A 57,671-nucleotide genomic window follows, 5' to 3' on the forward strand; every position below is an offset into this window, starting at 1 on the left:
GGTTCTCGACTTCCGCACGGTGCGCTTCTTTCGCTGACTCCAAGGCCGAGTGGTATAACCATTTAAACTGAGCTTCATTATTCTCAACTGCATCTATCCATTCATCGATGCACTTACCTGCATTCAGGGGAAAAAATATTCAATGCAGTCAATTCTGTTACTTCGGTAGTACTCAACTCTCTCATCCTCACACGCATGCGTAACGCAGACTTCAATCAGAACGCGGCCGTCAGCTGTCTCCAGCACCGTATCAGCACAAAATGGGCCAACGCGATGCTCCATACCAGCGTTGAGAACGGTAGTCTTACGCGCAGGCACCAGGATATCTGTGCCTAAAACGGAATCGCTGTTTTGGGGAAGAGTTATTGCGGATCGTGTAGAAAAGTAAACCTGCATAGCCATATGCAACTGTGTCATCCGGCAATAGCGGCTTTCTTCTTTCGTCGTGTGGGAAAAATGGTGCCCGATGATTTTCCCCTTGTTCTTGGCGAGAAGGGGATCACCACAGTTTTTACAGATACACTCACACCGCTTGCCGTTTGGCACATCATCAACATGCATCACCAGACCTGAAGTCCTGTGAACCGCATATTCAAACCGCATCCTTGCTCCTGGATTCATGCATTAAGTAGAGGTAAGTGAGTGCTCAGGAGGCTTATCACCTCTCTAACATAGCCTGTTATACGTTTGAAGTGATCGACACACTTTAAGGCTTAGCGGCCATTTATATAACCCGCTACCGTGGCCTATCTGACCAGCTTCCGGTTGATTGACTACCAACACTGTTAGCATTGTCTGAAACTCGCTCACAGCAAACCGTTCGGACTGGTTCAGGGCAGCTTCGTGCCAAAAGCGGAAGTTGAAGGAATTATCGGAAACCGGTTGTATTTGGGGGAGTGAGCCTGACTGATTGCTATTCAACACGTATCACATCAGGATAACGCTCTGTTGCTGCTTCATGGAAAATATCTCCCAGCCAGCTAATAATTTCGTCTTCTGGCATACCGTCCGGAATAGCAATATCGTAAAGCCGGGAAAATTTTCGCTCTGTCAGGTCTGCGCGAAATACCAGCCATCGATCACCTTCACGCTTGACCCCAATATGTCGTCCAAAAACGTTGTAGATCAGCACTATCAAACCCCTTTAAAGAACTGTGCAACTGGGATGGTATATTCAACTCCTCATGATTACTTCGTCAATAGATGCAAAATGTCTGCTGTTCGCTCTTAGCTGCCTGTCAACCTGGTTGCATTTTGTTGGTGAGGGTCAATTAAAATGCAAACGGGTAGTCAAGTCACATGCAATTACGCACACAGAAACTCACCATAACTTTATCGTATAAACCATGCGGGCGTTGTGAAGATTCTGGCTGAACACGAATGTCGATTGATGGTCTAGATCTTATCAACAATAAGAGAAGGAATAAAAAGAAAAGAACCCTGTAACCTCGTAACATTAGGGTTCCGTTGCTCATGAAAAAAGATGAGGAAAATAACACCACTTACGCATGAATATACCTTGAAAATTATATAGCAGCTAATTTCACTCAAATAACAATGAGGTGTAGTCAGTCATAGTTACTACGAGAAACAGGCACATGGCTGTCTGAGGCACGTATATTTCTTTTGAAATGATTCAATATAAGAATCCCGGTGAAAATGATCGCAGCAATCGCAGGCAGAAGCCACTTAGCTGAGTCAATACCTAAAACCGATTCCGAAATAAGCAATGCCATGAGAATGGGGCCTGTTGCCTGACATAATGAATAAGTGGTTGTGGTGTGTGCGGCAATAGCTTCTTCAGTCTGTCCGTCAGTTATAGAATCGATCATTTCGCTGCGTAAGCCAATACGTACTAAATTTAGAAATAATCCAAGAAAGAAACAGGAAACTACATTAATGCCCTTAATTTCGACATTGCAAAAAATCGCATCACTAATCACCAACAGGATGGCGTAAAGGGGATAACGTTCTTTCTTTATCGTGATCGCCGCCGCCAAAAATGCGCCTAGGCATGCTGCTCCACTGGCAATACCAAACTGTTCACTCCCCCAATGATTTAAACTCTGATAAATAGCCGGAGTCAAAATATTGAAAGAAGAAATATGAAGACCAATCAGTCCAATTAAGGCAATCAGTATCTTTTGATGAGCTTGTATAGATGAAGACGGGTGGAGATGAACGTTAATAACCTCCTCGATCTGAGTCTTTTTATACATATCAGAGATATCAGCGAAAAGGAAATAACCAAAAAAACTTATTGAAATATCATAAAAACTGATAAGTATAACTATCCTATGAAATGCGTAGGCATCCAGCAGCAATCCACTTATTAAAGCTCCTGCAAACGCACCAGTTTGTATAACGGTTTGAAACAGTCGTGATGAATTCATTGAGGAAATATGACCTGCACGCACTAACTTGAAATTTCCCGTCTCAAAGGCACTGAGAGTTGATATAGTTAACAGTCCGTAAAGGACGATTATTAATGCCGTGCCAAAATAGCCGGATGAGAGATTGAAAAGTGCTGTTGCTGCGATAATCAAATAGGCAATAACACGCAAGGTGAAAAGTTGGTTAAAATTCAAATGCAGGAGATTAACTCTAGCAAAAAAACGACGAATAACAAACGGGATCAGTATACTAGCAGATAGAATAACTCCTAAAAAGTAAGGGGATCGGGTAACTTTGTAAGTGTTCCAGATTAGCCCGACCAACAGAACCATATCGCTGAAATAAAGCATAGTCAGCATGCCATAGAACTTTGCGAGCTTTCTGAACTTCATGTTGATTATACCTCAGAATATTATTAACCATTCTTAGAATTAACAATCGTACAGTAAAAATAATGTTAATGGAAAGTGTAGTTACTTTAAAATCAATCAATAATTTATCACTAGCAGTAATGATGGTGAAATTCACTATAAATACATTAATATATAGTGAATTTCACTTTGGTTTTTATCTCGAAGTTTATGAATTAATGTACTAGGAAACAGAAATTTATGTTGCAGCCAAGGCTTTTGCCAGACCAGAAACAGTACGATAACGCAGCACCATAACCATAGTCACCGGCGTTTGAAAACATTTTTGGCATTCGCTGGCAATTTTTAATGCATCAAGAGACTGCCCTCCCAACGTTATTAAATCCTGACTGGGGTTAATCACATCCTTGTTAAGAACGTTTTTCCATATTGACAAAATGACATTCTCAATTTCGTTAGTTTCTGACATGATTATAAACATCCTTATGGTTATATATGGAATAGATGATAGTATTTATGCTAATCACGAATCGCATACTAATTAGATAAACAAAAACTGTTTTCTGAAATACCAATTAGATTTGAAACAAAAGCATCCATGAGTAAATGGGCGTTAGAACCAGTAATATAATCAGTGTTGCTCTCGATCCTGATTAAGTTTTGAACTGTATTACTCCCCCTGCCACGTATATGTTAAGTGGATAATGAAATTGATCGTGCCAATATTCACTTTGAAGTTCAAGCCCATTATTATCATTCATAACGAACCGGTTGTGAAAGTTAACAAAATTGAACGTAACGCTGGGTTGCAAGTAACTTTCTTCAAGGGATACGGGATATGCACTAAATTTCTCTAACGTTAATAGTTTTTCATGAATGCTTTTCATAAGTGGAGGTTTAGTCAGTTCGTTGAACTGAAGAGGAAGCATGTTCCAGTATAAGCCGAGAGATTGAAGAGGATCACTCAGCTCTTCTTTTCGCCCATTACTGACGACACCAATAATTCCATCATACTTGCTGTTTGAATTTAGCATTGCTGCATGAAGTGCACCTAGGACTATTGATTTCAACGTGATTTTATGACTTTTTGCTACTTGACTTAAACTTTCAAACAGAACGCCATCGACTAACCGATCGATGCGCGGATTAGCATTAGGTGAAATAGATATAGGCATAGTGCTATTGCTTATAGGCTTCATTTTTTAAATGATAGCCAGTAGTGTTTATGTGCTCTGTCTACCGTATTCTTTTTTCTAAGGCTAGATATTCAAGAAATACGTTAGGGCTGGGTTTAATTTGAGCAACCCCGTTTTCTCTAAGGGTAGAGTAAAGATCAAACAATTGTTTAAGAAGTACCTGATTCCCCCATCCATCTGCAATTCCATGATGGGTTGATAATAACAACTCGAACTGGAAGGTCGAAATTTGTAACCAATGACACCTGAAAAGTGCTTTATCAGCAAGATTGTAGGTGAATGGATTATTCAGATCCTGCTGTTTTATCTCCGCTATTTTGCCTTTAATTTCCTGACTACGGGTTTGAGTAAGATCATGAAATTTAAAATCTACTGGCATTTCAGTAGCAAACCGTTGTCTCCATCCCATATTTTCATCAAACAAAGCTACCGTTCTTAAAACGGGATGGGCAGAAACCAGCATTTTTATAGCTTTCAGCATCGCCTGAGGACGAGGATTTTTATCTTTAATACTGTAGGATTGTTGAACATGGTAAACTCCCAAACGCTGCATCGTCCCTCTTCGGTAGTGTTCAAACATGACCTGTTGCATACCCGACATGGGATAAATATGTTCAGGCTGATCTGACATTCGAGCATCATCATGCACTGTGTTTCCCGCATGAGGCTGGTGCATCTCTTCAATGCTTTGCTCATGACTTATGTAATTAGCCAGTTCTGAAATTGTCTGATGATTTAGTAAATCCAGTACGCTAAGTGAAAGGTGATGTTTTCGGCACTGCTGAATGAACATAACAGCAAGCAATGAATCCCCACCCAACGCGTAAAAGTTTTCGTGAATACCAACATAGCTGCGCCCGATGATGTTGCACCAGATGTCGACCAGCAATGCTTCCAGAGTTGTCCGTGCATTCTCAGATTGCGTCAAAGGGAGTTCGTCATTGGTGTTGTCTGGTAATGCATGGGTATTAATTTTTCCGTTGGTGGTTAATGGAAGAGAATCGATGATGATGATGTCCTGAGGCACCATATAGGAAGGTAAGGCTCTTCCTAATTGAGCTTTAATAAGCAAGGAGTTAAGCTGCGTTTTCGTATTTATGCTTACCCAAGCTTTTAATCTGTCCAACCCATGAGAATCAGGACGAGCTAATACCACGGCTTCTAAAACATCCGGAAGTGTGATAAGCGCGCTTTCAATCTCACCAAGCTCTATGCGGTGCCCACGAATTTTGACTTGGTTATCAGCCCGACCAAAGTATTCAAGCTCACCGTCAAAACGCCTTTTCGCTAAATCTCCGGTTTTATAAAATTTTATCTGCTTTCCTCTGACTGTAATCGGGATAAATTTTTCACGGTTCAAACTATCACGATTAAGATATCCGATAGCCAAACCAGCACCGGCAATGTGCATTTCACCGACCATTCCCGTTGGAACGGGATATCCTTTACTATCAAGTATCGCTATTTCGAGGTCGGGTATGGCATCACCAATAAGACTACCAGTATTGTTTATGATGTCAGCGAGAGAGATTTTCCTATAAGTAACATGTACGGTTGTTTCCGTAATGCCATACATATTGATGAGCGAGGGTCGATCATCACCGTACTTGGATACCCAGCCACTCAGCGAGGCAAAATTCAATGCTTCTCCACCAAAAATCACATATCGAAGATGTTCTAAATGATCGCTTTCATCGCAGTTCATTGTTTCTATCAAACTCAGTTGGTTAAACGCTGATGGAGTCTGATTTAAAACAGTCACATTTGTCTGCTTCAGGAGCTTACGGAAATCATCTGGGCTGCGGGATATATTATAAGGAACTACTACAAGCTTTCCGCCATACAGTAATGCACCAAAAATCTCCCACACTGAAAAATCGAACGAGTAAGAATGGAATAGTGTCCAAACGTCATTCTCACTGAAGTCAAACCACGGCTTGACATTTTCAAAAAGACGCATCACGTTTGAATGCGAGATTAATACGCCCTTTGGGTTACCTGTAGAGCCTGAGGTATAGATACAATAGGCCAGTGAAGAACCGTCATTGATCACTTCGCCCAGAGTTTTGATCTTTTTTTCGTCTGAATAAAAAGAAACATCAACCAGTCTAAGATTTTTTCCGGACAAAGCAGAGGCGGCCATTGCATCCGTAACAACTATCCGGCACTCGGTATCTTGTAAAATATAATCGATTCGTGACATCGGATGAGTGGGGTCAAGAGGTAGATAACCACAGCCCGTTTTTAGGATAGCGATGATGCCTACAAGCAAATACTCGGAACGGTTCAAGGATAGGCCGATGAGTTCCCCTGGTTTAGCACCCTGTCGTAAAAGCTCTCTGCTAAGGCTGTTGGCTTTATCATTGAGTTGTGAGTAAGTAAGAGAAGTACTTTCATATTCAACAGCAATACGTTGTGGGTATTTTTCAACCGTGGACTCAAACCAGCAATTCAGTGAGTGATAAGTGGGTTTCGTGTACGATAAAGCTTTAACCGGAGGTTGAGACCCCATATCTGAAAGTATTGGCAAATGAAGCGGTTGGTCAACATTAGCGGCAAAGCTGTTAAGGAGCTCAAGGTAGTGATGCCAGAGTACCTCAATTTCTTTACGAGAAAATAATTGGTCGGCATACTCGAGGATACCACGTGTCCCCTCGTTATCCGTATCGATCATTACGCTTAAGTCAAGTTTGACATCTGATACAGGCAGTATGCATTGTTCCATGCGTGTGTTGTACAGATTAAGACCATAATTGCAACGGTCCTGTTGGGAAAACATTACCTGATATAATGGGTTACACGAAGCACTACGCGTTACGTTGATATCATTTATAACTGTTTCAAGCTGTACATCATCATGCCCAAAGCTATTCAGCAACCTATCATAATTTCTTATTAAGCATGCGGAAAAATTTTCTGAAGGATCCGTATCTGCTTTTAACACTAGGGTGTTAGTAAACAAGCCGCCAATACTTTCACTTCCTGGCATGCTGCGGTTAACTGATGGATAGCCAATACAAAAATCAGTCTGGTTGGAATATTTCTGCAATAACACTGAGAAAGTGGTGATGTAAAAACTCCATTCTGTAACAAGAAGCTTCTTTGCTGATTTTTTTATCGATTTAATAATATTATCAGGCAGGGGAAGTATTAAAGACGTTCCTGATGAATTGAAATTACCTGCTCGTTTTTTATCTAAAGGAAGTTCAAGGATGGGGGTTGCACCCGCGAGATATTCACACCAGTAAGCATGGCTGAGCTGGCGTAACTCTTGCTGGGCAGGGTTTTGTTGCCATGTAACGTAGTGCGGGTAGTCAACTTGATGTTTAATTTCATATTGCTCTTCGTTCGATACCAGATTTTTGTAGTTGCGGTTCAAGTCTTCATAAAACATACGAGCAGACCAGCCGTCGATAGCAATATGGTGGAAACTCAGGGCAACTATCCACTGTTCTGCCTGATAACGCGTAATAACCATTCTGACTGGGATTTCATTATATAAATCAAAAGAACGACGCACATGTACACTGACAAATGAAAGTGCATCTTCATAACAGCTAAAATTTTCATTTAAAGTAATGTAATCGCCCGAATGTACTAAATGAGTTGCAGTATGTTGTGAAACTCCGTCAGATTCCTCCTTGAAAATTACAGCAAGGGAAGGTGTGTCGATAATAGTCTTTTTTAAAGCACTAATTAAAGCTTGGACTTGGATTTTTCCCGTACAGAGGAATTCTTCTGATATGTTGTAAGCCGTACTGTCAGGGTAGTGAATAAATTGATACCACATCTTTTTCTGTTCTAATGACAAAACATTATTATCAGCAATTACGTTAATTCCTTTAATCACAGGAAAACTCCATTAAAAAATGTAAGGGTGCCCGGCAATGTTAAAAACATTGCCAGCCATAATATAATAAATTATTTATTTTGCTTAAGTTGCGGTATATATTGCGTCCGGATAAATTTACCTTTATGTAGCCAATAGGGTTGATGTAGTAGAGTTCACCGCTACCTGCACTTTAGGATTATTTTCCAATTCATGTTTCATGAAACGAGTGAAATCCTTCCATAGAAGCAAAATGTTCTTTTCGGAGAAAAGTCCGCATGCATATTCAATAAACACCCTAGGCTTATTGTCATGTAGGTCAAGCATGATCAACAAGTCTGTTTTAGTCAGTCCTGAATTCACCGGCAAGCTTTCAATACTGGCGGCCTTGAAATCAAGCCCACGGTTACTTTTGCCGACTTGACCAAATACAACTTTAAACAAGCTAAAGGGTTGATTAAGACCTTTTATATCCACTTGCTTCATCACATCAGTCAGACTGCATAAATCGCGCTCAGCATTATCAAGAATATTTTCATAAGTGCGTATGGCTAGCTCTTTCAATGAGATAGATTGGTCAAAGCTAAAGCGTAGTGGCAAAAGTCGCGTGAAAGGTCCCAGAATTTCATCTGAACCGGGCATGTTTCTACTCGCGCTGGGATAGGAAAGCATAAAATCATGCTGTTTAGTCCCTTGCTGCAAGAATGCTGCAAAGAGCGTCATATATAAAACATAAGGTGTGACGGCCTGTTCACGAGCGAGAGCGAAAATTCGACTATGCATTCCCTCAGATATATGCTCAAAAACATGTCTACCTGAAAATGGGGCACAACTGGATATATCAGTATAATGCGAGAGCTTTAAGGGTATGTTTACTTTATTTAGATAGCGCAGCCAATATTTATTGTTTTCCTTAATCATTCGCTGTTGTTCTGGTTGCTGTAACCACAATGAATAATCCATAAATGATGGGGCAACTGAGGATGCTACAGGTTTTACATTATCAATGTATGCATTGTAATGCGTGCTCAATTCATGAAAGAAAAGGGATGCGGACCAGCAATCACATATAATTTGATGAACAGTAATGTTTACCATGAATTCGCCATCGTCCATAGGAACGATATCAGCACGAATAGGGGACGACAGGTTAAGGCGGAACGGTACAGCACTACGCATCATGATTAGTTCATAAGCTTCTTGAAAAGAATCAGCATTTTCAAAAAAATAAACATAATCGGAAAGTTTATCTTCGCTTTCTGACGGTCCATATTGCATCGCATTGTCATAATCGCCTCCGAATCTTGAAGAAAAGCCACCATGACGAGAAACTACTGAGTGAATTGCTTTGGTAAAGTAATCATAAATGAATCCTGACTTTACATGATACAAATAGCTTACATTAAATAGTGGAATGTCTGGGTAATTATTATGAGCATTCCAGATAGCCATCTGTTCGCAACTTAGATTAGCGATAATTTCGTGGCAATTTTTCATGATAACAACTCCCCTCTGCGATATACAGTGAGTTTGGTTTGTAAGTGATTTTTAAATACCTCCTTCCTAGAAAGGAGGTGATTTTTTAATAAATTCGGCTTTAGCCAAGCATGATATCTAAATTCTGGATGGCAGCTCCCGATGCGCCTTTACCTAAATTATCGAATACCGCTGCCAGAAGAATCTGCCCGGATAACTCATTGGAAAACACATAAATATCAAGACGGTTAGTAGTATTTAAATATTCAGGATCCAACTGTGTTACCTGCATTGCCTCTTCAGTTGACACAACATTTATATATTCAGAAGCAGAGTAAAAATTAGACAAAGCGTCATGAATGTTTTTTGCAGTGATGCCCGACTTAAGCAATCTGCAGTGTAACGGCACATAAAGGACTATACCCTGCCGATATTTCCCATAAGAAGGCGTGAACAAAGGTGGATGGGTTAACAGTGCCTGTTTTTGCATTTCAGGAACGTGCTTGTGCTTAAGAGTCAAGCCATACCCCGGAAACCAGCCGTTAATGGTTCTGGATGGGTTGGATCCTCATAAGCTTCAATTAATGAACGTCCGGAGCCGGAATACCCAGAAATAGCATGAACGTTAACGGGATAATCATACGGAACGATTCCAGACTCGGTGAGAGGGCGAAGTAAAGCAATAGCGCCTGTAGGATAGCAGCCAGGATTCGTTACCCTGTTGGCTTCAGCAATCAACATTGACTGACCGGATGTTAGTTCGGGCATGCCATAAACCCAGCCAGCTGTAGAACGATGGGCTGAACTTGCGTCAAGAATTCTTACACGAGGATTTTGAACCAAAGATACAGCTTCTCGTGCTACGTCATCAGGCAGGCAAAGAATGGCAATGTCGCATTCATTTAACGCCTGACTCCGTTTCAACGGATCCTTACGGTCTGCATGGTCCAGTTCAAGCAATTCAACATCATCTCGCAATCTGAGCTGAGAATGAATTTGCAAACCTGTCGTTCCTGCCTCACCGTCTATAAAAATTCGTGCTTTCATATTGTTAATGCCACTGTCGTTGTGATATCCCGTTCTGCCTGGAACTTCTCAGCCTAGAGCCTGAAGTGCCATTGCAGATTTAAGACCGTTAACTCCCTCATTCACTAACGTTTGTTCAAATCGGCCAGCCATATAGTCGATTTGATGAACATAAGGGACCGGCTTAAAAACATATCACGATCTAGTAGTTTCGCTAATGTAAATGTTGATGTAAGGGTGGTGGCCAGCAAGCAGGCTGAACTGACTGAAGCAACTTTTTGGTTTGCAAAGTCAAGCCTCGGTGAATCAAGGTAGCTACTGTGAAGGCGCAGTGGGTCAAGACCGATACCAAAATTGATCAACTTTTGTGTTTCATCCATATCACTTGTCAGCGCGAAATAATCCTCAAAGGACATAGACTGCGGATCAAAGTAATGTAGTGTGCCACCAAAACCGATTGGACAGGCTATCACTGCCGGAATGCCGTTTTCACGTGCGTGGCGATACATGATAATGCGCGGCTCAATCACAAAGTAATCCAGTGCATCACACAACACATCTACGCCTGATAAGAATTGACCTACATTATCAGGGCTCACGCCATCGAACTGCGTTAACCGTAAAGCCGGGTTAATAGAGAGTAATCGCTCTCGCAAAACATCCGCTTTTTTACGTCCAACAGTATTAACACTGGCACCAAACTGCCGATTAAAATTCTCAGGCCCGAACGTGTCAAAATCTGCAATATGAATCCCTCCAACCCCCATTCGCACCAGTGCTTCTGCATGGGTATATCCCACCCCGCCACAGCCTGGCACTGCAATAGTTTTCTCTGCGAGTAAATCCAACTCTTGTTCACTCACAATTCCTAACATACGACTGTAAATGACTTCTCGGGAGTAGTTTTGTTCCATGATGAATCCCTTAATGTTTATTTGGTAATACGTAATGAAAACCTACGATGTCAAACTTGTGTCTTGCCCAGAAATGTTGGGCCTGTGAATTACCTGTAAACGTATCAAGACAGATATGACTGCACTGATTCCTCACCGCGATATCTTTTAGTTCCTGAATCATTAACGTACCCACACCAGCATCACGGAATGCTGCATCGACAATGAAGTGATCAATGTATAAGTACGACCCACAATAGAAACGGGTGTTAATCCAGTAACCCGAAATCCCAACCAAGTTCCGATCCTGAAATACACCCACGCAAGCCCAGTTGAGCTCCCTTATCACTTCTAACCGTGATGTAAGCATTTCAATAGATAAGTTTGGATAAAGCTGTAGCAATAAAGGAAGTGTCATCAATATTTCATTATTTTCTATCTTTTTTAAAAATAACTTATCGCAGGTCTCGTTGACAGGTATTGCTAAACTATTCGCCACATTATAAATCCTTACCTGTTAGTAAAACTCAATGACCAGCACATCACGATACCCTTCTTCAGTATCGTTAATCGCTTTAATTGCACTTGTATCGTGAATAACGGTGTCATCGCGAAATATCAGCACATCAGCTGGGCTTCCAAGAGTTCCAGTGAAAACGTGATTTTGATATAAGATATCTGTAAGAGTTGTTGAGCCTCCAGTAACGTTCGTTCTATTAGCCATAAACAAACAGCTAAATTTGACACCATCGCGGTGTTTTCCTTCCGGAACCGGCTGTCCGACAAAATCTTTCGTGGAAATAATCCTGTTAAAATAGGTGTTGATTTTCCAGGTTTGAATATCCTCAAGCTCACCATATGCATTCGCAAGCTTAAGTAGCAGTGAATTTAAGATAGGACTGTTAACGATGTCATTTGTCAATGGAGCAAAGTGACGTTCGATACCCCCATTTAGTGGATTAAAATAAAGAGGCTGAGTGTAAGGTGTTTGTGGTTGCTGCTCAAGCCGATTTCCATCATTGAACCATTTGAAACGTCCAAAACGGCGTTTGCGATATAAACCACCATCTTTCATATAGTTATCCAACTCTAAACTAGTGAAGAAATTTTGAAATTCACGCCAGGCAGGATGATTCAGAAAATCAATTCCCAATACCTCATTTGCAGAGCCAAACACACAACGTTCAGTTTTTAGGTCGTAAATATCATTGGTAGGGGTCATTTCTGATGTGATGTTACTCATTTTAGTATTCCTTCTTCTTAATGGTTCTAATTTTATTCATCTCTTCTTCAACGCTGTTGTAATAGTCAACTGCAACGTTGTATCTGATCAGGCACCCTGTGCACAGTTCAGGGATAACTTCAGGGTTGTTTTTAGCAAGATTCATTAAAACTCTTTCAATAAGTTGCTTGCCATGATTAGCATCGACCTGAATATGCATTTCATGGTAATAAATGACGTCTTCAGGCATGCCTAAACGGCGCATTGCTTGTACAGTTTTTGCGAATCGGTAAGGTGCGGTATGCTCAAGAATAGCCAGAGTGCCCAGCAAACGGGGGTGATATTTTCTACGTAAAGCATACATTAATAACAGGTTGCCGTTTTTTAAGGCAGCTGTAGGTGCATACACTTTCCCCGATCTTTCTCCTGAAATGTTACGCAGTATCTCTGACGAGTGGTTAAACAAGACGGTGTGCATTTCTTCTAATACACCCATTCCCATTTCGTCCCAGTAATTTTCAGCCAGTGCAAGCTTCATGTCTCCAGTCATTCCAAGCTGTGCCAGCGCGATAACATCGTCGAACCTTCCATCTACCTCGTTCTCCATGGCAATATAAAAGGACAACTCTTCCAAGGTTGAGCGCTCGGCAAGGCGAGTAAAAAATTGAGATACAGTCTTTCTATGAGCCATATGCAGTTTATTGTACCAAGCTAAAAACTCTTCAGCGTTGGTTGGGAACTGCTGCGTGCCTATTCGTGAAACTTCATAATCATTCCAACGATTCTCGATTTCTTCTATAATAAAATATTCATCTAACTCAGGCGTATCCTTGTAGTTTGATGGTAGTCCAATTTCTCGCAAATAAAATGTGTTTAACGTTTTCTGTTGTTCAAGTGTGGTATCACGAATAAGCATTTCTTTTAATTCACTATGAGTTGGTCTATTCATTTTCCATTCCTTTTGGGTACAAACTCTTTCAGGTCTTCTTTACTCTTCCACCCCGGCTCTGGTGGAACATAGCCCTCAGCAGGGTTAAAAGCAGAGTCCTTCTTCACTTCAAGTTCAGGTACATATCTGGGGCAGTTAGGAAAAATATCGCGAACCTTTATCAAAATAGCTAGCTTAGCTCCGGGAAGTTGACTCATCATAAGCGGGTCTTCACTTACTATAGCTTGACCATTAATCCTTAACTTCCGCCGTTCCCCCTCATATTCAAGAAATAACATTCCAATATATGGATTGGCAATTATATTACCTAAACTCCTATACATACCATTTCCATCATAATCAGGAAAAAGTAAAGTTGAAGAGTCTAGTATTTTCACAAATCCCGGATTTCCGCCTTTTACTGAGCAATCAGGATAGCCATCCGACGATGATGTTGCCAAGAAAAAAAAGGAGCTCTTTCAATAATATTTCGATCTGATTCTGAGAATTCAAGATGTCGTCTCGTCGCTAATAATTGATCAGCTAAACCTCGACTAAGAAATTTATCCTGAAGCGATCTGGCCTCTTTTGTATAAAAGCTATGCACCATTATTCTTTTTCCCCAGTATTGACCTGAATACTTGCCGGTAGAATTCGCGATAGGTTGGTGAATAATTTTCATATCTACCACTGATTTTTGCATGTAAATCATGTAGGCGATCAATTGGGAGACCAGGCATCATATGATGTTCAACATGGAAGTTATTCCCATTTGTGAACCAGGTCATAAAGGCGTTGCTCTTAATACTGCGAGTGTTTGAAAATTGATGAGTACTTTCAGTATTACATTGGAAGTGCTCAGGCATTTCAATCAAAGCATGAATGGGCGATGCCACAACTACAAACGGAACCAGCCAGAGCAGAATGATTATTTCCAAGTTAAATAAATATGATAATGCTGACAGGACGGCAATGAAAGCCAGCATGACTAAGTAGTCTCGGCGAATCTGTCTTGACACCTTAGGCGTCGTGTCTTCAAAATCTTTAAAGGTTATAGTTTTAAAAGCTTTTTTAACAAAGCTAAAGTATTGTGGAATCATGAAAAATCGAGATAATAAAGAAAGTATTGTATTGAAATTAAGTGTTCCATATTGATCGCCATAATCAAAATACTCTTTGTTTTGGGGGTCCCTAAATATTTGTGATGATTTAAATGACTGTATTTATAATCAGCATAAGATACCAGCATTGGTAAACCTAGAATAATTCCTATTATTTCGTTGCCTCTTCGATTCTTGATTCCCTGAGCGTGTAGTACTTGATGCTGTAATTCGACACCATGAGCGAACATAGCACCTAATAAAAATACTCCTATACATTTTGTCCACACGGCTTCGTTAAGTGTGAGTAGTACACCCAAAAGAATTACGGCAAGGTATATACTAAATTTCAGCATGAACGTAACGTCACTCGCTCGACTGGGTAAACTCATAAGAGTAATCTTTTCATTAATACTCTCGACGTTATCCATAATTATCTCCTTGTTTTTCGTTTACAATTATATGAATGCAAATATCAATTATCTTATATTCATAAATTTTTAAAATTAAATCGTTGTTTAGGCTAAAGCTAGTAAAAGGCTTGGGTAATACATAGCTCATTCTCACCTCACTTTGTGGTGATTAAGATTGATTTAGATATTTCCTCTAAATCACTGCATCCCTTAGCGTTCTTGTGCTATCCGGGCAGATTCGGCCCACCTCAGACTTGGTGAAAATTTAAGCTCAAGTTATCAATAAAACTTGTCATAAACCGAACCAACTTGGAGATTTATGCAAATTAAATAGTTATTAATTCATATCCGTGTTGAATTGAATGATAAACACATAAGATTACCATCCAAAAACCACCAATAAGCCTATGATATTAAATATTTAAATTCATATTGCGAGATTTATAACTAATACAAATAGGATTTGCGATATATGCGTTCAATATATTAATTATATTTGCGACAAGATCCTGCCATAGATACAGGCATATATTCCAAGGATGAGGTTTTTTAAAGAATATTATTCTTTGTGAATTCGTTATTTTAAGGATAATTTTTTGGCGTTCAATCGAACACAGTATAATCGATCGATTTGAGGATAATGCCTCACTCACTTACTGCTAATGATTCCCATTACCAAGTGTAAGGCTTACATGTGCTTTCGCTCATAATTTAACCACTCAAACGTCATTTATTATTTGACATTTAAAAAACACTTTACCTCAGCACTTGACCGCGCTAATTTTTTTCTTTGGTCAAAAAACAAGGTTAAGTGATTATAAGCAATCTCTGCTAAAAGCTTTCATTTTGAAAGTAAATCTAATGGTTTTTCTACTGTCAGGTTATGCCTATCCGGGCATTTTTTACTCCATCAGCAAGAGGGATTGAGTGATTAACAGAGCCGTTCAACTTATTAATGCCACTATGATGCCCTCAACCTACACCTGCATTCACACAAGTGCAGTTGGACATCGGTAAGTTTATCCATCGTCGGTAGCAAGCAGGGGCTGTTGGGAATTGGTAGTGAACAATCAAGGGCCGCTATTGTTACGTGTGTAGTAACTTTTGACTTAAACGCTCGGGTAAAGAGCCTGCCAGCCAGCTGTTATAATTAAGAGTTATGAAAGTTCTTCGAACCAGCAGATTCATTTACGGAGTTGATGAAGTGTTTGCAAATGTCTTGTGGTAGCTCGTCATTAATTGAATCGAGATGTGACGCTAATGTGTGTATTGACCTCCCTCCTCGGGGAGGGATTGTAGAAGAGCATCAAATGTAGTTATAAAGTACTTATAATCACCGCCTTCTAGGCTGTGTCATCGAATGCCTTTATTACTGTCCTTATTCATCGCATACTCGGTTTCTAGGGCTCTGTAAGGTTGCTGGTTCTCTGAATTTGCTCAGATGCCGTGGATACCCCCTCACTAAGTTTTCCACTTACATCGAGTTAAGCTTTAGCTGCAGGGCTTCGTAGTCCCCGTATCTGACGAATACACCATTTTCGGCCTCTACAAAGCTAACTGTCGCATCGGGCACTCAACACTTCGTTGTGTAACGCTTAACTTCACTCATCCCGCAATTCCTTGGTTTTAAATCGAGGGCAGGCCAGCGCTTTAATCAGCGTGGCCCTTATTTGCTTAATATTACGATGAGAGAATATTGCAGAACCGAATTCAGGCTAGGTATTAGGCCGCAGAGTGGCGGGTTTTACCTTCTACACATTGTTCCGGAAGATTCGCTCTCGTCAGAGCTTCTGAAAATTGTGGCGGAACGGCATTACCACAACGGGCAACCTGCTTGTCCTTGGCATAGACATTGCCAAGATAATCGCGGTCGATAACATACCATTCATGGAATCCCTGTGCGGCATACAGCTCTGGTGGCTGAAGCATACGCATACCGATATCAACAATCCGATAGCTTTCAGCCGCCATATCAACAAATGCACTCATACCATGACTTTGAAGAAACTCACTGACCAGATCGGCCCGTTCATGGTCTTAGTCATCAACAGCAAGGTGTGTTCTCAGCTCACCAAGGTGCGTACCGCTCGCGGTAATGGTGTGGAGTGGCGAGTCGGTTGGCTGCTCGATATTGGTCCCGCGAAAATTGATAACGCTGCTCGTGACCAGCGCCTGCTGGTTGCCCGTGGTTAAGGTAGGTGCCGGAGCATCAGCTGCCCCACCAGAGTGGCCGCTGGTATTCACCATCAGGTTGGCAGGAACGAGAGCGTGATGATCGGCAACCGTAACGGTGTGCATCGGCTCATCCATGGATACGCTGGGGCAAGAGTAGTTCCCGCCAAAATGTTTAGCCAGGAACGTCGACACGAGGGCATGCTTTCCACCGCCTGCTACAACTGTGCCAAGAGGCTTGAAAATACCCGGTACTCGTGGGGCCTGCCCGGGACGTTCACCATATCCGACCTGAATCAGCGTTGGGCTGACAAGGGCACTCTAACTACTTCCACAAGCGGTGATCGTGCCTGCAGGTCCATCAATGCTATGACCAATGCTCTGTCCAAACTGACGGGCAATGTACGGTGCCAGCTGCGCTTCAACGATACCCAGCGCATGACCATTCCCACCCGGACGTTCTGATGATCCCGCAGTAACCGTCGGCATAGGTTCAGTCACTTCCTGCCCCGTCGCTCCGGTTCTGAACTTCGTTAAATGCGGAGTAACCAGGGCATAACCGTGCTTTTTCGTGATGGTCTGCAGCGGCTCATTCAGGGACTGCCCTCTGAAACAGTTATATGAGCCCTTGCTAGTGGTGTGATTACATTTCACGATGAAAGGCGTCGGATTCGCCACTACAAAGCGCTGGATGACACCTGCGATGCATGTAAGCGTGTTTTGAGCCAAGGGCTTCTTACGCTCAAAAATCCAGATACATGCAATAGTCCCTTAGATGCATTATGTTGTGATCCTGCTGCAAATTCCTAAATTCTTCTGAAGAGATTGAAATGGTAAAAAATATCGCACACCATTATGATTTCCGGGATCGGGAGAAAAATCGCAAAAAAGGTCTAATTCTTCTCACAGATGGGTATTTGCATTCACTTGACTACCCGTTTGCATTTTACTTGACCATCGCCAACAAAAAATCGCCACTGATGTTGAGGGGTAGACATGGCATTACGTGACCGGCAGCTGTGTGCCAATTGCGGAAGTAGCTAACAACAGTTTGTGTGGAGCAACAGGGAGCATGTCAGAGGCGAAATTTGAAGATATTTTGGTTTTTGTAGATCATAATCTTTAATTTATGTTATTTTTTTGGCAATGATTAATAATCATTATTGGTAATATAAGAATTGTGTACGCCTACATTTAAATATATGAACGAAAATTACTTAACGATAGTATTTACTGAGGAATTTTTTACTTGTGACGGTTGTAGGGAAGTTAAGGAGTTAAAATATATTGACCCCAATATTCCTCGGGTGCTAATGATGCCATACTATGTGCTCAATGTATTCAAAATGGTAAGGCTGTTGAATCTGGCTTAGTCGGTTTTTTTAATGAAATAGATCCTGAATGTATTAATGATAATGTATCTAATGAGATTTGTTACCGCACACCAGGGTTCTTTACTTGGCAAGACCTGGAGTGGGGAACGCATTGTAATGATGCATGTGAATTTCATAGGGATGCTTCTGCTCAAGATATAATTGATGCAGATGAGAGTACAATCCACATTTGGATGGCGAGATATGACCAGAGCCGGAAAGACTGGGAGAGCTTTATGAGTGGGTATGTACCCGGAGGTGATCAGGGTGTTTATAAGTTCATCTGCAAACATTGTAACGCTATCGTTATTAACTGGGATTTCTCATAGCACCTATGAAAGAAACAGTTAGTTGAATCACTACAACTTCAGTAGTGATCTTTTGAGTTTGAGGAAAAATGCCAATTTCCGCAGATCGCTCACAGCGGACCTCACCCATTAAGCAGGTCTGCTCAGTGCCAGAAGCGGAAGTAGGTAAAACAGCCTGTATGGATCAAAAGGGAAGAGGTCACTAAAAACTGATTAATGAAGATTTTCCTGGAGCCAGTGGCGAGTGCCTTCAATATCATACGCCTTTGCTCCGAATCCGCTTGCAAGCAGCGACTCTGGAAGAAACTCATCATATTTATCCAGATACTTCTCCGGAACGTCTGCGGCGAGTTCAGCCTCGGTGGGCAGTCCCGAGTGAAGAAGTTGTTTAAGCGCGTGTCTGACAGAAGCTACACTTGTGTCTTCAGTCTCAATAACACCTGCAAATGAGCTGACTTTAAAGCCAGAGCGCACCAGCAATGCAGTAATTGTATTGACGACTTTGTCCCCCATCCAGGGGAGCACGTAACAGCGCGGTCCCTGAGAGATAAAGTGAGCATAGTGAAGTTGATAACGCCAGAAGTAGTCGACACCTTCAGCAAAGAGCGATCTTGCGGCGGCATCGGCATAGTCTACCCTCTGGTCACCAATCGCTATGCGGTAATCCCCTTCTCTGTAGATCGCACGCATTTCCTGACGAACAACGTCATGTACAGACATACCCCCACCGCTGAACATCGGTGGCAGCCCACCTTTTGTTGATTCGACATAGATAACTATTTTCTCCACGTCAATTTCAGTGACCTTCCAGCGAAGCCCACCAAATATGATGTGCTGCCCTGGCATAAGCGGTGAGTCCACGGGTATTGTGCCCAGAGTCCGGCTGCCTGTGACAATGCGAAACTCTTCGGGTGTATTGAATACGGCATAAAACGTGTAATGGTTTGTGAGTTTCTCGCCATCTGCTCCGATAACGACCTCACCGCTCGCCAGCTGCGTGAGCAGCCCACATGCTCCCATATGTTTAAGAAGTATTTTGAAACTGGATAAGTCGATATTACGGAACGGGCCTTTCTGACAGAGTTGTAACCAGAGCTGATCCGCTCGAACGCCACCCCACTGCGCAGTGATAGCGAGGATCTGGTGCAGGAGCGTGGAGTAATGCTTCTGAGCGGTATCCGCCGGTTCGAACCATTGTTGCGAGATAGTGAGTCTGATCATTGCCATCGACTGAACCAGCTGCAGCCTCAGATGATCTACAATACCACTTGTCGCGGTGAGTTCGCGTTCTGTGATAAGCATTCGCAGTACCGACGGGGTCCCACGCCGCCCTGAACGCCCCATGCGCTGACGCAGGCTTGAGACAGAGTGAGGTGGAGTAACCTGTATAACCGACTGCACCTTGCCGATATCGATACCTAACTCCAGCGTCATGGTACAGATCGCTGTAGTGGGCAAATCTCCCCGCTGTAATCGTTTTTCCAGCGTCTCGCGAAGTTCTCTGGCAAGAGAGCCGTGATGGGGAAAGAATTCATTAGGAACGACCCTTTCCTCACACATGTCGCTTAGCGTTGCAGCGATACTTTCAGTGCGCTTTCGGCTGTTTGCAAAGACCAGATGAGAATCACCACGGCAAAGCCTGAATATGTCCGCGCATACGCGCTCTTCAGCAGGCGCCTTTAGCTCGTCACTCTTAATGTTAATCGGTTCCAGATATCCTTTGACCTGCACTTGAAGCATGCCCGAACTGTTATTGTCTGTGATCGTGATACATTCCAGCTGCCTGTCCGGGCGCAGCTGTTCAGGCACTTTCTCCAGCTCTCCAAGTGTGGCGCTTAAGGCTACCCGGGGAACCGGATTATCGTGGCGTCCGAGCACATGTTCAATTCTGTTCAGCAGAGACAGAAGCTGCATGCCGCGCTCTGTGCCAATAAACGCGTGAAATTCGTCAATGACCACGTAAGCAACGGATGAAAATGCCTGTTTAAGCCAGCCCGATGAGTTAATGAGTAAAGACTCAAGTGACTCAGGCGTAATAAGAAGAATGCCGGAAGGATTGGCCCGGGCTTTCTGTTTTTTACGCTGTGGAACATCACCGTGCCAGGGAGTTACGTGCATATCCAGTGCCTCGCCCAGACTTTCCAGACGGCGATACTGGTCGTTGATCAGCGCTTTAAGTGGGCTGATATAGACGATGCCAAACCCACCGATAATATTGGCCGTTGCTGAGCAGGCTGGCAGGAAAAACGCCTCTGTTTTACCCGCTGCTGTACCAGCACTGATCAGCACGTCTCGGTCTCCGGCTAAGACGGCAGGAATAGCTTTTTCCTGCAGGGGTCTTAAAGCCGGCCAGCCCTGCCTGTATACCCATTTCTGAACACGGGGATCGAGACTGTCATACGCACTACTCATAATTTGAAGCTTGCCAGACCATCATTATCTTCTTCGTTTTCAGTATCGGCGTCATCCATGTCGCTTGGTCTGTCATCCTCGATAGCAACGCCTGAGAGTAACGACTGCCAGTTCATCGAACTGTTTGGCTCCAGTACGGCCAGCATATCGAGAAACCCTTTAATAGTATTGCGCGGGGTCCGGAAGTAGGCATCCCCGATAGTGTTACTGCAGTGATGAAGAAAGCCGGTGAGAGCATCGTCCGAAACAAGATATTTATCCGTATCCCCACCAGCGTATACGTGACGAAGGTTTTTCAGCAGTATAAAAAGTTCTTCTGGCGTCAGACTTGCGAGATGCAATGCCGGCGAGGAGTAATCGATGACGCCCGAACGCTGAGCAAAGCGGTTTTCGGCCAGACGGGATTGCAGCGCCTCATAACTGTAAAGGCCTTTGCGCGGGTCAAAGAGGAATTCGGGCGTACCGCCTAGGATAAACCCAAGATTTTCAGCAGAGCCCTGCAGACAGTCATTCAGGATACGCAGTATTTGCTCATAATTTGCCGTTCTCGCCTGCGTGTTGTTCAGCTTGTAGAGGTTCACCATCTCATCCAGACTGACCAGAAGTCCGGCATAGCCCGCCTGACGGACAAAGAGGCTCATCAACTTAAGCGCATCATAGAATGAGGCGTCTGAAATAATCGTGCGGACGTCCAGATCGTTTCGGGCATCTGTTTTCGTCGTGTATTCACCCCGCAGCCAGCGAATGGCATTGGATTTCAGCACCTCATTATCCTGTTCATGCCCGCGCCAGAAAGCTTCAATAACTTTTGCAAAATCATATCCACCAACCATCTCGGTCAAAGCTTCTAGGCGTTTGTGGATCACCGCAGAAACGGCAGAGCCGTCAGCATCTGCCTCTTTTCTCGCCTCCGTTACGAAGCGCTCCACGACGCTCAGAAGCGCATTACCATCCGGCTTATTCCGGGTGGACATATTTTTCATCAGCTCAGAGTAAAGATTACGCGCCTGTCCTCCCGATGAATGGATACGTCTGTCAGGGAGAGGTCGGCGCTGACTGTGACCAGTTTTTTCTCCAGTGCTATGGAGCGCACAACACTCAGAAAAAGGTCTTTCCCGAACCATGTTCGCCGATGATTAATCTGAAACTCGCGCCACCGTCGGCTACCCTCTCAATATCCTGATGGAGCGCCGTTATTTCATTCATGCGTCCAACCTGGATATGCTGGATGCCGATTCTTGGCGTCACACCTGACTTCAGTGACTGAATAATGGCATCACGCTCTTTGGCTCTTATACGTGCTCCTGACATTTAGACTTCCTCTAATTCTTCGGCGATTTCCTGGTCTACCCATATATCATCTTCTGCATCGTCCAGCACTGGCGCATCGACCATTGTAAACGACCAGTCATTAATAACTTCAAGCGCTCCGCCCAGCATCAGCCCAAACTGTCCACACAGTTCGGTGGCTTCCTTGCGGGGCCACTGTTCTTTTTTCTGAGCTTTTTGTAAAGCTGACTGTGTGCGTGGTCCAGGCTGTCCGTCTGTGGCTGTTGATCGGTTGCGCCCTCGTGCAGCTCAGTTTCGTCTTCTGTAAAAATCGTGCTGAGCAATTTGCGCACGTCATCCGTAGCCGATTCATGCCGGGCCAGCACATTGGCATCAAGTGTAAACTCCTGCAGAGCCGGAGTTTTATGTACGAAGGCCTGTGTCTGGGGTTGGCCCGTCGCAGAATGCTGATGGATAATGCCGGAGAGCGTGGAGGGGTCGAGCCCCAGACCTGAATAAATTTTTTCCAGCTGTCTGATTTCGGCAGCCTCGATGCGGCCATCCGAGCAGGCTACGCTCACGATAAACTGGCCGACGGCTGCCTTTTCAGCAGAATTCAGTAACGCCAGCCTGTTTTTCATTCCCGTCATGTTGGTCGGCGTGTGAAGCTGCCAGGTCAGATATGCATGCAGGGAGCGCTTTTCATCTTCGTTAAAAAGTGCATTGTGATCGATAGCGTTTTCCAGCACAGCCCGTTCTGACTGCTCAATGCTGTTATCGATCATGGCCACGATCGCACCCAGCCGTAGCATCATGACGGCTAAGGTGAATGCCGAGGTCGGTGAGAAGCGGTGTTCGTCTCCTGCAGCAAATAACACCAGCACACCGCCGACTTGAGCCTTCACGTGGTGATAAAACGGATCAGGCACCATGCGGTATCCCATTTTCGCGGCGAATGCCTGCATCAGGTCGGCCTCTTTTTTATTTAATTTCGTCGGGATACTCGCACCCATGTGCTCCCAGAAATCAGCAACCGAGGTCAAGCCTTCTTTACCCGCAATAACGTCATCAGCCCAGGTCCTGAATGCATTGAATACGTCGCCTGCGCTTTCCTTAATGATGTCTACTGGAAGTAACATAATCGCGGCAGTATCGTTTTCAGACGTATCTTTCCTGCCCAGGTAACGGCTGTAAGCATCCAACTCCTCTGTACACACTTCTGCCAGTGTCACAATTTTCTGGACGGGACCTTTCAGGGAGCTGGGATCAGGAAGATCGGTAACCGGGAGCCGAACACCACGCAGGCTCGGACTTGCGGGCGCGTAATCAAGCCGCAGCCGTGTTTTGTTCGGCTTAACCACCATCCCATCCCCGTATTTGAGGGTGTATCGCCGCTTGAAAAGCATCGCAAACTCCCTCGCACAACGACGGGCCGGGGTACGCATCGCGTATTCCGCATGATGTGTCACCCACGTCAGCGCCTGATCGGCAGACACGGGTATTCCTGCATCCACCGCCTTTGCAAGTGAGAGCTTAAACATCATGCCATTGCTCAATCCAGCCTGGGTGCCAGAAGCGGCGGAGAGTTTAATCTCCGGTCGCAAGATGGTCATGGCCTCCAGCAGCTGATATGAGTAGTGGCGGAATGAGCGGTTATCAAAAAATACCGATCTTAACCGTTCAACCTCTGAAAACAGCGAGCGGAACTCAGCGTCAGAGATATTTTCATCTCTGCTGTCCACAAGGGCCCTCCTCTCCAGGCCATAGAGGTATATAAAAACATAACCGACAGGACATGACGCATCACATCGGTCACTTGCCAGCCAGCTGAGATATGCGCCGCGAGACTCAGGGGAAAGGGAACTATATTCAGGCCAGTAACTCAGTGAACTGTCTTCGTAATGATAGGAAACTCGCTGAGTCTTAAGAGTGGCGTCTATCAGTGAGGCTTCACTGCCATCGTTATAATTTCCGCTGAGGCTTTGCCCCGGCGGCTTCATACGCTGTCCGAAATACAGGAAACCGCCAGCTATGACGACCCCTCCTGCAGAGATCTCATTACCCGGTTGTATCCACTGAGCCAGAGCACCGGTGTTTTTTGATGCAGCCTGTCGTGGGGTGGCTGATATCCGGTACTCGACAGACCGTCCAGTAGTCAGCGTAAAAGTCGCAAGTGCATCATCTTCACTGTCGTCGTTTACCACATTATTCCCGTTGTTCTTGTTATCATTTTTCCACACTCTTGAGGGCGTTTTTTCCGCTTTGTAAGAATATGAATTACCTGATTTGTTTTTTTCTTTTTGAAAAACAATAAATAAATCAGATAAATTGCCGCTATGAATATCCATAATTCCATGAGCAATGACCTTTGCAATATTCGAGTTAGAACTGAAGACGCAAGTAGATTAATCTTAAAATGATACTTCTATATCTACAGGGTTAACACTAATTTCTTAAACAAGTTAACTTATTGATATATATAAATAAACATCAATAAATATAAGCGAAGCCAGTAGGACTTACTGTAGCTAAGCTGGGCGTAACATCCGCATGGGTGAATCAATATCATGCCGGAATTCTGTTTCTGAAATTGAGAGGGATTTTGAGGCAGGATAACTGTGCGGAGATAAAAACTGCGAACTTCTGATGTTCGCTCATAGCGGACTGTAAGCAAGCTGCAGAGTTTAACTTGGCCGCTTTTGCCATCAGACCCAGCCGGAATCCCCGGCGCCTCATCTGACGTTTGACGGAGCTTAATAACTCTGGCAGTTAGTGCAGTAAGGTTGATGACCCGACCCTATCGGGGAGTCAGAGGGGGCCATTCGGATGTTGATGCTTTTGACCACCACAGGAAGGTAACCGGAGGAGCAGCTGCCGCACAGCAGTAGTAAGTGAAGAAAGCAGACCGTGAGACAGCGCTTTGGAGAGAGGAAGTGCTGGCGAAATAACCGGTACGTCAGCCGCAGCTTTTCCGGGGAAAAGCCGTATCGCCGGGCGACCCTACTTACCGGTGCAGTTAGAGTGTGAAATCGACGTGCTCGCCACCGGGCATATTGACACCGATAGTTAGCTGGCCGCCGAGCGCTTCAACGTATCGTTTGAGCGTCGCGATTTTCAGATCCTCGCCGCGTCCTTCAATAGCCGCAACGGAAGGTTGTGCTATCCCCATAGCTTCTGCCTGCTGCTTCTGCGTTTTAGCCAGCGCCTCGCGAAGTTTATACAGCTGAGAATCAAGCCGCATTTCTGCGACTTTATCATTTACCTGAGTCAGTTCTTCGGGCGTCAAATCAGCCATCAGATCATCCAGCGTTTTCATTTTCCACTCCGTTTGAGTTGGTCCAGGTGTCGGTGATACTCGCTTTCAGCCGTTTTAATCATAGTTTTGTAGAAACGCTTTTCGTCAGCGCCTTCTTTGTTACCCGCGCATAGGATGATGGCTTTGCGCAGCGGGTCGAAAACAAAGAATCCTCTTACAGGTCGGCCATTGCTTTGAACTCTGAGTTCTTTCATGTTTGGGGTCTTTGAGCCGTACAGCGTATCGACATGCGGCCGTCCGAGATGAGAGCCTTCCTGCTTCAAAAGATTCAGTGCGGCAATCACATCCAGCCGCATTGCTTTGTCCTGCTCTTTCAGCCATTCAGCGAACAAATCCGTGGTTTCAATAATCCACACAGGCTCACCTTTATAAATTACAATCTATATAGCATATATATTACAGTCTATATTTTCAACGCTATTCGTTATCAGTTTGGCAGGTAATGCCTGACTTTATCGCTGTAGGGATCTGTTACTGTTCTGAACAGATCAGAGCCGCCTTACTACCCAGTCCAGCTGGCGTGAAAACCTCATGCGTCATTGCCGGTCTTGCCCTCAGCAGCCGAATCTTTTTGTGGCCACTGAACGCGTATTCGAACCGTCTATTTTGAGGGAGCTTCCGACAAACTGATTATATCCATGTGAGGTTAACGTCTGCTCTTCGCTCTCGTTAACTGGCCGCCGAGCGCTTCAACATATCGTTTGAGTGTTGCAGCCATTACTCTCTTTCAATTGAAGTTTTAACAACATGGTTAACTTTATTTCTGTGCTGCAAATGCGCTGCTTCACGCCATTCTTCCCATTGTGCTCTGAGCAATTTTCTACCTGAACCTATCGGCTCATCCAGTAAAACAATCTTTACCAGTCTGTCGGCACGAAAATGTCGGAAACCCCTTTTTTTCGCACCAGGCAATGAGAAGACAATGAGTCAGGTCATATTCAAGGACAATGGGCCAAACGATTCTGCCGGAGAATTCGCCATCGGCGGAACGGTACTCAATTAGCAGTTTTTTACCGCAGCGTATTGCGGCTCTGAATAACCGCATATCGGTTTTATAGCTGCCTGATTCTTCAGGTTTAATAGCGTCCGCCGATTGATTTAAAAATCCCAGCATTTTTCAGGTAACACGGATGATATTTTCGACAAAACATCTTTTGCGTTGTTCGCGAGTGTGGCATCCGGCAGGTGTTGCACCAGTTCAACGCCAAGAAATACCGCCTCAAGTTCCTCGTCGCTGAATATCAAGGGTGGCATATCGTAATATGCGCTGAGTTTGTAACCAGTACAGGCCTCCCCTCAACAGGAACACGTTGTCCTGCCAGGTCAGCAATATCCCGATAAATTGTTCGCTTAGATACCTCAAGTTCCTCCGCAAGCCTTGCTGCGGTTACCGGAAAATTTGACCGTCTGAGTATCTGGATGATTTGGAAAAGTCGATCTGCACGTGGCATTTTTTTGTACCTGTTGCCACCACGCTGTCAGCAGGCTTGAACGATGATACTCCAGCAAGCTGCGCTTCTCGCAGCAAAGAGGAAAGTACCATGAAGTTAGTATCAATGCGCCTTATTGTACAAGACATCAAAAAAGCTGTTGAATTTTATGAGCTGGTTACAGGTTATCAGGCTGAATGGCTTGCCCATGTCTCTGCTGAAATCATCACCCCAGGACCAGTACCAGTACCAGTACCAGTACTAGCCATAGGGATCGTAGAAACGGTCGTTTTCTTCAAAGAAAATTGTGCACAGCCGGCTTCCAATCAGTCAGCTATTCTCGAATTTATGGTGGATGATATTGATAAGGAATTTTTCAGATTAAAAGAATTTGGCATTGAGTTTTTCCATAAACCGAAAAAAATGCCTTGGGGAAACAGGGCAATGCAGATCCGCGATCCTGAAGGTACATTGATTTCATTTTTCACACCGGTAACTGATACGGCAATTAATCGCTTTAAACGGTAACGGGCATGTCCATAAAAGTTAAATGACGGGATGATAATACTTTTCATTTTTGTCACTTTGACCTGCGATCATTTGGAATGAAATCCAAATGTATCAGCAATGGCTTTATTATTACCGAAAAGCTATTGCTGTTTAAAATAGCGACATCTCCGCTATTCGCTCTTATAAGCCGGACATCATCACATCTCCTTAATAACTGGAGATTGCTTATGACTACATTGCTCCCTTATTATCGGCCAAAAACGCCCGCTACAGATATTTCCTGTCTGGGCAATTCGTATCCGGCTCGGGCTGAAAGAGAAAAAACGCAATATTCCTGTTTCTGGCAAAGACAATTTTGGGGTCTGATGTCCGCTTTTCGCTCATAACAGACAAGGGGCATCCAGTTCCCGTGAGTATTGTGCCAGAAGCGGATGCGTGTGCTTTCAGCAAACGCAAACGGTAAGCCGATGCATTTCTCGGTTAAATAAAACGCCTGACTGGGGTTGTCACAGGCATCCCTGAGGCCAAAACAGCAGCCGGCTAACTTGCATGAGAGCCCATTTATTTTTTAGGCTTTAAATCTGGCAAAATACCGGATTACTTAATAATAACTAACCTAAACTCCTCATGTTCCCGCCATTACGGCGGGATTTTTTTGGCGAATTGCCTTTCATGGCAGTGCTCCGCTGTTAGATCACCGGTTGTGTGGGTGCGGTATCTTTTGCTGCCAGTGGCTTCGATTATAATATTTATCTGTTTAAATCTAACTTCTCAGATAAAAACGCTACGCTCAATGATGTGATGACTCACATTTTCCCGGGAGGGGCTATGGCAGAAAACCGTGGTGGGGCAGGAAACTTTGCGGAGAACCCGGAACGGGCCGCTGAGGCGGGCAGAAAAGGCGGGCAGGCCAGTGGGGGAAACTTTAAAAACAGCCCTGAGCGTGCCAGTGAGGCCGGACGAAAAGGCGGTCTGATCAGCCGGAAGGGGCGCCCGGCGGGGTCTGCTTCCTGAGCTGCATTTTTCATAAACCAGTAAAAAGCCCGCCTCCGGCGGGTTTTTTACTCATGAAAACTGTGCCCTCGCCTCATCCGAAACTGAGAACTACACTTAATTTGGTGTCAGAACGCTGACCATTTTACCTTTTTCCAACATCATTTGAGGCCAGCCGGCGCAGTCGGGCTGAGCACCTGGTAAAGCCGGGGCGCCGTAGGGGGCCATCAGCGTGTTAAAGCATTTGACCTTTGCTGACAGACACCCGGGGGACACAGCTGCAGCACAGCAGGAATACCAGCAGCAGAAAGCAAAGAAAGGAAACCGTGTGACTACGTCCCGGAGAGGGAAAGCGAAAGCATTAGCTTCTGTCCCTTTCTGAACGGCGTAGGAAAACGCGGTAACCGGAAGAAAACTGCGTTGAGATTCTTGTCTCTTGCCTGAGGCCTGAAACCGTAGTTCATCCTCCCTTGCCAGTTTGCGTACATGCTGTGTGATTTTCTTTTTAGGTGGGTGAGTCAGTTAATTACATTAAGCTTTAGTTAAACAAAGCTATTTATTTCAGTTGCGCATGCAAGTGTATGAGTGAGAATTAAAAATCAACATTCAGACAGGCTTCGATATAAAGAGGATGAAATGTCTGATAGCCTCGCAGAAGCAAAACTGAGAATGACGCGGTTGCATCTTGTCAAAAGCCAGGCCAAAGTACAGCGCTTTCTGTTTATTTATGAAGAAACGGTAAATAACGTGTTCCAGAATTGTTGGGTATAGCCAGCAATGGTTATGCTTTACCTTCGATATGCAGGGAAAATGTGATGTATCATTCCGATCCACAGATGCTGCTGCTGCTTTATTTCGTTTTGCCTGTATGGCTTATTGCCGGATTTGCCGACTGGCTTTGCCACAGGGCAACGGATATAGAAACGACTACTGGACTCAAAGAAACTTACATTCATATCTTGATGTTTTTAGAGATGGGCTTGCCTTTACTTTCAGCCCTCTTTCTGGACGTTAACGCGTTGGTTATTGCGTTCATGATTGTGTTGTTCTTTTGTCATGAGGCCACCGCCTTATGGGATGTCAGCTATGCAGTGACCGCAAGGCGAGTTTCCCCGGTTGAGCAACACGTTCACAGTTTCCTTGAAATGGTCCCCCTTATGGCCCTACTGCTGGTCATCTCACGTCACTGGCCGCAGTTTCTGGCGTTATTTGGTTTCGGGGAAGAACCTGCCCGGTTTGAACTGAAACAGAGAGCAGACCCTTTGCCGACCGGTTATATTGTCGCCGTCCTTACGGGGATTTTTCTCCTGGAAGTGCTGCCTTATCTTGAGGAATACTGGCGTGGAAGAAAAGCCAGGAAAGGCTGATAAGGGGCAGGTTAAACAGGAGAGCAAAATACCTTTATGGGCGATTCAGGGTTTCCTCTTTTACAGACTGTAATTTATTACGCCGATTTCATGTTGTTGACAGGCGCAATTCAGCAATGGCCATACGAATATCACACCGGTGAAAAGCCGAACAGATGCACCGCAAGCCCCATCATTGCTGCAGCAGCAATGACATGAGTGACTTTCCACTTATAGCGGAAAAGCGCCACGGCGGAAGCAACAGCAATAACAGCTGCCCAGACATCAATGCCGCCTTCTGCGCCTGCGGGCCAGATGATGTGCCAGATATAACATATCGCCAGGTTAAGAAATAACGCTCGTCCTGCGCCATGAGCCCGTTTTCGCCGTAGAGTTTTCCGGTGCTATGCGCCTACCAATGAATCCGGTTACGACTGCAAAAATAACAATTGGCGGGAACGATACGTTGACGGCAAAGACGGCGATAATTGCCGCCGCCGCGATGGCCCTGTGTGCATCATTTTTTTAGTGCGGGGGAGTCGATGCAGTGTGCAGCATGAACAGCAGGTATGCCAGCACAGCGCCCCACGTTTTACGCATCTGCCAGCCAATACAGGTTGTCAGTTGCTAAGCCTGCGGGCCAGGCAACACCATACTGAAATTCAGCGCATGCAGAAAACGCCGTTCGACTATCCTGCGCCGGTTTTCGGCTTCTTCTGCCTCGGCTGAATGCCGTCCACACCGAGATAGTGCATCAGTTGCCCGAGGGCATTCAGTGCCTCCTGCTCAAGGCCGAAGCGGGTGACGAATACTTCAAATGTCACCCGCATGTCTATGTGAATGAAAAGCACGCCGTCAAAATCAAACTCAATGGCATCGGGAAGACAGGCATTTGCATTTTCAAGCCAGAAAAACCAGGCTTCGTCATCAATGAATCGCTGGATAAGCCAGGCGTTTGCGTATCTCTGCACTTCGCTGGAGAAAAATCAGCCTGCTAAATTCGCTGCGCAGTTTTCTGAGCGGCTTAAGCTGGATGGCTGCGGTATCGCTGGTCAGTCCGTTTCTGCAGGCCATCAGGTTTTGCAGAAACGCGCCGTACTGTTTGAGCGGTCAAACAGCGAACGACGCGCATCTTCTTCTGTAGAATCTGCTGCAAACTTGTAGGCTGAGCCACCTTCGTCGCGTATCTTCCTCCCTGTCTGAACGAAAGTCTCATACCCGCTTTAACGTGAGGAATCAGGCACAGGATGCCTGAAGGTGATGCAGCAGGTAATTGCTGTCCGGGAAGCAATCAACAGGCTAATGAGTGAGTTGTCAGAAGACCCTATTAGGGGGAACCTGATGGGTGAATCCGTCACGCCGGAAGATCGAGAAAACGACCTTGAAGACATCGTGGCGGTTATCCGCGCCTATATGAAATAACCGATAAGCCGGATTACCGCAGAAAGGAGAACAAATGCTCTGGATCATAATAAAATACGCCATTACCGCCGGTATGGTGGTTCTGATTTCTGAAGTGGCAAAACGCAGCGACAGGCTTGGAGGGATGCTGGCCGCCCTGCCTCTGGTTACGGTCCTGGTGCTGGTGTGGATGAAGCTTGAGGGGCAGACGCAGGAAAAGATTGCCAACCACGCCTGGTATACGTTCTGGTACGTAGTGCCGACGCTGCCGATGTTTATCGCCTTTCCATTTTTGTATCAGCGTTTTGGTTTCTGGCTCACCCTGACGATATGCTGCGTAATGACGATTCTGCTGTTTGCGGTCTGGGCCGTCATATTGCGTCGCTTTGGCATTGAGCTGATGTAAAGTTACTCGTCTCCTTTCCTGCCAGACCCTTCACATTTTCAGCAATGACTGCGTCAGCATTAATCCCGCAGTCTGTTGAGCTGATTTCATCATGCGTGCGACGCGCCCTTACAGGAAGACATTTCAGGCTAACGTTTGAGGTGTAGACATTTCCAACTCAAGGGCGGTTGCTGACGTTAAGCGGTGCTCTAACCAAAACCATTAATAGAATGATGTAACTAAAATGGCAAAACTAACACTTACCGTATCGATAAAATCTTCATTATTCTGCAACCCACCAGCAGGTGTTCCGCATTGATGGCAGGAAAACGTATTACAAGCAAACTATGCGCAAGCAGTACGCAATCCATTGTTGAGTAAACAACATCACTCAGCCTGATAAAAGCATTAGCCCTGCTTTTACAGGATAAGGTCTGGTTGCTGGCGTAATGGTGTCAATGAGCCGTAGATCATGTGCAAAGCTGAGTAAGCAAGGCCGAAATCCTGCTTATTAATGGCGCAGGATTTCGGCCTGAAGTTAGCCCAAAGCATTTCAGACCTTGAGCATTTTCACTGTGGTATCCACGTCAATCTCATCTTCCGAGAAAATGAGTGTCGTTCCCTGAAAAGTGGTGATCGCCAGTTTTTTCAGTGAGCGCATTTCACCCGCTTTAGCAGATGTTTTCGGCCTGATACTGCCCATCAGTAAACCCACAGACAGTACCGCATTTTCTTTATCAATGCGGGTATCAGCAGGGACTTCTTCGCTGTAAACCAGGTAAGATTTGATTGATGTGAGCTTGATGCGCTCGCCAGCGATATAGATGTATTTGCTTTCCGGTGCGACTTTCACAGCATAAGCTGACAAGCCTTTGTTATTTGTGGTGGGTTCAAAAGTCACCGACGCATCTTTCTTAATCAACTCCGGGTTAGCGACCTTAATCACATGAAAATAACGGTTATCACCGTTTTCATCTTTGATAAATCCAAAACCTTTATCTTGAAACCAGGTTGTGATCGTTCCGTTCATCGCCATTACCGCCTACTTATTCGTTTATCTACTCAATTTTTTCAGCGCGCAGTGTAAAACACAATGCGTGCTCAGACTATGTCTTCAGTTTAAGTCTGGACGATAAATTTCTGCTATGCGAGTAGACAGTCAGAAGAAGGCATAAGCGACGCCAACTGAAACGCTGAAGAGGCGACAAGAGAGAAGTGAAGGGACCTTAAGGCTGCGCGTTCGGCGCAGCTGGAAACCATTTAGACGTACGCCGGAACGGGTAAGCGGACACAACCCACTCACTTTGTACCCTTCTCAAACGACGCTAATAAGCGCTACTCATTGCCCCATTGATTCAGGAACGTAGCGATATCATCAATACGCATCTCGTCGATACCCGCTTCAACGGCTATCTCTTTCTGGGTATCTTCACTGATCTCTTCGTTATTCATTAAGCGGGTGATCAGCTGCTGAAAATAGCGCGCCAGTGCATCGCGTTCTGAATCGCTTACCGGCTTTGCGGCTTCCGTAGAATACTCATCTACGATGTCATAGTATTTTAATGGTACTTCATTGTTCATAAGTCATTCCCAGAGTGAGTACGTATGGCAATTGCTGCCTGCATCCTATGGCCTGAATAATAACATTATGATTTTGTTTTTTCTGCTCGCCATGCATAACTCAGCGTGAAATTAACATCGTTGTGCTTGCACCGCCAACAGAGTAAATCGCGAAATATCTGGCGCCGTCATTACTGTGACAGGGTGTTCTTAACACGCTTTATTAGACTAACAGCCAGAGTCGTCAGTCGACTTAAATTTCGTTATCATCCGCTCCCCTTTTCCATGCGGATAGCCTGATGTCTAAGATTATCGATACCTTTATTGCCCCGCCGTGCCATGAAAAGATTGAGATTCTCTACCAAGACGATCATCTGGTGCTTATCAATAAGCCCGCCGGGCTGCTCAGCCTCTCGGGGAAAAATCCGCAAAATCTCGATTCTGTGCATCATCGGATGGTACAAATATTCCCCGGTTGCACTCTGGTACATCGCCTTGATTTTGGTACTTCCGGGTTGATGGTGATTGCCCGCAACAAGGCCATAAATGCCGCTCTCTGCCAGCAGTTCAGCCAGCGCAGTGTGACCAAGGTGTACAGCGCACTGCTTTGCGGACATACAGACAATGACGAAGGAGTAATAGACGCTGCGATTGCCAAAGACCCTGCGCTGTTTCCGCTGATGACGATTTGCGCAATTCACGGCAAGCCTGCTCGCTCTCGCTATCGGGTCGTTGAGCGCTTTTATCATGAGTTGGACAATGGGATGTCTCTGCCTTTAACGCGGGTGGAGCTAACCCCGGAGACCGGGCGTACCCATCAACTCCGCATTCACTGCCAGCAGTTTGGCCACCCTATTTTGGGTTGTGACCTGTATGGTGGTCGCCTGCTGCCCGGTACTGAACAGACGCCGCGGCTGATGCTGCACGCCAGCGAGTTGCATTTTGTTCATCCCATCAACGGAGAGGGGATCAAAGCCCGTAACGCCTGCCCGTTCTGAATGCGAATGAATCTATGACGTTGCTTCCGCAAAGTTACCCGATGTGATGCTAAAGACCTCTGCGGGGAGGCTAAACCAGAGGCATTTGAACGTGAGATCTGGCCTCTGTAACCGATGATTACCACATTAGATCATCGGGCACTTTAAAATCAGCATAGGGATCTTCTTCATCCTGCTCTTCCTGACTGAGGGCGCTGTTTAATACAATACTGTTTGCATCTCGCTGCGCAATTTTATCGGCTACGCTCGAGGGGATAATCGCGTATTCACTCTCGCTACTGTTATCAACAACCAAACGAGCAATGGCGAGACGCCCACTAATCAGCTGAGCTTGCGTCATCTTATCCACAACTATTTTTTTAATTAAATTGCCGTCTGTGAAGTTGAAACCAATATCCCCTTTTGAAATGTCGATTCTGTTCATTTCAATGAGTTGCTTCACCTGAGCTTTATACTCTTTAGATAAAGCGGCTTGTTTTTGTTGTTCACTTAGCTGTTTGTCACGTTCTAGCTGTGCTTTTTTATTTTCTTCAACCGCTTCTCTTGCCGCACGGGCCTGAACGCGTGATTTTTTAGCTGTTCTTTGGACTTTATCCATTTTTTTGCTGGTTACTAATCCAGCTTTAAGCATCTGCTCTTGTAAGGTAAGTTTTGTCATCTTTGTTTCTAAACCAGTTGAATAATTTGTGGGATTATACCTGTAATTTTTGCGGCTATACCAGATCGCAAGCGCTGATCACTGTGTGGCTTTAGTTTGAAGGGATCTAACAGCGCTGGCGTGACCTTTTATCAGGCTTAGACAACCGCTCTGTTAATAATGCCCGTTTATGGCAGGAAGCAGACAGTAAGGAGTCGTTCTCTGTCCGCTATGAGCAAAGAGCTGACATTGTGTCCTTACGGGTACGCCAGCCTAGGCGCACCCAATCACATTCAAGGCTTCCAGCGGCGCAGAGAAGTATGATCTTCATAAGGCAATCTTGTTGGCAGGGATATCAGCTCAATGACGCTGCCCCACGGCGTGCGGCCGTAACAGAAGAAGTTATTGTCTCCGACCTCAGTCGGAAACATCAGCGGCTGAGGAGAGGTAAACATTTTCCCGCCGGCACGTTCAAACAGGCTGATGGCTTCATTAATATTATCAACGTATACGGCGAAATGCTGTAACCCGTAGTCGCTTGGCCGCACAGGCTGATTCTGTTCTGGCCCTTTCATTTCAAAAAGCTCAAGCCCCGGCCCGTGCTTCAGCGTCATCATTCTGACTGTGGTGATACGTGTTCCCGGGAACAGATTAAGGATGTTTTCCGTATCTTCCCCTTTCACGTCGTCGTCCGATTGTGAAACGGAGTCATAGATAACTTCTGCACCAAAGGCTTCTTCGAAGAAGCGGGTCGCCTCATCAATATCAGAAACGGTGATGCCAACGTGGTCCATACCGCGAATAGTTTCGGTAGACATAATTTTCTCCCAAGGGGTTTACGGATAAGAGTGATGGGATGATCAGCCCTGGTTGGCCGTCATTTTTGCAAGTGCAGCGAGCTGAGCTGATATCAGGCTGCGGGTGTCAGCATCCGTTATGCTGTCATTTTCGGGATCCAGTCTTGAAGGGACCTGACCGATCATGACTTCAGGCTTGTTAAGAACCCTTCCGTCCAGAAAGACCAGAATCTGGCGCAGGTGATACTGGGCCCTTGCACCGCCTATCGCCCCGGGTGACGCCGTCAGTATGGCAACAGGCTTGCCGGCAACTGGGGTGTCCGGCAGGCGGGAAAGCCAGTCCAGCGCATTTTTCAGGGCGCCCGGGACGGAGTAGTTATATTCAGGCGTGACGATAATCAGCGCATCCGCTGCCGATATTGCTTTTCCCATTGCCACCACCGCATCGGGGAAGCCATGCGCCTGAAGGTCTGCATCATAGTGCGGTATCTCTCCTACAGAGCCGAGTGCGCTAATCTCCACATGTGTGGGTGCAAGTGAGGCAAGATTGCGCGCCACAATGGCGTTAAAAGATGCTTTGCGAAGGCTACCCAGAAGAGACACAAATTTGAGTGGTTTTTCCTGTGACATAGCTGTTCCCTGTGGTTAAAAATGAATTATCCGGCGGTTGCCGGTGCTTTATTTACTGTCGGGGATAATCCTGGTATAGAATTACACATCGATAAACACACCCTGAGTCGCCACAGAGTCAACTTTATGTCTACCGTGTTTACTGCCGATTCCCTGCGGGGAATTACCAACTTCGTCATTACGGCAAAATCGAGCAGTTTTACCGAGGCTGCGGAGCAACTCGGGATTACTAAATCAGCCGTCGGTAAGAGCGTGGCACGGCTTGAGGAGAGGCTGGGAACGCGTCTTTTTCACCGATCAACGCGTAAACTGAGCCTGACGAGTGATGGAGAGGCTTACCTGACCAGTTGCCTCTCGGCGCTTGAAATTCTCGACTCTGCCGAGAATACGCTCAGCAGACGTCAGGAAAATCCCGCTGGGACGGTCCGTATTGATATGCCTGCGTCTTTCGGACGGAATCTGATGATGCCGGTATTAATCGAGAAAATGACCCGCTACCCGGCCCTGCGGCTGGCGCTAACTTTCAATGACCGTCTTATTGACCCGGTGGAGGAAGGCGTTGACCTGGTTCTGCGACTGGGAGAGCTACAGAGTACCGATGAGCTGATCGCCCGTCGGCTGAGCCGGCAGCGGCTTATCCTGTGCGCCTCTCCAGCCTATCTTGAGCAGAACGGGCTGCCGGCCGAAATGGAGGATTTGAAAAGCCACTACTGCATTATGGGCTACCGTCGGGGCGCCCCCTTGCCTGGCGGCTGCGAAAGGCCGGGGAGCGTGAAGTGAAATATATATCCCCCACAGCACATCAGATAAGCGACGGAGATGCCATGATTCAGGCCTGTCTGGCTGGCGTGGGGCTAGCGCAGTTTCCTGAGTCTATGGTTAACAGCCATATCGCCGCAGGCAACCTGATTTCCGTGATGGCAGATCATGCCCCCATCCCGGTTGAGTTGAACGTCATCTGGCCCCGAACAAGGCACCTCATACCCAGAGTTCGCCTAATCGTTGACGCACTGCTGAAAAAGGCCGGAGAAGGCTATTTCGGTTCGCTTAGGTAGACTTTTTGTCGTCACTGAGGAGATACCAGGGCCGTTTATCGCCTTTTAGCAAACTTATATCCTTATCGTCCCGCTGCTTTAATTGCCTTACGGGCTGAAACCTTCCCGTCTGCCGGAGCAGTTAAAACGTAAAACATAATGTTACTTACAGGATATTTGTTATGCCATTAGCTCTATGGGCGCTGGCGATAGGTGCATTCGGTATCGGAACAACTGAATTCATCATTGCCGGGCTGCTCCCCGTCATTGCCGTTGATTTTAACGTCACCATCCCCGTTGCCGGCTACCTGGCGACCTCATATGCGCTGGGGTCTTCGTCGGCGCACCGGCCCTGATTATTCTGGGTTCAAAAGTCCCGCGTAAAGCCATGCTGGTTTTCCTGATGCTGCTCTTCGTGGCAGGTAACCTGGTGACGGCGTTTGCCCCGACACTTGGCATTGCCATACTAGGCAGAATTATTACCTCGATGACGCACGGCGCTTTCTTTGGCCTTGGTTCGATTATTGCAGCAGATATGGTTGCACCGTCTAAGCGCGTGAGGGCCATTGCGTTCATGTTTATGGGGCTGACCGTAGCAAACCTTATAGGCGTACCCGCAGGCACCTGGATAGGTCAACACCTCTCCTGGCGTGATGCCTTTATGGCCATAGCCGTGATAGGGGTCATTACGGTTATCAGTATCGGAATGCTCATCCCGCACCAGCCAAAACCCCATAACCAGAGATTTGCGCATGAGTTTAACGCCTTCAGAAACGTCAACGTGCTGCTGGCAATGGGTATTACTGTTTTCGGGCCGGGGGCATTTTTTACATCAATTACCTACATCGCGCCAATGATGACGGAGCTGGCAGGATTTAGTGAAAGCAGCCTCGCGTGGCTGATGCTGCTGTTCGGACTGGGATTGTTTACGGGAAACCAGCTTGGTGGCCGGTATGCCGATCGCGCTCTTATGCCGATGCTCTACATCACGCTGGCTGCTCAGGCCGTCGTGTTACTGGTATTCAACTTTACGGCGCACAGCCAGGTTATGTCAGTTCTCTGCATTTTCCTGATGGCTGCGTTTGGATTTGCGACAGTTTCACCTATCCAGAAACTGGTGATGGATAAAGCACGGGCAGCGGGTGCCCCCACGCTGGCCGCTGCGGTTAATATTGGTCTTTTCAACCTCGGTAATGCCGTAGGAGCCTGGCTGGGTGGCGCAGTGATTGCTGCGGGATTCGGTCTGCAATCGCCAAATTGGGCAGGCGCTATATTGTCTGTCATTGCACTGATACTTGCGGTGTTGTCCGGTCTTACGGATAAAACCGGGCACGCTGCAGAGATGAATTAGACGGTATTTTGACTAGCCAGTGAGAAAGTCATCTGAAACATTCACTGGCTATAACAGTTAACGCAAAAATTATTCGCACTTCACTTAACCGGTTAACTAACGTCCGCTTATGGCACAAAGCGGACGGTCAAAGTCGGGAGCGTCTGAAGCCGTTTCTGTATTCAGGATTGTTGCTGCCCTGCTTGTATCCTGATTATGGTTTGCCGGATTGTATTAAATTCACGTGCACTGGCACTTACCCCGGTATTAAGACGTTCTGTAACTACATATCAACCTGAGCGGGGATTACGTCTGGTGAACAAACCTCAAATTGGGACAGGCTAAATACCGCGCATTACGCTCAGTGGATAGTAGTCTGTACAGAAAACAGGCTTAGCGTAGAATATTTTTCGTTTTCCAGGCAGCCCCTTTTAGGTTGATGAAAAAGTAACTTTACCTGTTAAATCACATTATGTATTTCTGACTTCCTCTGCCAGCGTTACGGCTAAGGTCGGCCTGGTCATTACAGACTCCTGTGAACGCTGATTTTTGTTCATGTCTGTCCTGCACCCGGACCTTGTAGAGGCCGTGCACAACTCTCACTGGAAAGAAGTTCTTTTAAGCCGCCTGGTCGGCTACAACCGTAATTAAATAAGAGAATGCGGGCAATGTGAGGGCTTTCGCCCTCTTCTGGTTATCGGACATTTCAGGCCTTGTATCGACTGACTACTTCTGAAGATCCTTATGTTTACGTATTTTGGCTGGTGGAAATACAGGGATCATTGCCGTATCTGGCGAGTTATACGCATCCCAGTGCCACCAGCCTGCTGTACCATAGCGGGAATTATAGATCGCCATCTTCTGGTTCTTTCTGATGACATACTCAGGCGTACCCATACCAAACACTTCCATCGGAAGGTGGTTTGTTTCAGTATCCAGCAAATGAAAATCAGCAAACACATCATCTTCTTCGGAATCGTATCGAAGTGGTTTCATAAAGCTTCGTTTTTCAGCAGCCAGCTTTTCCTCGATAATTCCTTCCAGTGAGGAATCCAGTGGTATCCACCGGGAACTGACGTACATCAAAGCCATCCTCAGCACCTTTGCCTCTCTGCCTACAGGTACGTCAGTCAGGGCAATAAGGATAACCCGCTCTCCTCGTTTCCAGGCTGCATGTTCTGAGGGATGCCGTCTGAGGGTTTCTTGCCAGGTTCCGGCATCAGTTTCAAGTTTCGGTAGACCAGCAAAATCTCTGACGGGTACGTGTGTGTTTGCAACTTCGCGTTCTTCATTCCACCCGGCCAGTGAGGTAATGACAACAAGCCTCTTTTTTGCAGATGCCGCTGAAGCCAGTTTATCGCTGTTGGCCTCAGCCTGCGGTGTCGCGTTTTGAGCACCGATCAGCAAAACATCGCTCAACCGGGTGCGACCGGCACGTACGCGGCCTGCTGCCTGTTCCAGCCAGCCATGAACCGAGCCGGTGAATCGTTTATTCTTCATTGCAGGATGCCAGACGTTAAGTCCCGCCTCCGTCCAAAGAAGGCTCAACAGCCCCAGCAGTTTCATAACCGACTGTGTCTTTCCCCCGCCTGAATACCAGGAGGTCCGTCTCCTCTTGGTTGCCGATCAACGGGGTTCTCGCCATCAAGGGAAACGGCAAGCTGTACTCTCAGTGTGCCATCGATCTCTTCTTCCACTACTCCCTCTGTATAGCTTTGTTGTCCACTAATCGAGGCTGATGAGTACCAGACACATTCCGGGAAATGCTCAATGCCACTGTTGCTGAACCGGCTGAGATGATATCTGCCAGATTCTTTTCGCAGCCGGATTGCAAACCTGCGGTCACCCGTGCCCGGACAGCAGCACTGCACGAGTGGATCATGACCGTGATGTTGTTTCAGAACGGATTGCCATGATCTGACGAATTTCTCTTCTGTCTGAAATCCCACGCTGTAAGACTTCGTTTCCCCACTACGGGTAATATTAATTTGGTACCGGTTCTTTTTCACGGTCGACCCCTGTCGTTTTTAACTAACTTATCAGCTCCGGTAAAACAGACCAGTCATAACATGAGGTAAAACAGCACTGTCCTGCCAGTTTTCTGAGCTCCTCCCTGAATTATCTGTAAAAGGCGCGCATCCATTGCCGATAGTACTTAATCACACCAGGAGGATTCATGAGCTTACCGGAACTCAAGAAAGGAACGACAATATATGCCCTGCTTAAAGAGGCGGGTATGGAACTACAAGACTGGCCCCACGCAAACTATCCTCGCCAGAACATGAGATGGGCATGGATTGAGGGCGATATCGTTGTCATGAATATCTGGATGCATAAAGTGGAGTCGCCTGCCGCACCGGAAGGCAGCTATGTCACCCGGTACATATCCCGTGGTCAGGGTCATGTTGGCGAAGAGACAGACAGAATTTACCAGGCCGTTATTGAGCGAAACCTTCCCGTTCAGGTCATCCTGCATAAAGAAAAAACAGTAACCTGCGAGTTCTGGACAGCGTCCAGTGGAGTGCGGAATATGAACCGTCAACGGGTGAGATCACACTGACCAGAGGCAAACCGGTCAGGTATATCGATCAGAAAGGATCGGTAGACAGCACATCTGATTCCGAAGAATCACCAGCGGTTAAGCGAAGCAGGAAGTTGCGTGAGATGGCTATGGTCAGAAGCAGCGGCACGTGTGAGCTCTGTGGGAAAAAAGGATTCCGTACGCGCAACGGCGCAATCTTTGCGGAAGTGCATCACATTGTGGCCTTAAAAGATGAGGGGCCTGATGAGCTGTCTAATCTGATCGTACTTTGCCCGGATGACCATCGCAGGGCTCACCACGGTGATGATGCGGTTGAATTACAGCAGGCGTTTGTGAAAATAAGGAATACGAAAAACGGCGTGATGGCTACAGGCAGTTAGTTGTTTTTTTAACGGTGAGGGATGTTTTGGTTGTGGTGGCGACTGTTTAAGTTGCATGGCTTGGCATGGTGATCCAGATGCAATTGATGCTGTTGAGAGACTTACGGGCGAGAAGGTTGATGTCCGTTCATGTAACGTTAAAATTCAGTTATGAGCAAAAAGCGGACGTTACCGGTTCAGGGAAAAGACGCCACCAGGCTGAACATCTTTAGCTACCTTGCCAGGCGACGCCTGTCTCAGTGAACTTCCTGCCTTAGGCATTACGGGCCAGTGTTCGCATCAATGTCACCCCCTTTGTCCTGGAATTTTGACCATAATATCTAAACATACAGGTTCATTCTCTCACCATCCACCTTCTTAACGGTGAAGAAATCAACCTGTTAGCAGCCAATGTTTCCCGGAGATTTCATTTTTCTGTCATTTTTGTTCTTTATGCTGTTAGCTTCCCTACATGGATATTAACAATATGAAAATGAAAGCTATTTCTCTGGTTATTGGCTGTGCGCTCTCTTCATCAACGCTCGCGGCGCAGCCGCAGGTCGAGCGCTATATCGTCAGTTTTCCCGAAGGTACGCGCGTAAGCTACAACGGCGCGTTTGCCAGCGCGTTTCCAAATGGTTTGCCGGTGGGGATCGGCTCCGGTTTGCTGTTTACCGGCAAACAGGGGGATGCGCTCACCTTCGCAACCGTCACCGATCGTGGGCCGAATGCTGACTCGCCTGATGTGGGTAAGAGAGAGGCAAAAATTTTCGTCACGCCAGAGTTCGCCCCGCTGCTGATGAATATTCGGGTGCAGAACGGCAAAGCGGAGGCCACGGACGCCCGACCGTTGCATGACGATAAGGGCAATATTAACGGATTGCCGCTGCAGGATGGCGTCATCGGATCAACCAATGAAATCGCGCTAAGCGATACGTTGAAAGTGCTGCATGGCGATAACCGCGGTCTGGATACGGAAGGTATTACGCCGGACGGCAAAGGAGGGTATTGGCTGTGCGATGAGTATGGTCCGTTCCTGATTAACGTTGATGCGCTCGGCAAGATCCTGACAATTCACGGGCCGCAGGCAGCAGAGGGAGAGAAATCGATCGCGGGCGGTCTGCCGAACGTTCTCAAATGGCGTCAGCCAAATCGTGGATTTGAAGGGCTCACCCGCATGCCGGACGGGCGTATCATCGCCGCGGTGCAGAGCACGCTGGATATCAACGGTAAAAGTAAAAAGCAGGCGCGCTTTACCCGCCTGGTGAGCTTCGATCCGGCGACCGGGAAAACCGCGATGTATGGTTACCCTATCGACAGCGCCGCTTACGCTAAAAACAGCGACGCAAAAATTGGCGATATCGTGGCGCTCGACAATCAGCATATCCTGCTGATTGAACAAGGCAGCGACAAAGACGATGCGATGCGCAATCTTATCTATAAGGTGGATCTTAGCCCGGCTACCGAGCTTGCAGCGTTCGATAAGCCTGGCGAGTATCCGGAGTTTGACGACGAGAAAGCGCTGGCGCAGCGCGGCATTAAGCTCGCCGCTAAAACGCTGGTGGTCGATTTACGTCAACTCGGCTGGCAGCAGGAGAAAGCCGAAGGTCTGGCGCTGATCGACAATAAAACGTTGGCGGTCACCAATGACAATGACTTCGGCGTGAGAACGGTCATGCAAAATCCGGTTGAAGGTAAGAAGCGTAAGGATTATCGGGTGACCGAACAGGGGACGCTTACGGTAGATGATAAGCCGGTTGCAACGACTATCGGCGTAAAGCCGCTGAAGAAACCTGAGTCGGACAGCGAATTGTGGATTGTCACGCTGGCGGCACCGCTGAAATAAACACTCTCCCCACCCCAGGCTGCGTCCCTTAATTGCATCACTTTTTGTAAAAGAGCCGGATGCAGCCCAGTTTTGCCATCGACAGATCATTCCTCGGCGTCTGGTCACAACGGGCTACGGGCCAGACATCGTCTGCTATGAGTCAGAAGCGGCGAGGTAGGGAGTGGTAAAGCGCCCCTGAAAACATTGTGATTTCGCGTTTTTATACAGCCTGGGCCGCCAGCAGACGCTGAGAGAATGGCTGATCGTGCTAAAAAAGCTGCGACTTCGATATCGAGCGCATCCTGTAAGTTAGGATTTCACTGCTGAGCGCAAGAACTCTACAAATGCGCGTACTCGCGCTGATAGATGACGATTCTGGGGGTAGAGAATCGAAAACGGGCGAGAGCGGCCTCCATATTTTTGAAGGACCTCTACAAGGACTCCACGCCTTAAAGCGTCTCCCACGGCAAAGCGATAGGTTTGATAAAGGCCTCCGCCCGCGTTAACCCAAGCGACAGCCCCTAACGCATCATTAAGTACACGCATCCGGCTCGTTATCTGTTTCTCGATTGAAGTACCTGACTCATCGGTGAACAGCCACTGCAGTGGGCGCCCTGTATTCGGTGATATGTACTGGATGCAATCGTGTTGATTGAGGTCATCAATACGGTATGGTTCACCTTTTTTGCAAGGTATGTCGGCGTTCCGAATACCCCAAGCGAGGCGTCCTCAAGCTTGAAGGCGACAAGACGCGAATCTTGCAGAACGCCTAGCCTAATTGCCAGGTCAAAACCCTCTTCAACAAAGTCGATTATTTTGTCCGAGATACTAATCTCGATATCGATCTGCGGATAAAGCTCAGTGAACTTGGGCATTAAGGGTAAAAGGCGAAACGTGCCGTAAGCAGCACTGACGCTAATGCGTAGCGGTCCGCTAGGGACGGTTTGTGAACCCGTGATCGCTCGCTCAGCCTCGGCGATCTGCTCAAGCGCCAGATGACATTCTTTCCAATAGAGCTCGCCCTCAGCTGTAAGCTTGACGGCGCGGGTGGTCCGCAAAAAAGACGTACTCCGAGGCGCTGCTCGAGCCGACTGATCGACCGACTGACTGCGGCCGGCGTCAAACCGAGAATCTCAGCCGCACTGGTGAAGCTGCCGGTCTCCGCTGCTCTACAGAACTGTTCAATGCTGCCAAGCTGAAGTGGATTACCCGCTGCCATATTGATTACCATTTGTAATAAATGAATTGATTATTACATGGTTTATCAACCAGGAACAACGCATTAAGGTACATCTACTGCTTCAACAACAACGCGACAAGGCCGCGCTACTCAAGCAGTGCACGGTTTTGGCTTACACCTCTACATACTTTTAGGAGCTACACTATGACCAGCAAACTGAACGTTTTCACTTCGCCTTCGGCTTTCCCTAACCCACAGCGCCTGCGCCTGTTCATGCATGAAAAAGGGATCGCTGATCAGTTCCATGAGACAGTTTATGACATGACGCCGGTTGGCGAACAGCGTGGATGGCGTCACTTGAAAATGAATGCCTGGGGTGAGACGCCGACCCTCGAGCTTGCTGATGGTAGCTATATCTCCGAAACTGCAGCTGTCGTCCGTTATTTGGACCAGTCCTACCCCGGCCGCAAGATCATGGGGGAGACGCCGCTGGAACAGGGCCTGGACAACATGTGGGATAACCGCATCTGGGTTCACATCCTGTATCGAATCGTCACGGCTTTCCACGTTCTGCATACCGGTCTCGGCTTCAAACTCGAACTGACGAAGAACGAAGCCTGGGGCGAACACTGCCGCAAAGAAGCATTGGCCCATGCTGCACTGGTCAACAAACATCTTTCGGACGGACGCCAATGGCTGCTGGGGGCGACGAGCCTACTTTCGCCGACATCACGCTGGCAACCGCGATCGCGTTCTCGAAGTTCCCGGTGAATGCTACGCCGCTGGACGAACGATTCGAGTTCCTGGACGCCTACTGGCAGCGCTGGCAGCAGCGTCCAAGTTTCCAGGCTGCATATGCAGACCGTAGCAGCGGTATCCCTGAGCTCGATAACAAGGCGTGATCTAACTTTAAAGTCGCGCGAAATCCAACCGTGGATTTCGCGCAATAGAAGAGGTCTACTTAGAGGCGGTAGCGAGCAGGCGTGGTAGTCTGCTTCCGCCGAGGGTAGTCGGTTCAGTGAGATTAAAGCTAACGTCTAAAGCGTTGCACGGCAGGTGTATAACCCGCTGCGCTTCTTCTGTCATTTTACGGATGTGTAACGTATGAACAAACCTATAAAACTGCCTGGGCTGGACCATCCGATCACGATTACGCCCGAATTTCGCCGCGTTACAGTGACGCTGGGCGGAACGGCCATCGCGGACACCACCCGAGCGCTATGCCTGAAGGAAGCAAGCTACCCGGCAGTCCTATACATCCCGCGCGACGATGTTCGCATGGAGCAGCTCGAGCGTACCGACCATGCAACGTATTGCCCTTACAAAGGGGACTGCGCTTACTACAGCATTCCAGTGGGTGGAGAACGTAGCGTGAACGCCGTATGGACTTATGAAAACCCGTTTCCTGGAGCAGCACAAATAGCCTCTTACCTGGCGTTCTATCCTGACCGGGTTGACGCTATCAACATCGCTTAGGGCGCGACAGAGCTTTTTGCTCCTTCAGAAACCCGAACCTTGACGCGCTTCACTCCTTGTACCGTCGGTTGATTTACATGTCTGCTTTTGGCACAAAGCGGACATGCGGCAGGGCAAGGTCTGCTAAGAGCGAAAAGCGGGCATTGGCTTTCCAAACATTATTCAGGCAATCCTGAATTCTGGCTCAGCGTAGCTGGATTAAAGACTCATGCGCCTGATGCATAAAAATTGCCATATAACTGGCACGCCAGCTTAGCTGCATCTGTTTCAAGGCAGAGTTCGACATCCTTACTGAATCCGCGCTGTTGAAGTTCACAGGCTGAGGAACATTTATAAAGAGGAAGCAGATTTTGCTGCTGATAAAACTGCCAGGCTGCAACCGCCGCCTGTGCTTCTGGTGAGCAGTTTCCGCGCCCCATCACATCGATAATGCCGCCAGCTGCTACGTAATCTTCGACACAGGGACGGATGCTGCCATCAGGCCATCGCTCTCCACAGGGAATGATCAGTATACGTTTAAAAATGCCACATGCATTCGCAGTTGCAGACATGTTCCTGAGACAACCACTGAAAACCGCAATCCCGGTATCCCGCGCCCGGAAAGAAAGGGTCGATCCGTTAGGGGATGGCAGGACAAGCCTTTCGCCATCGCTTATGTTTTGAACAGAAACGGGCGACAGGCTGTAACCTTCACCGCTGAATCTTCTCTTCGGGCTGGCTACCTTCGCGCCGATTTTCATACCATATTCGTTTGCGGATTCATCTTTCCACGGATAGGGGTAAATGCGGGCACCTTTTTCAACAGCCAGGCTCACACAGGTGGAAAAGGACATAACGTCGACTATTACGGCGCAGTCTGCTTTTTCGGCTAAGTAATCTACAGCCGCCTGGCCCCATTCAAGGCGAACCTCGAACCCATCCTGGCTAAACCATTCCATTATTTTCTCTCGGTTAAAGTTTTTCTATGAGTCGAATTTAACATAGCTATGTTGAGCTTCGTTTCTTTAAAACCCTAACTAACAAATGTCCGCTTTTGGCACATAGCAGTAGTGATAGGCAAAAAAGTGTTATAAGCAAGGAACGGACATTTAGATTATGTTCAGGAGCACGATTAAAAGCATTGTTAAAGCGATTTAAACGCTTATGGCTAGTGAGTTCGAATGAATCGGGCATTCAATGACAACTGCCCGATTTTGCTAAAGTCAAAAATCGTTATCAGCCATCAATCTTGATGACGATTTTGCCAAATGCTCCACGAGAAAGGTGCTCAAAAGCTTCTACCGCCTCGTTAAAACGGTAAACCTGTTCAATTACGGGTTTGATTTGATGTTTATTGAGGAATGGGTTCATCCGATCAAAAGATGAACGTGGTGCAACCGCAATACCCCTGATTGTCGTCTGGCGGAAAATTAACGGCATCAAATCAAGTTGTGCTGTCTGGCCAGTAAGAAAACCTACCTGAGCAATCGTTCCGGCAACTTTTGTCGCAGCGATCGACAGTAAAAAATATCTATTTTATTGCTCGGCCCAATCACAGTATGCGCTGGTCCTGATAAGCAAAATAGATCAGATCACGCCAAAGTTCAGACGTAAAGTGAGTGTTATTTTTAATAATAAGAACATATTTCCTGTGCCAGTTTACCCACTTCTGCGTTTTTGAAAATTGTACTTGCACAGTGAGCTTCAGGACTAGCATGCATTGATCCAACATTGGTGAGTATGGCAAGTGCACAGTTTGTTTTTTCATACCACCATACGCAGGCGCTGGCACCAAGAACGTTTCCACCGTGACCGATGGCTGTGCCGTAATCAGTATCCATTCTAAATAAACTTAATCCCATTTCAGCATTATCGGCTGGCATCCACTGTTGCATTTCTTTCATACTTTTGGGATTGAGCAATTCACCGTTTTTGAGCGCCAAAATAAAATTAACAACATCCTGTGCAGTAGAAACGATCCCTCCGGCCGCCCACTCTACAGAGAGATTGATCGCGGAAACATCCAGAATATTGTTAGGCTCAATCTTAAAATAGTCTGAAACTCCGGCTTTTTTAATAAAATGAAGATCCAGCCTGTGGAATCTTTTGGAAGAATACTGATTTTCTAATGAGGCAACCGATTCAAGAGAGGTGCTTTTCAGCAAAAGCGGATTAATAATTCTTTTATATAACTCCTCTTCGAGGCTATTAGAAGTAAGTTTTTCGATCAACAGACCTAATAAAGTGAAATTACTATTAGAATAATGAAATGCTTCTCCTGGAGCACACAGCGGTTTTTTACCCCGGATATAGTCGAGGTTTTCCTGTGGCAGCCAAATCTTTTCCGGTTTGACCCTCTTACCGCGAGCATCATGAATCCATGAGTGCTGATCTTCCCAGCTGGGTATACCTGAATAATGCGAGAGTAAATGCCTTACAGTCACGCTTTCTGCATTTGCGACGTCTGCAAGGACATTTTTGTCCAGCCAAGTTGATATAGGTTCATCGAGAGTGAGATAATTTTCCTCGTTTAACTGGAGAATTAACACTGCAACAAAAATTTTGGTTATGCTGCCAATACCAAAAATCATTTCTGGATTGTTTTTAATTTTATTTTCAGCATCAGCATAACCCACTCCATGCTGCCATATTGTTTTGTCTCCTTTGCCAATAGCCATAGTAAGGCCCGGAAAGGTTTTCAATGCCATCTGATTAAGCAGATTTATTAACGCAATTTCACAAGGACTCATTCTCTCCATTCCTTTATTTTATCTATTATTTTATCTATTCCACTGCGTACAGTAATTTTAAGCCACCAGCAGGTAAATACCGTTTGTCAGCGAATCAACTTAATCACCCCCGCTTTCTTAACTGCTCTCACATCCTTTTGTGATCAACAGGCTCAGGCCCTCGAAATGCCCGACGCCATTCGCTTGGGCTGACACTGAATCTCGCTTTAAAACTCTGGCGAAAAGAGATGGGCGACTGAAAACCAGCCATTTCAGACACGCTTTCAATACTGCTATCCGTTGTTTCCAACAGTTCCTGGCTTCTTTGAAGGCGCTCCGCGTTCAGCCATTCTCCGAGTGTCGTTCCGGTTGCCTTGGAAAAATGACGCGTCAGCGTTCTCCGGCTCATATTGGCAAATCCAGCCAGCGAGTCGAGATCGTGCGGCTTGTCCAGATTGCGACGCAGGTATTCAATCAGCTCGTTGATTTTGCTGTCTCGCGTCGAGGCCGGGACCGGGCGTTCAATAAACTGGGCCTGCCCGCCCTCCCGGTAAGGTGGCACAACCATTCTTCTTGCAACGCGGTTGGCAATTGCAGAACCGTAATGGTTACGAATGATATTCAGACAGCAGTCAATACCGGCCGCCGTGCCTGCAGAGGTAATAAGACGTTCGTCGCTGGTATACAGCGAGTTGCTGTCAAGATGAACGGCAGGAAATCGTTTGATGAAGTCCTTTTCATATTCCCAGTGTGTTGCAGCACGGTGCTGATTAAGTAAGCCTGAATAGGCCAATACGTAAGTGCCTAAACAAAGACCCACCACCTCAGCGCCACGCTGCCATGCGCTTATCAGCTTATCCAGCAGAGCCTGCGAGGGTTTTTCATCAGGATTATGCCAGTAAGGCACAATGATGATGTCTGCAACGTCAAGCTGCTCAAGTCCGTGCTCTACGTTGATGGACAGCCCAATATCAGAGAGCACTACAACGGGTTTTTCGGCACAGATTTCCAAATGAAATAAGTCTGGCTGCGGCATCGACTGCCCAAAAAGAATACAAGGTACTGAAAAGTGAAACGGGCTAAATCCAGCCGTGGCGATCACGGCAACCGTCAGAGCAGACATGAAAGTCACCTTACCGTAAAGAATAACTACCGGCTTACCGGCAGATAAGTCGCTGATAGTTTAGTTTAAAGAGGGGAACAGATAGCACTGCGTGAGTGTATGCTCCCCTCAACCGGGCGGAAAGCGCTATTAGAAAGCCATTGTCTCACCGTCTGCCGGAATAAGAATTTTATCCTGAATGCCGTGCTCAAGCGAAAACTCGCGCAACTCAGCGCGGGTGAGAAGACAGTGATTTATTGATTCCATGTGCGAGGCCACGACGGTCGCAGTTGGCAACATCTTAAGCGTGCGCAATGTGTCTTCTTTGCCCATGATAATCGGTCCGTAAAGATCGTTAACAGCATAGCCAGTGTTAAGCACCACAACCTCCGGCTGGAAACGCTGCAAGCTTCTTACATAAGGTTTAACCCAGACGGTATCACCTGCAATATAGAGAGTTTTCTCATCATGATGTGTGAAGACCAACCCACACGCATCGCCTAGCAAATCGCCCCACAGCGCATCGGCATACAATTCGTTACTGCCGTGCTGACCATCGGTTTTATAAATAGTCAGCCCATCGACAAAATGATTTTCTTCTTTCAGAACACGCACATTAAGAAAACCCTGCGAGCTAACCAGCGCTGCGTCACTCTCGTTCTGCGTATAAACAAGCATGTTTTTAGGTACTGCCTGCTGCGCCGCTTCGTCCCAGTGGTCGGTATGTGTATGTGTCAGGATAACAGCATCTACAGACAGTAAACTCTCAACATTAACCGGCAAGGAAACCATAGGGTTGCGAAGATGGGGTCGTGCATTCCCGGCAAAGCCATCCCAGGCTTCTTTCTCTGCCAGCATCGGATCGATAAGGAACTTTTTACCGGCATATTCCAGCACAAGCGTAGCATTGCGGATTTGTGTTAATTTCATTTATTACCCCAGTGATTAATCAGATTCAGGCTCAGCCCTGTATGTGTTGTGGTACCGCAGCTGCCTGCGAGATGGCTTACTCTAAAAGGAAAAAGGGAGGATACGTGACAGGCTCTCAGGCCATTAGTCGATGAAATCGGGTCAATATCAGTGGTCCGTTTTTGCCGCGCATTTGTAAACAAGCAGCAGGCTATACAAGGTGATTCGTGTTATTCCTGAATCAATAGCAGCGATTGCGGTCAACGATCATGAAGGCTTAACAGAGCAAGGGAAAAGCTTGCGTTGAGTTAAATTGATTAATTTATCCTCAGTAAATATCTATTGATCACTCAGAAGAAAAATCTTCTTGCCTAAAGGCAGCTTTTTAGCTAATTATTTAGGAAGTGATCATTCTATAAATAGATTGTGATAGTTCATGCCAAAATCATTTGCAGTAAAAATCCGTGGTCGGGTACGGATTTTCAATAAACATTGACTTTTAAATCAAGGAATTATGCTGCTTTCCTTTGCGGGTTACTCAGCAGTGAAAGAGATCCATACAAATTTGTTTGCTTTGAAAAAGCGATGACTCACCCACTAACCGTTTACAAACATCCGGAATTAATAATGCAAAAATTTGATATGCCCTCTGCGCCTAAAGGATTCGAGCACAAATTTGTGCGCGTCAATGATTTGAGATTCCATTATGTTGATGGGGGCGCGAATACGTCTGAAACTATCGTTCTTCTCGCTGGCTTCCCGGAATCTTGGTATGCGTGGAGGCATGTTATGCCCACGCTCGGTGAGCAGTTTCGCGTGTTAGCGATTGATTTACCCGGACAAGGAGACAGCGACAAACCTTTAGATGGCTATGATACACAGACCGTTGCAGAACGCCTTCATGATGCTATCGCCTCGCTAGGTCTGGATAACTATCATCTTGTCGCTCACGATGTGGGTGCCTGGGTCGCTTTTCCCTATGCATTAACTTTCGGTAGCGAAGTCAGTTCTTTGGTTTTAATGGATGCAGGCATACCCGGCGTCACAATGCCGGAGTTTCTTCCCACTTCTTCTGATAAATCATGGAAAACATGGCACTTTTCATTTAATGCTCTGCCAGATCTTCCCGAAGTTCTTTTACAGGGACGGGAGCGTGAATATCTCGCATGGTTTTTCCACGAGAAGACCGTCAATCCTCATTGCTACTCTGAAGAAACGTTAAATGAATATGTTCGTATTTTCAGTGCGCCAGGCGGTATGCGAGCAGGATTGAGTTTTTATCGGGCGGCCGCAATGTCTACGTCTCAGAATAAATTATTGCTGAGCACAAATAAGCTGACCATGCCGGTACTCGGATTAAGTGCGGACCAGGGATCGATTCCGGATATCGCAGCTGCGGTAAGACCCTACGCAACAAATATCAGAGGCGATTTGATTAAGAATTGCGGGCACTTTCAGCCAGAAGAGCAGCCGCAGGCAGTAACAAATGCTGTTCTTAAATTCATTGAAGACGTTAAAGCGCATGAATAATTAACACATTATGCAAAAGCTGAGGCAGATTATGTGGGCGGTTACGAGGCGGGATTAAGGCATTTTTTTGATCAGCCTGCGCATTGCTTTCCCGGTCGCAGACGACGATAAGGCATTGTTCCGAACTGACAACAGACGAAATAAAGCAGGCTGCTGCCAGGACACGGGCACCTGCAAACCGAGATGCGCTCATCAATCATTTCATGGCGGCCAGCGGCCTGCTCAGCCATGATTATGTTGTTGCCTGCAACCGTGCCCTAACTCCCTAAATGCACCGTTGCTCCCAAGAATCATTGAAGAGAGGTATTGATGGCTAACGTATTTATCATTGGTGGTGCTGGGAACATAGGTTATCGCCTGTCATCCCTGCTCGCCAAAAAAGGGCACACTGCTCGCCCGCTTTATCGCAAAGATGACCAAGAGCCGTCGTTGCGCCAGATTGGTGCCGAGCCGGTAAAAGGCGACCTGACGAAACTGGATACCGGATCACTTGCATCGCTGATGGCAGGAAGCGAAATTGTGGTTTTTCAGCCGGTGCAGGGGGAAAAGGCGGAGAGGAAATGACGAATGCTATCGATGGCGAGGGGTTAAAAACCGCCGTTGCCGCTGCAAGCCAGGCCGGGATCACGCGCTTTTTGCTGGTCTCCGCATTCCCGGAAGCCGCCAGAGGAAAAGGCCTTCCGGCTAGCTTTGAAAATTACATGCGCGTCAAAAAGATGGCAGACGTCGCGCTTGCGGAAAGTGAACTGGATTGGGTGATTTTACGGCCCGGAACGCTGACTGATGAGAAAGGTAGCGGACTTGTTCGTGCCGGCCTGGCGATCCCCTATGGCGATATTTCCCGTGATGATGTCGCGATGACACTGCTGGAAATCATAGAACAGCCTGATGTCAGCCGCATCATTATTGAACTGACGGGTGGAAGTGTACCCGTGCGTGAAGCTATGCAGCGGATGGCAGCGCGATAAAATGTGCCTTCCGATGTCGCCACCAGCAAGTATCAGTCTGCTCCTGCATGGAGCAGACTGACGGGTTGGCAGCGCCCTTTTACAGCAGCTTGCTAAGCTCGCTAGTGTCATTTTCATTGCGCCCAAGTGCAGCAATTCGCGAACCGATCCGGTTTGATAAACCCTCATTGGGGCTTCAGTTCCCACAATGAGCGATCCCTAAATAAGAACAGGGATGCTGCTGCGCTTTGGGTGATTTAACGCATTAGCGATATCGCTCTACCAAATTAATGATCAGTAAAGTGAGCTCCTGAAGACCTTCCTGTTGAAGAATATCGCCACAGACAACCGCATTTGAAATGGCGTCCGCCGCACCCAGCATTCCCCACAAACTTGATTGTGGGATGCCGGCTGGTTTAACAAACTCAGCAAACCAGTTGCGAAATTTTTCCATAAAGTCGCGCTGATATTTGAGCTTGATTTCAGCAAGTTCTGGCGTGCTATCCAATGCTGACAGCACATCAGGGATTTCACGCCCTTGCGTCAGCACGCAGTCAACATAGCGTGATGCCACTACAGCTGCCTTCTCTTCCAGGCTGTTGTCCGCAGCAGCCATTGCGGCATCGATAATCGCAGTCTGTCGCACATCAAAATCTTCATAAAGGGCTACCAGCAAGCCTTGCCGTGACTTGAAATGGTCATAAACCACTGGCTTACTCACACCCGCTTCAATGGCCAGACGTCCCAACGCTAACGCATCAGTGCCTTCATGGCGCACGAGATTCCAGCCTACGGTAAGTAACTGTTGTCGCCTTGCCTGATAAGTCATGCGCTGACGAGGAGCCTGGATCATGCGGGTTCCTTTTGTTCAAAAAGCCGCTCGCCAAGGTTATATGCCAGAGCGTAATGTGAGTCAGGAAAGTTTTTATCCGACGCTAACAGTAATTCACTGGTCACTACCGGCGCACCGCAATAGCCAAAAATTCCGTGGTCAATTTGCGTGCGCATACTGCCGAAATAACCGTGGCGAACATAGGTACGCTGGCTCGCTGCGCCCACCGCAATCAGATGCACCTGTAAATGTTCAAGCTTCTTGATAACATTCTGGCCCGTATCGTCGTACGCCCAGCCTTGTGTAAACACTCTATCAATCCACCCTTTTAGCAGGGCTGGAAATGACCACCAGTAGATTGGATAAACCAGTATCAGTGCATTCGCGCGATCTACGCGCACCTGTTCGGCAATGACGTCAGCAGGTGAAGCTAACTTGCCCTTAAATTGGTCGAAATCCGCTTGATTGAAACGAGGATCAAACTGTTCAGCTGCTAAATCAGCATGCTCAACGGTGTAATTGCCGCTGGCAACAACGCCTTTGGCCAAGTGTGATGCCACCGTTTGGGTATGTGAATTGCAGTCAGGATGGGCAGTAACGATCAGTGCGTGCATGTCGGCAATCTCCGTTAAGGCATTACCTACTAGTAGTAACCTACGATTGGTAGGTTGTCAAACCACGTCTCAAACAGCAAAGGCTAAATAAACGCTGTTTTTCTTTTATCCCCGACAGGCTTGATGTAAAGCAGCAGCGTTGATTTAGGGCAATTTCGCCCTATTCAGATAGGTACAGAACATTATTATCAGCTGTTCCTGCAACTGACTGTTGAGAAGCTCCGGCCGATTGCGGTCAAAAAAGTCCGCACGGTTCCAAAAAGCACGTTCAATAAGGTCACGTTGAGAGAGGAAAGGTTCTGAAATTTCGCATCCGATGCTGAAGCAAGCATCCCTTCACTGGCTACCTCAATGCGCCGACACATGCTTTCAACAATATCACTCACGTCGATTTCAGCAGCTGCGCGATAAAGTGCGCAGGTAACGTCATAACGTTCTGTTTTAATGTTGATGTATTCACTGATAACGCCCTGAACCATTTGGGTATACGGGGCGCCCTGCAAGGTCTCACATACTTTTTCAATTCGTCCGGCGAGATGGTCTAAATAGTGATCAATCAATGCAAAGAACAGCGCCTGCTTGTTAGGAAAATATTGGTAAAGCGAACCCACCGACACCCCTGCCCGCTCGGCTACTCGCGTAGTGGTCAATTGCGAGGTTCCACTACTCAGTAAAACCTGAATAGTGGCTTCGAGAATAACGTCGACGGTAGCAGCTGATCTTCTCTGGCGCGGTGATCTACGCGGGTTATAGCTGGACAGGGTTTTCAACGTCATACGCGAATTCTTTTTAGTGAAGGATTATTCATATTATAGAGGACACCCTCTTCACTAATAAATCTAAAGGAGTAAGCGATGACCGTTTCACTTGCGCTGGTCACGGGCGGCAACAAAGGTATCCGCTATGAAATCGCGAAACAGCTGGCGCTGGCGGGTACCAAGGTATTACTTGGGGCACGCAATTCAGCCCGCGGGCAGGCGGCGGCTAATACATTGATGAACGAAGGACTTGATGTTTCATTCCTTCAAATTGATATTTGCGACGGTGAAAACATCGCTGCGGCGGCGGAACACATCGAAAATGCATACGGTCGTCTGGACATTCTGGTTAACAATGCCGGCATTGCAGATGCCCGTGATGGTTTACCGGGTAGCACTTCGCCAGACACAGTACGTCATGTACTTGAAACCAATTTTATCGGACCGCTGGCTGTTACCCAGGCGATGTTGCCTTTGCTGCGTAAGTCATCAGCCGGGCGTATTGTGAATATCTCAAGTAGTCTTGGTTCGCTTACGCTGAATAATGATAAAGAGTCACCGTTTTATAATGTGAAACTTATAGGCTATAACACGTCAAAAGCTGCACTGAACATGCTGACTATTCAGCTCAACGCAGAACTGAAAGATACCGCGATAACCGCTGTCTCGGTTTGCCCCGGATTAGTTAATACTGATTTAAGCGGGCATTTGGGCGACCGCACGCCCCATGAAGCAGCGGCTTTCCCGGTCCGTCTAGCTTTGCAAACGGCGCCAAATAATGATGCCGCGTTTCAGAATGAAGCTGTCGTGCTGCCCTTGTAACTCTCTGACTGTATCCGTGATGCTTTTCCGTATTAATCACCGCTCACAAGTCTTTAGCTTTCCACATCTATGGATAACAGGAAAATCTGCTGCTACCCACGGTAGTTGGGAAATATCACTATGATATTCACCTGTTTTGAGGCAGTTCAGATCGGGCAAAAGGCTCCTTACGGAGCCTCATAGCATAAAGTGTATTAAAAGCGGTTTTGAAAAGAGTGAAATAACTGGCCGGATTCCCGGCCAGAATGGGGATGCAAGCCTGTTTATTGAGAACTTTTGGTGATATTCACAGGCTGTCTGGTATTTATTTGGCCATCATTTGGTGTATCGAATATATTTCGGCACACGGCGCTATTACCCCAACACTGCTCGTAAACGTGTCCCGTAAGCTCTTCGATAACGGCGCGAGCTTCGGGGTCAATTTCACTGATTTTCCCCCTGCTTTTATACGCGACACTTCGTTGAGAACCACCAGATGTGTTTTGCGATTTAACTTCATTTGATAGCTGAAAACCATCGACATAAAAGCAAGGCTGATCACGCCAATGCCAAAGACCATGGCTATCGCCGTGACAGCACTTTCAGGCTGGGTATGGGATTTAGACTGGAAACCGTAAAAACTCAGGATTGCCCCCATTGCGAAGACAATGACCGAACGCATTAACCTTCCTGAGAAGGTCATCGCTCCAGCATAGATGCCCTCACGACGGCGGCCAGTAAATACTTCATCAATATCTGCCAGGAATGTGTAAACCGTCCAGGGAATGTAGTACACACCGCCGGTACCGATACCGAAAATTACCGTGATAGTTAACATGGCTACAGTGACATACTGTTGCGGTAGTTTAAGGAAATGCAGCAGGCTATAACAAATAACGGCGAATACAACAATACAGAGTGCCCAGATATAAGGTTTACTGAAACCGTGCTTTACACAGATACCGATAAAGATCGCTGTAGAGAATAATTGAAGAATGGAATTAAGGCTGTTAAGCCCAGCTACCATGGCGGGATCGTACTGTAATACGAATATTATAAAATAGGTGAAGACAGAGGCAAATAGCCACTCTGCACCAAATCCGCAAAGGTACATTCCTAAGTGCTTACGAAAAACGCGCAGATGAAAGGTCGATTTCATGTCCCGCACCAGCGTTATTGCTGTTTTCGCTAAACCTATTTTCTTCTCTTCGGCTATCGAGGTTTCTTCTACTGGCCGTTCCCACGAATAGAAATAGAGTAACCCAATAGCGATAAACAGAATAACGCCATAGGTTAAAGCGGTAAAAAAGAAGGGCTGCGCAGAGTCTTTGCCGTA

At 46.6% G+C, this 57,671-nt stretch carries 49 protein-coding genes and 12 pseudogenes (1 of these 61 running past the window's edge); 18 read left to right on the forward strand and 43 right to left on the reverse strand.

Annotation, left to right across the window (positions count from 1 at the left end; translation table 11 throughout):
- Positions 1–123 precede the first annotated feature (123 nt).
- From KQP84_RS01220 to KQP84_RS24930, 16 genes and pseudogenes are all read right to left on the reverse strand, one after another.
- Positions 124–603, reverse strand: a complete 480-nt coding sequence (locus tag KQP84_RS01220; RefSeq protein WP_215844884.1) for a hypothetical protein — start codon at positions 601–603, stop codon at positions 124–126.
- Positions 604–913: 310 nt separating this feature from the next.
- Positions 914–1,132: a DUF7661 family protein gene (locus KQP84_RS01225; RefSeq protein ID WP_215844885.1), complete on the reverse strand. Its 219-nt coding sequence runs from the start codon at positions 1,130–1,132 to the stop codon at positions 914–916.
- A 436-nt stretch (positions 1,133–1,568) separates the two neighbouring features.
- Positions 1,569–2,786, reverse strand: coding sequence for an MFS transporter (locus KQP84_RS01230; RefSeq protein WP_215844886.1), 1,218 nt, complete (start codon positions 2,784–2,786; stop codon positions 1,569–1,571).
- Between the two features lie 217 nt (positions 2,787–3,003).
- Positions 3,004–3,234: an acyl carrier protein gene (locus KQP84_RS01235; RefSeq protein ID WP_215844887.1), complete on the reverse strand. Its 231-nt coding sequence runs from the start codon at positions 3,232–3,234 to the stop codon at positions 3,004–3,006.
- Positions 3,235–3,418: 184 nt separating this feature from the next.
- Complete coding sequence (locus KQP84_RS01240) at positions 3,419–3,940, reverse strand: condensation domain-containing protein (RefSeq protein ID WP_215844888.1); 522 nt, start codon at positions 3,938–3,940, stop codon at positions 3,419–3,421.
- Positions 3,941–4,001: 61 nt separating this feature from the next.
- Positions 4,002–7,811 carry a non-ribosomal peptide synthetase gene (locus KQP84_RS01245; RefSeq protein ID WP_215844889.1) on the reverse strand — a complete coding sequence of 1,270 codons (3,810 nt, stop codon included), beginning with the start codon at positions 7,809–7,811 and terminating at the stop codon, positions 4,002–4,004.
- 123 nt (positions 7,812–7,934) lie between these two features.
- Positions 7,935–9,287: a condensation domain-containing protein gene (locus KQP84_RS01250; RefSeq protein WP_215844890.1), complete on the reverse strand. Its 1,353-nt coding sequence runs from the start codon at positions 9,285–9,287 to the stop codon at positions 7,935–7,937.
- A gap of 100 nt (positions 9,288–9,387) precedes the next feature.
- Positions 9,388–9,786: an N-acetyl-gamma-glutamyl-phosphate reductase gene (locus KQP84_RS01255; RefSeq protein WP_215844891.1), complete on the reverse strand. Its 399-nt coding sequence runs from the start codon at positions 9,784–9,786 to the stop codon at positions 9,388–9,390.
- Positions 9,783–10,313: an N-acetyl-gamma-glutamyl-phosphate reductase gene (gene argC / locus KQP84_RS01260; protein ID WP_215844892.1), complete on the reverse strand. Its 531-nt coding sequence runs from the start codon at positions 10,311–10,313 to the stop codon at positions 9,783–9,785. Before argC ends, KQP84_RS01255 begins: the two co-directional genes overlap by 4 nt.
- 104 nt (positions 10,314–10,417) lie before the next feature.
- Positions 10,418–11,206 carry a ThiF family adenylyltransferase gene (locus KQP84_RS01265; RefSeq protein ID WP_215844893.1) on the reverse strand — a complete coding sequence of 263 codons (789 nt, stop codon included), beginning with the start codon at positions 11,204–11,206 and terminating at the stop codon, positions 10,418–10,420.
- Between the two features lie 10 nt (positions 11,207–11,216).
- Positions 11,217–11,684 carry a GNAT family N-acetyltransferase gene (locus tag KQP84_RS01270; protein ID WP_215844894.1) on the reverse strand — a complete coding sequence of 156 codons (468 nt, stop codon included), beginning with the start codon at positions 11,682–11,684 and terminating at the stop codon, positions 11,217–11,219.
- An 18-nt stretch (positions 11,685–11,702) separates the two neighbouring features.
- Positions 11,703–12,428, reverse strand: a complete 726-nt coding sequence (locus tag KQP84_RS01275; protein WP_215844895.1) for a 2OG-Fe dioxygenase family protein — start codon at positions 12,426–12,428, stop codon at positions 11,703–11,705.
- Between the two features lies 1 nt (position 12,429).
- A complete protein-coding gene (locus KQP84_RS01280) occupies positions 12,430–13,356 on the reverse strand; it encodes an iron-containing redox enzyme family protein (RefSeq protein ID WP_215844896.1) in 927 nt (308 codons plus the stop codon).
- A pseudogene (locus KQP84_RS01285) lies at positions 13,353–13,799 on the reverse strand (pyridoxamine 5'-phosphate oxidase family protein); the annotation flags it as partial. The gene KQP84_RS01280 and the pseudogene KQP84_RS01285, both read right to left, overlap by 4 nt.
- A gap of 135 nt (positions 13,800–13,934) precedes the next feature.
- A pseudogene (locus KQP84_RS01290) lies at positions 13,935–14,866 on the reverse strand (fatty acid desaturase family protein).
- A gap of 1,704 nt (positions 14,867–16,570) precedes the next feature.
- Positions 16,571–17,785, reverse strand: a pseudogene (locus tag KQP84_RS24930) (DNA cytosine methyltransferase); the annotation flags it as partial.
- 550 nt (positions 17,786–18,335) lie between these two features.
- Here KQP84_RS24930 and KQP84_RS26055 point away from each other — a divergent pair.
- Positions 18,336–18,722, forward strand: a pseudogene (locus tag KQP84_RS26055) (CbrC family protein); the annotation flags it as partial.
- A gap of 192 nt (positions 18,723–18,914) precedes the next feature.
- Here KQP84_RS26055 and KQP84_RS01320 read toward each other — a convergent pair.
- The 7 genes and pseudogenes from KQP84_RS01320 to KQP84_RS26060 form a co-directional block, all read right to left on the reverse strand.
- Entirely contained in the window at positions 18,915–21,113 is a 2,199-nt protein-coding gene (locus KQP84_RS01320; protein ID WP_215844903.1) for a DEAD/DEAH box helicase, read from the reverse strand.
- Positions 21,110–22,424, reverse strand: a pseudogene (locus KQP84_RS01325) (ATP-binding protein). Before KQP84_RS01325 ends, KQP84_RS01320 begins: the two are co-directional and overlap by 4 nt.
- Positions 22,425–24,738, reverse strand: a pseudogene (locus KQP84_RS01330) (tellurite resistance TerB family protein).
- Positions 24,739–25,398: 660 nt separating this feature from the next.
- Entirely contained in the window at positions 25,399–25,698 is a 300-nt protein-coding gene (locus KQP84_RS01335) for an XRE family transcriptional regulator (protein WP_071668522.1), read from the reverse strand.
- On the reverse strand, positions 25,695–26,054 hold the full coding sequence (locus KQP84_RS01340) for a type II toxin-antitoxin system RelE/ParE family toxin (RefSeq protein ID WP_215844904.1): 360 nt from the start codon (positions 26,052–26,054) through the stop codon (positions 25,695–25,697). Before KQP84_RS01340 ends, KQP84_RS01335 begins: the two co-directional genes overlap by 4 nt.
- Before the next feature lie 482 nt (positions 26,055–26,536).
- Positions 26,537–26,812 (reverse strand): WYL domain-containing protein, encoded by a 276-nt coding sequence (locus KQP84_RS26380; protein WP_444505533.1) that lies wholly within the window; start codon positions 26,810–26,812, stop codon positions 26,537–26,539.
- Between the two features lie 127 nt (positions 26,813–26,939).
- Positions 26,940–27,149, reverse strand: a complete 210-nt coding sequence (locus tag KQP84_RS26060; protein ID WP_215844905.1) for a helix-turn-helix transcriptional regulator — start codon at positions 27,147–27,149, stop codon at positions 26,940–26,942.
- Here KQP84_RS26060 and KQP84_RS01350 point away from each other — a divergent pair.
- The 3 genes from KQP84_RS01350 to KQP84_RS01360 all read left to right on the forward strand — a co-directional run bounded on the left by KQP84_RS01350 (position 27,123) and on the right by KQP84_RS01360 (position 29,998).
- Positions 27,123–27,656 (forward strand): VOC family protein, encoded by a 534-nt coding sequence (locus tag KQP84_RS01350; RefSeq protein WP_252515097.1) that lies wholly within the window; start codon positions 27,123–27,125, stop codon positions 27,654–27,656. The two genes, KQP84_RS26060 and KQP84_RS01350, sit on opposite strands and share 27 nt — an antisense overlap.
- Before the next feature lie 810 nt (positions 27,657–28,466).
- Positions 28,467–28,652, forward strand: coding sequence for a con-10 family general stress protein (locus tag KQP84_RS01355; protein WP_215844984.1), 186 nt, complete (start codon positions 28,467–28,469; stop codon positions 28,650–28,652).
- Between the two features lie 794 nt (positions 28,653–29,446).
- Positions 29,447–29,998 carry a diguanylate cyclase gene (locus KQP84_RS01360; RefSeq protein ID WP_215844907.1) on the forward strand — a complete coding sequence of 184 codons (552 nt, stop codon included), beginning with the start codon at positions 29,447–29,449 and terminating at the stop codon, positions 29,996–29,998.
- A 668-nt stretch (positions 29,999–30,666) separates the two neighbouring features.
- Here KQP84_RS01360 and KQP84_RS01365 read toward each other — a convergent pair.
- Positions 30,667–30,948 (reverse strand): chromate resistance protein ChrB domain-containing protein, encoded by a 282-nt coding sequence (locus tag KQP84_RS01365; RefSeq protein WP_215844908.1) that lies wholly within the window; start codon positions 30,946–30,948, stop codon positions 30,667–30,669.
- A gap of 274 nt (positions 30,949–31,222) precedes the next feature.
- Between KQP84_RS01365 and KQP84_RS01370 the strand changes: the two are divergent.
- A pseudogene (locus KQP84_RS01370) lies at positions 31,223–31,399 on the forward strand (metal-sensing transcriptional repressor); the annotation flags it as partial.
- A gap of 34 nt (positions 31,400–31,433) precedes the next feature.
- Entirely contained in the window at positions 31,434–31,784 is a 351-nt protein-coding gene (locus KQP84_RS01375; protein WP_215844909.1) for a DUF3147 family protein, read from the forward strand.
- Positions 31,785–32,316: 532 nt separating this feature from the next.
- On the opposite strand, the gene KQP84_RS01380 is transcribed toward KQP84_RS01375, so the two are convergent.
- Positions 32,317–32,799 carry a cold-shock protein gene (locus KQP84_RS01380; RefSeq protein WP_215844910.1) on the reverse strand — a complete coding sequence of 161 codons (483 nt, stop codon included), beginning with the start codon at positions 32,797–32,799 and terminating at the stop codon, positions 32,317–32,319.
- 299 nt (positions 32,800–33,098) lie between these two features.
- Entirely contained in the window at positions 33,099–33,344 is a 246-nt protein-coding gene (locus KQP84_RS01385; protein WP_215844911.1) for a YmjA family protein, read from the reverse strand.
- Between the two features lie 278 nt (positions 33,345–33,622).
- Between KQP84_RS01385 and KQP84_RS01390 the strand changes: the two genes are divergently transcribed.
- Positions 33,623–34,321: an RluA family pseudouridine synthase gene (locus KQP84_RS01390; protein ID WP_215844912.1), complete on the forward strand. Its 699-nt coding sequence runs from the start codon at positions 33,623–33,625 to the stop codon at positions 34,319–34,321.
- Positions 34,322–34,439: 118 nt separating this feature from the next.
- Here KQP84_RS01390 and KQP84_RS01395 read toward each other — a convergent pair whose 3' ends face one another.
- The 3 genes from KQP84_RS01395 to KQP84_RS01405 all read right to left on the reverse strand — a co-directional run bounded on the left by KQP84_RS01395 (position 34,440) and on the right by KQP84_RS01405 (position 36,385).
- A complete protein-coding gene (locus KQP84_RS01395; RefSeq protein WP_215844913.1) occupies positions 34,440–34,979 on the reverse strand; it encodes a DUF2058 domain-containing protein in 540 nt (179 codons plus the stop codon).
- A gap of 272 nt (positions 34,980–35,251) precedes the next feature.
- Positions 35,252–35,776: a VOC family protein gene (locus KQP84_RS01400; protein WP_215844914.1), complete on the reverse strand. Its 525-nt coding sequence runs from the start codon at positions 35,774–35,776 to the stop codon at positions 35,252–35,254.
- Between the two features lie 42 nt (positions 35,777–35,818).
- Positions 35,819–36,385, reverse strand: a complete 567-nt coding sequence (locus KQP84_RS01405; protein ID WP_215844915.1) for an NADPH-dependent FMN reductase — start codon at positions 36,383–36,385, stop codon at positions 35,819–35,821.
- Positions 36,386–36,511: 126 nt separating this feature from the next.
- On the opposite strand from KQP84_RS01405, the pseudogene KQP84_RS25915 reads away from it, so the two are divergent.
- Both KQP84_RS25915 and KQP84_RS01415 read left to right on the forward strand, forming a co-directional pair.
- Positions 36,512–37,440 (forward strand): annotated as a pseudogene (locus KQP84_RS25915) (LysR family transcriptional regulator).
- Positions 37,441–37,601: 161 nt separating this feature from the next.
- A pseudogene (locus KQP84_RS01415) lies at positions 37,602–38,770 on the forward strand (MFS transporter).
- Positions 38,771–39,475: 705 nt separating this feature from the next.
- Here KQP84_RS01415 and KQP84_RS01420 read toward each other — a convergent pair.
- Both KQP84_RS01420 and KQP84_RS26065 read right to left on the reverse strand, forming a co-directional pair.
- Positions 39,476–40,315 (reverse strand): DUF1173 family protein, encoded by an 840-nt coding sequence (locus KQP84_RS01420; RefSeq protein ID WP_215844916.1) that lies wholly within the window; start codon positions 40,313–40,315, stop codon positions 39,476–39,478.
- A complete protein-coding gene (locus KQP84_RS26065; protein ID WP_215844917.1) occupies positions 40,312–40,758 on the reverse strand; it encodes a DUF1173 family protein in 447 nt (148 codons plus the stop codon). The genes KQP84_RS01420 and KQP84_RS26065 overlap by 4 nt, the downstream gene beginning before the upstream one ends.
- A gap of 167 nt (positions 40,759–40,925) precedes the next feature.
- Here KQP84_RS26065 and KQP84_RS01430 point away from each other — a divergent pair, with 167 nt between their 5' ends.
- From KQP84_RS01430 to KQP84_RS01440, 3 genes are all read left to right on the forward strand, one after another.
- The gene (locus tag KQP84_RS01430; protein WP_215844918.1) at positions 40,926–41,309 is read left to right on the forward strand and encodes a hypothetical protein; all 384 of its coding nucleotides are present in this window, start codon (positions 40,926–40,928) and stop codon (positions 41,307–41,309) included.
- Between the two features lie 104 nt (positions 41,310–41,413).
- Entirely contained in the window at positions 41,414–41,671 is a 258-nt protein-coding gene (locus KQP84_RS01435) for an HNH endonuclease signature motif containing protein (RefSeq protein ID WP_215844919.1), read from the forward strand.
- A 466-nt stretch (positions 41,672–42,137) separates the two neighbouring features.
- Positions 42,138–43,496, forward strand: coding sequence for an esterase-like activity of phytase family protein (locus KQP84_RS01440; protein ID WP_215844920.1), 1,359 nt, complete (start codon positions 42,138–42,140; stop codon positions 43,494–43,496).
- A 291-nt stretch (positions 43,497–43,787) separates the two neighbouring features.
- On the opposite strand, the gene KQP84_RS24950 is transcribed toward KQP84_RS01440, so the two are convergent.
- From KQP84_RS24950 to KQP84_RS24960, 3 genes and pseudogenes are all read right to left on the reverse strand, one after another.
- On the reverse strand, positions 43,788–44,144 hold the full coding sequence (locus KQP84_RS24950; RefSeq protein ID WP_309140116.1) for a LysR substrate-binding domain-containing protein: 357 nt from the start codon (positions 44,142–44,144) through the stop codon (positions 43,788–43,790).
- Positions 44,033–44,536 carry a LysR substrate-binding domain-containing protein gene (locus KQP84_RS24955; RefSeq protein WP_252515099.1) on the reverse strand — a complete coding sequence of 168 codons (504 nt, stop codon included), beginning with the start codon at positions 44,534–44,536 and terminating at the stop codon, positions 44,033–44,035. The genes KQP84_RS24950 and KQP84_RS24955 overlap by 112 nt, the downstream gene beginning before the upstream one ends.
- A gap of 59 nt (positions 44,537–44,595) precedes the next feature.
- Positions 44,596–44,709, reverse strand: a pseudogene (locus KQP84_RS24960) (helix-turn-helix domain-containing protein); the annotation flags it as partial.
- Positions 44,710–44,862: 153 nt separating this feature from the next.
- Here KQP84_RS24960 and KQP84_RS01450 point away from each other — a divergent pair.
- The 3 genes from KQP84_RS01450 to KQP84_RS01455 all read left to right on the forward strand — a co-directional run bounded on the left by KQP84_RS01450 (position 44,863) and on the right by KQP84_RS01455 (position 46,134).
- Positions 44,863–45,429 (forward strand): glutathione S-transferase N-terminal domain-containing protein, encoded by a 567-nt coding sequence (locus KQP84_RS01450; RefSeq protein WP_252515100.1) that lies wholly within the window; start codon positions 44,863–44,865, stop codon positions 45,427–45,429.
- Positions 45,426–45,560, forward strand: a complete 135-nt coding sequence (locus tag KQP84_RS25735; protein ID WP_256449255.1) for a hypothetical protein — start codon at positions 45,426–45,428, stop codon at positions 45,558–45,560. The genes KQP84_RS01450 and KQP84_RS25735 overlap by 4 nt, the downstream gene beginning before the upstream one ends.
- A gap of 202 nt (positions 45,561–45,762) precedes the next feature.
- Complete coding sequence (locus tag KQP84_RS01455) at positions 45,763–46,134, forward strand: DUF427 domain-containing protein (protein WP_215844921.1); 372 nt, start codon at positions 45,763–45,765, stop codon at positions 46,132–46,134.
- Between the two features lie 206 nt (positions 46,135–46,340).
- Here KQP84_RS01455 and KQP84_RS01460 read toward each other — a convergent pair whose 3' ends face one another.
- The 5 genes from KQP84_RS01460 to KQP84_RS01480 form a co-directional block, all read right to left on the reverse strand.
- Positions 46,341–47,072 (reverse strand): 2-phosphosulfolactate phosphatase, encoded by a 732-nt coding sequence (locus tag KQP84_RS01460; protein WP_215844922.1) that lies wholly within the window; start codon positions 47,070–47,072, stop codon positions 46,341–46,343.
- Positions 47,073–47,349: 277 nt separating this feature from the next.
- The gene (locus KQP84_RS01465) at positions 47,350–47,634 is read right to left on the reverse strand and encodes a zinc-binding dehydrogenase (protein WP_256449258.1); all 285 of its coding nucleotides are present in this window, start codon (positions 47,632–47,634) and stop codon (positions 47,350–47,352) included.
- A 107-nt stretch (positions 47,635–47,741) separates the two neighbouring features.
- A complete protein-coding gene (locus KQP84_RS01470; RefSeq protein WP_215844923.1) occupies positions 47,742–48,863 on the reverse strand; it encodes a serine hydrolase domain-containing protein in 1,122 nt (373 codons plus the stop codon).
- Between the two features lie 127 nt (positions 48,864–48,990).
- Positions 48,991–49,965: a GlxA family transcriptional regulator gene (locus tag KQP84_RS01475; RefSeq protein WP_215844924.1), complete on the reverse strand. Its 975-nt coding sequence runs from the start codon at positions 49,963–49,965 to the stop codon at positions 48,991–48,993.
- A gap of 129 nt (positions 49,966–50,094) precedes the next feature.
- Positions 50,095–50,874, reverse strand: coding sequence for an MBL fold metallo-hydrolase (locus tag KQP84_RS01480; protein ID WP_215844925.1), 780 nt, complete (start codon positions 50,872–50,874; stop codon positions 50,095–50,097).
- Positions 50,875–51,480: 606 nt separating this feature from the next.
- Here KQP84_RS01480 and KQP84_RS01485 point away from each other — a divergent pair.
- Positions 51,481–52,383 carry an alpha/beta fold hydrolase gene (locus tag KQP84_RS01485; RefSeq protein WP_215844926.1) on the forward strand — a complete coding sequence of 301 codons (903 nt, stop codon included), beginning with the start codon at positions 51,481–51,483 and terminating at the stop codon, positions 52,381–52,383.
- Positions 52,384–52,692: 309 nt separating this feature from the next.
- Positions 52,693–53,351, forward strand: a pseudogene (locus tag KQP84_RS01490) (SDR family oxidoreductase).
- 244 nt (positions 53,352–53,595) lie between these two features.
- Here KQP84_RS01490 and KQP84_RS01495 read toward each other — a convergent pair.
- The 3 genes from KQP84_RS01495 to KQP84_RS01505 form a co-directional block, all read right to left on the reverse strand.
- The gene (locus tag KQP84_RS01495) at positions 53,596–54,183 is read right to left on the reverse strand and encodes a TetR/AcrR family transcriptional regulator (RefSeq protein ID WP_215844927.1); all 588 of its coding nucleotides are present in this window, start codon (positions 54,181–54,183) and stop codon (positions 53,596–53,598) included.
- A complete protein-coding gene (locus tag KQP84_RS01500) occupies positions 54,180–54,776 on the reverse strand; it encodes an NAD(P)H-dependent oxidoreductase (RefSeq protein ID WP_215844928.1) in 597 nt (198 codons plus the stop codon). The genes KQP84_RS01495 and KQP84_RS01500 overlap by 4 nt, the downstream gene beginning before the upstream one ends.
- Before the next feature lie 188 nt (positions 54,777–54,964).
- On the reverse strand, positions 54,965–55,552 hold the full coding sequence (locus tag KQP84_RS01505; RefSeq protein WP_215844929.1) for a TetR/AcrR family transcriptional regulator: 588 nt from the start codon (positions 55,550–55,552) through the stop codon (positions 54,965–54,967).
- A gap of 78 nt (positions 55,553–55,630) precedes the next feature.
- Here KQP84_RS01505 and KQP84_RS01510 point away from each other — a divergent pair, with 78 nt between their 5' ends.
- The gene (locus KQP84_RS01510; protein ID WP_215844930.1) at positions 55,631–56,356 is read left to right on the forward strand and encodes an SDR family oxidoreductase; all 726 of its coding nucleotides are present in this window, start codon (positions 55,631–55,633) and stop codon (positions 56,354–56,356) included.
- A gap of 263 nt (positions 56,357–56,619) precedes the next feature.
- Here KQP84_RS01510 and KQP84_RS01515 read toward each other — a convergent pair.
- Positions 56,620–57,671, reverse strand: a pseudogene (locus KQP84_RS01515) (MFS transporter) (it continues 531 nt past the right edge of the window).

The organism is Candidatus Pantoea bituminis, from assembly GCF_018842675.1.
In the GTDB taxonomy this organism is placed as follows: Bacteria; Pseudomonadota; Gammaproteobacteria; order Enterobacterales; family Enterobacteriaceae; genus Pantoea; species Pantoea phytostimulans.

Excerpts from the sequence above, each read along its gene's own strand:
- KQP84_RS01375 (WP_215844909.1), top strand. The coding sequence starts at position 31,434 with ATGCTCTGGATCATAATAAAATACGCCATTACCGCCGGTATGGTGGTT.
- argC (WP_215844892.1), bottom strand. The coding sequence starts at position 10,313 with ATGAAAGCACGAATTTTTATAGACGGTGAGGCAGGAACGACAGGTTTG.
- KQP84_RS01390 (WP_215844912.1), top strand. The coding sequence starts at position 33,623 with ATGTCTAAGATTATCGATACCTTTATTGCCCCGCCGTGCCATGAAAAG.
- KQP84_RS01440 (WP_215844920.1), top strand. The coding sequence starts at position 42,138 with ATGAAAATGAAAGCTATTTCTCTGGTTATTGGCTGTGCGCTCTCTTCA.
- KQP84_RS01500 (WP_215844928.1), bottom strand. The coding sequence starts at position 54,776 with ATGCACGCACTGATCGTTACTGCCCATCCTGACTGCAATTCACATACC.
- KQP84_RS01480 (WP_215844925.1), bottom strand. The coding sequence starts at position 50,874 with ATGAAATTAACACAAATCCGCAATGCTACGCTTGTGCTGGAATATGCC.
- KQP84_RS01450 (WP_252515100.1), top strand. The coding sequence starts at position 44,863 with ATGACCAGCAAACTGAACGTTTTCACTTCGCCTTCGGCTTTCCCTAAC.
- KQP84_RS01320 (WP_215844903.1), bottom strand. The coding sequence starts at position 21,113 with ATGAGTAGTGCGTATGACAGTCTCGATCCCCGTGTTCAGAAATGGGTA.
- KQP84_RS01405 (WP_215844915.1), bottom strand. The coding sequence starts at position 36,385 with ATGTCACAGGAAAAACCACTCAAATTTGTGTCTCTTCTGGGTAGCCTT.
- KQP84_RS01420 (WP_215844916.1), bottom strand. The coding sequence starts at position 40,315 with ATGAAACTGCTGGGGCTGTTGAGCCTTCTTTGGACGGAGGCGGGACTT.
- KQP84_RS01430 (WP_215844918.1), top strand. The coding sequence starts at position 40,926 with ATGAGCTTACCGGAACTCAAGAAAGGAACGACAATATATGCCCTGCTT.
- KQP84_RS01235 (WP_215844887.1), bottom strand. The coding sequence starts at position 3,234 with ATGTCAGAAACTAACGAAATTGAGAATGTCATTTTGTCAATATGGAAA.
- KQP84_RS01510 (WP_215844930.1), top strand. The coding sequence starts at position 55,631 with ATGACCGTTTCACTTGCGCTGGTCACGGGCGGCAACAAAGGTATCCGC.
- KQP84_RS01395 (WP_215844913.1), bottom strand. The coding sequence starts at position 34,979 with ATGACAAAACTTACCTTACAAGAGCAGATGCTTAAAGCTGGATTAGTA.
- KQP84_RS01265 (WP_215844893.1), bottom strand. The coding sequence starts at position 11,206 with ATGGAACAAAACTACTCCCGAGAAGTCATTTACAGTCGTATGTTAGGA.
- KQP84_RS01470 (WP_215844923.1), bottom strand. The coding sequence starts at position 48,863 with ATGAGTCCTTGTGAAATTGCGTTAATAAATCTGCTTAATCAGATGGCA.
- KQP84_RS01220 (WP_215844884.1), bottom strand. The coding sequence starts at position 603 with ATGCGGTTTGAATATGCGGTTCACAGGACTTCAGGTCTGGTGATGCAT.
- KQP84_RS01280 (WP_215844896.1), bottom strand. The coding sequence starts at position 13,356 with ATGAATAGACCAACTCATAGTGAATTAAAAGAAATGCTTATTCGTGAT.
- KQP84_RS01485 (WP_215844926.1), top strand. The coding sequence starts at position 51,481 with ATGCAAAAATTTGATATGCCCTCTGCGCCTAAAGGATTCGAGCACAAA.
- KQP84_RS01505 (WP_215844929.1), bottom strand. The coding sequence starts at position 55,552 with ATGACGTTGAAAACCCTGTCCAGCTATAACCCGCGTAGATCACCGCGC.
- KQP84_RS01250 (WP_215844890.1), bottom strand. The coding sequence starts at position 9,287 with ATGAAAAATTGCCACGAAATTATCGCTAATCTAAGTTGCGAACAGATG.
- KQP84_RS01230 (WP_215844886.1), bottom strand. The coding sequence starts at position 2,786 with ATGAAGTTCAGAAAGCTCGCAAAGTTCTATGGCATGCTGACTATGCTT.
- KQP84_RS01380 (WP_215844910.1), bottom strand. The coding sequence starts at position 32,799 with ATGGCGATGAACGGAACGATCACAACCTGGTTTCAAGATAAAGGTTTT.
- KQP84_RS01385 (WP_215844911.1), bottom strand. The coding sequence starts at position 33,344 with ATGAACAATGAAGTACCATTAAAATACTATGACATCGTAGATGAGTAT.
- KQP84_RS01360 (WP_215844907.1), top strand. The coding sequence starts at position 29,447 with ATGTATCATTCCGATCCACAGATGCTGCTGCTGCTTTATTTCGTTTTG.
- KQP84_RS01240 (WP_215844888.1), bottom strand. The coding sequence starts at position 3,940 with ATGCCTATATCTATTTCACCTAATGCTAATCCGCGCATCGATCGGTTA.
- KQP84_RS01460 (WP_215844922.1), bottom strand. The coding sequence starts at position 47,072 with ATGGAATGGTTTAGCCAGGATGGGTTCGAGGTTCGCCTTGAATGGGGC.
- KQP84_RS26060 (WP_215844905.1), bottom strand. The coding sequence starts at position 27,149 with ATGCCACGTGCAGATCGACTTTTCCAAATCATCCAGATACTCAGACGG.
- KQP84_RS01495 (WP_215844927.1), bottom strand. The coding sequence starts at position 54,183 with ATGATCCAGGCTCCTCGTCAGCGCATGACTTATCAGGCAAGGCGACAA.
- KQP84_RS01435 (WP_215844919.1), top strand. The coding sequence starts at position 41,414 with ATGGCTATGGTCAGAAGCAGCGGCACGTGTGAGCTCTGTGGGAAAAAA.
- KQP84_RS01455 (WP_215844921.1), top strand. The coding sequence starts at position 45,763 with ATGAACAAACCTATAAAACTGCCTGGGCTGGACCATCCGATCACGATT.
- KQP84_RS26380 (WP_444505533.1), bottom strand. The coding sequence starts at position 26,812 with ATGCTGGGATTTTTAAATCAATCGGCGGACGCTATTAAACCTGAAGAA.
- KQP84_RS01400 (WP_215844914.1), bottom strand. The coding sequence starts at position 35,776 with ATGTCTACCGAAACTATTCGCGGTATGGACCACGTTGGCATCACCGTT.
- KQP84_RS01335 (WP_071668522.1), bottom strand. The coding sequence starts at position 25,698 with ATGAAAACGCTGGATGATCTGATGGCTGATTTGACGCCCGAAGAACTG.
- KQP84_RS01355 (WP_215844984.1), top strand. The coding sequence starts at position 28,467 with ATGGCAGAAAACCGTGGTGGGGCAGGAAACTTTGCGGAGAACCCGGAA.
- KQP84_RS01275 (WP_215844895.1), bottom strand. The coding sequence starts at position 12,428 with ATGAGTAACATCACATCAGAAATGACCCCTACCAATGATATTTACGAC.
- KQP84_RS01475 (WP_215844924.1), bottom strand. The coding sequence starts at position 49,965 with ATGTCTGCTCTGACGGTTGCCGTGATCGCCACGGCTGGATTTAGCCCG.